This is a genomic window from Clavibacter vidaverae, assembly GCF_047529985.1.
GTDB lineage: Bacteria > Actinomycetota > Actinomycetes > Actinomycetales > Microbacteriaceae > Clavibacter > Clavibacter nebraskensis_A.
Genome location: NZ_JBLJAM010000001.1, coordinates 2,577,983 through 2,632,945 on the forward strand (window position 1 = coordinate 2,577,983; position 54,963 = coordinate 2,632,945).

52 protein-coding genes and 1 pseudogene (1 of these 53 running past the window's edge) are annotated in these 54,963 nt (G+C 72.8%); 43 read left to right on the forward strand and 10 right to left on the reverse strand.

The window, feature by feature from the left end:
- Positions 1–304: the 5' end (the start) of a BglG family transcription antiterminator gene (locus ACMT9T_RS12445; protein WP_414745804.1), read on the reverse strand. 1,673 nt of this gene lie to the left of the window's left edge; the window shows 304 of its 1,977 coding nt (coding positions 1–304); the start codon lies at positions 302–304; its stop codon lies beyond the left edge, outside the window.
- A gap of 211 nt (positions 305–515) precedes the next feature.
- Between ACMT9T_RS12445 and ACMT9T_RS12450 the strand changes: the two genes are divergently transcribed.
- The 17 genes from ACMT9T_RS12450 (at position 516) to glmM (ending at position 14,328) form a co-directional block, all read left to right on the forward strand.
- Positions 516–896 (forward strand): PTS sugar transporter subunit IIB, encoded by a 381-nt coding sequence (locus ACMT9T_RS12450; RefSeq protein WP_414745805.1) that lies wholly within the window; start codon positions 516–518, stop codon positions 894–896.
- A gap of 93 nt (positions 897–989) precedes the next feature.
- Positions 990–1,256 (forward strand): HPr family phosphocarrier protein, encoded by a 267-nt coding sequence (locus ACMT9T_RS12455; RefSeq protein WP_012039282.1) that lies wholly within the window; start codon positions 990–992, stop codon positions 1,254–1,256.
- Positions 1,253–2,923: a phosphoenolpyruvate--protein phosphotransferase gene (gene ptsP, locus ACMT9T_RS12460; protein WP_414745806.1), complete on the forward strand. Its 1,671-nt coding sequence runs from the start codon at positions 1,253–1,255 to the stop codon at positions 2,921–2,923. The genes ACMT9T_RS12455 and ptsP overlap by 4 nt, the downstream gene beginning before the upstream one ends.
- A gap of 98 nt (positions 2,924–3,021) precedes the next feature.
- Positions 3,022–4,560, forward strand: a complete 1,539-nt coding sequence (locus tag ACMT9T_RS12465) for a PTS mannitol transporter subunit IIBC (protein WP_414745807.1) — start codon at positions 3,022–3,024, stop codon at positions 4,558–4,560.
- Between the two features lie 113 nt (positions 4,561–4,673).
- Positions 4,674–5,111 carry a PTS mannitol transporter subunit IIA gene (locus tag ACMT9T_RS12470; RefSeq protein WP_116054443.1) on the forward strand — a complete coding sequence of 146 codons (438 nt, stop codon included), beginning with the start codon at positions 4,674–4,676 and terminating at the stop codon, positions 5,109–5,111.
- The gene (locus ACMT9T_RS12475; RefSeq protein WP_414745808.1) at positions 5,108–6,283 is read left to right on the forward strand and encodes a mannitol-1-phosphate 5-dehydrogenase; all 1,176 of its coding nucleotides are present in this window, start codon (positions 5,108–5,110) and stop codon (positions 6,281–6,283) included. The genes ACMT9T_RS12470 and ACMT9T_RS12475 overlap by 4 nt, the downstream gene beginning before the upstream one ends.
- A gap of 230 nt (positions 6,284–6,513) precedes the next feature.
- Positions 6,514–6,735, forward strand: coding sequence for a translation initiation factor IF-1 (gene infA, locus ACMT9T_RS12480; protein WP_012039277.1), 222 nt, complete (start codon positions 6,514–6,516; stop codon positions 6,733–6,735).
- A gap of 70 nt (positions 6,736–6,805) precedes the next feature.
- Positions 6,806–6,919 carry a 50S ribosomal protein L36 gene (gene rpmJ / locus ACMT9T_RS12485; RefSeq protein ID WP_043668846.1) on the forward strand — a complete coding sequence of 38 codons (114 nt, stop codon included), beginning with the start codon at positions 6,806–6,808 and terminating at the stop codon, positions 6,917–6,919.
- Between the two features lie 155 nt (positions 6,920–7,074).
- Positions 7,075–7,449 (forward strand): 30S ribosomal protein S13, encoded by a 375-nt coding sequence (rpsM, locus tag ACMT9T_RS12490; RefSeq protein ID WP_015491172.1) that lies wholly within the window; start codon positions 7,075–7,077, stop codon positions 7,447–7,449.
- Between the two features lie 45 nt (positions 7,450–7,494).
- Positions 7,495–7,893 (forward strand): 30S ribosomal protein S11, encoded by a 399-nt coding sequence (gene rpsK, locus ACMT9T_RS12495; RefSeq protein ID WP_012039274.1) that lies wholly within the window; start codon positions 7,495–7,497, stop codon positions 7,891–7,893.
- A 161-nt stretch (positions 7,894–8,054) separates the two neighbouring features.
- Entirely contained in the window at positions 8,055–9,050 is a 996-nt protein-coding gene (locus ACMT9T_RS12500; RefSeq protein WP_043668849.1) for a DNA-directed RNA polymerase subunit alpha, read from the forward strand.
- A 50-nt stretch (positions 9,051–9,100) separates the two neighbouring features.
- Complete coding sequence (gene rplQ / locus ACMT9T_RS12505; RefSeq protein WP_414745809.1) at positions 9,101–9,643, forward strand: 50S ribosomal protein L17; 543 nt, start codon at positions 9,101–9,103, stop codon at positions 9,641–9,643.
- A 110-nt stretch (positions 9,644–9,753) separates the two neighbouring features.
- Complete coding sequence (locus ACMT9T_RS12510; protein WP_414745810.1) at positions 9,754–10,836, forward strand: GNAT family N-acetyltransferase; 1,083 nt, start codon at positions 9,754–9,756, stop codon at positions 10,834–10,836.
- Positions 10,833–11,822 carry a tRNA pseudouridine(38-40) synthase TruA gene (truA, locus tag ACMT9T_RS12515; RefSeq protein WP_414745811.1) on the forward strand — a complete coding sequence of 330 codons (990 nt, stop codon included), beginning with the start codon at positions 10,833–10,835 and terminating at the stop codon, positions 11,820–11,822. Before ACMT9T_RS12510 ends, truA begins: the two co-directional genes overlap by 4 nt.
- A gap of 150 nt (positions 11,823–11,972) precedes the next feature.
- Positions 11,973–12,419 (forward strand): 50S ribosomal protein L13, encoded by a 447-nt coding sequence (rplM, locus tag ACMT9T_RS12520; protein WP_414745812.1) that lies wholly within the window; start codon positions 11,973–11,975, stop codon positions 12,417–12,419.
- A gap of 50 nt (positions 12,420–12,469) precedes the next feature.
- A complete protein-coding gene (gene rpsI, locus ACMT9T_RS12525) occupies positions 12,470–12,955 on the forward strand; it encodes a 30S ribosomal protein S9 (protein ID WP_043668864.1) in 486 nt (161 codons plus the stop codon).
- 23 nt (positions 12,956–12,978) lie between these two features.
- The gene (gene glmM, locus ACMT9T_RS12530) at positions 12,979–14,328 is read left to right on the forward strand and encodes a phosphoglucosamine mutase (protein ID WP_414745813.1); all 1,350 of its coding nucleotides are present in this window, start codon (positions 12,979–12,981) and stop codon (positions 14,326–14,328) included.
- A 22-nt stretch (positions 14,329–14,350) separates the two neighbouring features.
- Here glmM and coaA read toward each other — a convergent pair whose 3' ends face one another.
- A complete protein-coding gene (gene coaA / locus ACMT9T_RS12535; protein ID WP_414745814.1) occupies positions 14,351–15,310 on the reverse strand; it encodes a type I pantothenate kinase in 960 nt (319 codons plus the stop codon).
- A 109-nt stretch (positions 15,311–15,419) separates the two neighbouring features.
- On the opposite strand from coaA, the gene glmS reads away from it, so the two are divergent.
- The 8 genes and pseudogenes from glmS to ACMT9T_RS12575 all read left to right on the forward strand — a co-directional run bounded on the left by glmS (position 15,420) and on the right by ACMT9T_RS12575 (position 23,239).
- Positions 15,420–17,270 carry a glutamine--fructose-6-phosphate transaminase (isomerizing) gene (gene glmS / locus ACMT9T_RS12540; RefSeq protein ID WP_414745815.1) on the forward strand — a complete coding sequence of 617 codons (1,851 nt, stop codon included), beginning with the start codon at positions 15,420–15,422 and terminating at the stop codon, positions 17,268–17,270.
- 10 nt (positions 17,271–17,280) lie between these two features.
- Entirely contained in the window at positions 17,281–17,640 is a 360-nt protein-coding gene (locus ACMT9T_RS12545) for a holo-ACP synthase (protein ID WP_414745816.1), read from the forward strand.
- Positions 17,637–18,794 (forward strand): alanine racemase, encoded by a 1,158-nt coding sequence (alr, locus tag ACMT9T_RS12550; RefSeq protein ID WP_414745817.1) that lies wholly within the window; start codon positions 17,637–17,639, stop codon positions 18,792–18,794. Before ACMT9T_RS12545 ends, alr (ACMT9T_RS12550) begins: the two co-directional genes overlap by 4 nt.
- Positions 18,791–20,476, forward strand: a complete 1,686-nt coding sequence (alr, locus tag ACMT9T_RS12555) for an alanine racemase (RefSeq protein ID WP_414745818.1) — start codon at positions 18,791–18,793, stop codon at positions 20,474–20,476. The genes alr (ACMT9T_RS12550) and alr (ACMT9T_RS12555) overlap by 4 nt, the downstream gene beginning before the upstream one ends.
- A 9-nt stretch (positions 20,477–20,485) precedes the next feature.
- Positions 20,486–21,103 carry a tRNA (adenosine(37)-N6)-threonylcarbamoyltransferase complex dimerization subunit type 1 TsaB gene (gene tsaB / locus ACMT9T_RS12560; protein WP_414745819.1) on the forward strand — a complete coding sequence of 206 codons (618 nt, stop codon included), beginning with the start codon at positions 20,486–20,488 and terminating at the stop codon, positions 21,101–21,103.
- Positions 21,100–21,528: pseudogene (gene rimI / locus ACMT9T_RS12565) on the forward strand (ribosomal protein S18-alanine N-acetyltransferase); the annotation flags it as partial. The gene tsaB and the pseudogene rimI, both read left to right, overlap by 4 nt.
- Positions 21,529–21,537: 9 nt before the next feature.
- Entirely contained in the window at positions 21,538–22,710 is a 1,173-nt protein-coding gene (gene tsaD / locus ACMT9T_RS12570; protein WP_414745891.1) for a tRNA (adenosine(37)-N6)-threonylcarbamoyltransferase complex transferase subunit TsaD, read from the forward strand.
- Between the two features lie 103 nt (positions 22,711–22,813).
- The gene (locus ACMT9T_RS12575) at positions 22,814–23,239 is read left to right on the forward strand and encodes a DUF4190 domain-containing protein (RefSeq protein WP_414745820.1); all 426 of its coding nucleotides are present in this window, start codon (positions 22,814–22,816) and stop codon (positions 23,237–23,239) included.
- A 72-nt stretch (positions 23,240–23,311) separates the two neighbouring features.
- Here the strand turns inward: ACMT9T_RS12575 and ACMT9T_RS12580 are convergent, their stop codons facing one another.
- A complete protein-coding gene (locus ACMT9T_RS12580) occupies positions 23,312–24,514 on the reverse strand; it encodes a THUMP-like domain-containing protein (protein ID WP_414745821.1) in 1,203 nt (400 codons plus the stop codon).
- 145 nt (positions 24,515–24,659) lie between these two features.
- On the opposite strand from ACMT9T_RS12580, the gene groES reads away from it, so the two are divergent.
- The 3 genes from groES (at position 24,660) to ACMT9T_RS12595 (ending at position 27,502) form a co-directional block, all read left to right on the forward strand.
- Positions 24,660–24,956 (forward strand): co-chaperone GroES, encoded by a 297-nt coding sequence (groES, locus tag ACMT9T_RS12585; protein WP_012039257.1) that lies wholly within the window; start codon positions 24,660–24,662, stop codon positions 24,954–24,956.
- A gap of 130 nt (positions 24,957–25,086) precedes the next feature.
- On the forward strand, positions 25,087–26,040 hold the full coding sequence (gene rarD / locus ACMT9T_RS12590) for an EamA family transporter RarD (RefSeq protein ID WP_414745822.1): 954 nt from the start codon (positions 25,087–25,089) through the stop codon (positions 26,038–26,040).
- Between the two features lie 178 nt (positions 26,041–26,218).
- Positions 26,219–27,502 carry an ABC transporter substrate-binding protein gene (locus ACMT9T_RS12595; RefSeq protein ID WP_414745823.1) on the forward strand — a complete coding sequence of 428 codons (1,284 nt, stop codon included), beginning with the start codon at positions 26,219–26,221 and terminating at the stop codon, positions 27,500–27,502.
- 249 nt (positions 27,503–27,751) lie between these two features.
- On the opposite strand, the gene ACMT9T_RS12600 is transcribed toward ACMT9T_RS12595, so the two are convergent.
- Genes ACMT9T_RS12600 through ACMT9T_RS12615 form a run of 4 tightly spaced genes read right to left on the reverse strand, consistent with a single transcriptional unit; the run spans position 27,752 to position 31,828 of the window.
- A complete protein-coding gene (locus ACMT9T_RS12600) occupies positions 27,752–28,510 on the reverse strand; it encodes an ABC transporter ATP-binding protein (RefSeq protein ID WP_414745824.1) in 759 nt (252 codons plus the stop codon).
- Positions 28,507–29,430, reverse strand: coding sequence for an ABC transporter ATP-binding protein (locus ACMT9T_RS12605; protein ID WP_414745825.1), 924 nt, complete (start codon positions 29,428–29,430; stop codon positions 28,507–28,509). Before ACMT9T_RS12605 ends, ACMT9T_RS12600 begins: the two co-directional genes overlap by 4 nt.
- On the reverse strand, positions 29,423–30,394 hold the full coding sequence (locus ACMT9T_RS12610) for a branched-chain amino acid ABC transporter permease (protein ID WP_116054472.1): 972 nt from the start codon (positions 30,392–30,394) through the stop codon (positions 29,423–29,425). The genes ACMT9T_RS12605 and ACMT9T_RS12610 overlap by 8 nt, the downstream gene beginning before the upstream one ends.
- 6 nt (positions 30,395–30,400) lie before the next feature.
- Positions 30,401–31,828, reverse strand: coding sequence for an ABC transporter permease subunit (locus tag ACMT9T_RS12615; RefSeq protein ID WP_414745826.1), 1,428 nt, complete (start codon positions 31,826–31,828; stop codon positions 30,401–30,403).
- Positions 31,829–32,106: 278 nt separating this feature from the next.
- Here ACMT9T_RS12615 and guaB point away from each other — a divergent pair, with 278 nt between their 5' ends.
- The 8 genes from guaB to guaA all read left to right on the forward strand — a co-directional run bounded on the left by guaB (position 32,107) and on the right by guaA (position 41,300).
- Entirely contained in the window at positions 32,107–33,609 is a 1,503-nt protein-coding gene (guaB, locus tag ACMT9T_RS12620) for an IMP dehydrogenase (RefSeq protein ID WP_043668920.1), read from the forward strand.
- 169 nt (positions 33,610–33,778) lie between these two features.
- Entirely contained in the window at positions 33,779–34,888 is a 1,110-nt protein-coding gene (locus ACMT9T_RS12625) for a hypothetical protein (protein ID WP_414745827.1), read from the forward strand.
- Positions 34,881–35,999: a GuaB3 family IMP dehydrogenase-related protein gene (locus ACMT9T_RS12630; protein ID WP_414745828.1), complete on the forward strand. Its 1,119-nt coding sequence runs from the start codon at positions 34,881–34,883 to the stop codon at positions 35,997–35,999. The genes ACMT9T_RS12625 and ACMT9T_RS12630 overlap by 8 nt, the downstream gene beginning before the upstream one ends.
- Before the next feature lie 101 nt (positions 36,000–36,100).
- The gene (locus ACMT9T_RS12635; RefSeq protein ID WP_043668926.1) at positions 36,101–36,634 is read left to right on the forward strand and encodes a cation:proton antiporter regulatory subunit; all 534 of its coding nucleotides are present in this window, start codon (positions 36,101–36,103) and stop codon (positions 36,632–36,634) included.
- A gap of 3 nt (positions 36,635–36,637) precedes the next feature.
- Positions 36,638–38,176 (forward strand): cation:proton antiporter, encoded by a 1,539-nt coding sequence (locus ACMT9T_RS12640; protein WP_414745829.1) that lies wholly within the window; start codon positions 36,638–36,640, stop codon positions 38,174–38,176.
- Positions 38,176–39,177 carry an SURF1 family cytochrome oxidase biogenesis protein gene (locus ACMT9T_RS12645; protein WP_414745830.1) on the forward strand — a complete coding sequence of 334 codons (1,002 nt, stop codon included), beginning with the start codon at positions 38,176–38,178 and terminating at the stop codon, positions 39,175–39,177. The genes ACMT9T_RS12640 and ACMT9T_RS12645 overlap by 1 nt, the downstream gene beginning before the upstream one ends.
- 9 nt (positions 39,178–39,186) lie before the next feature.
- Positions 39,187–39,723 (forward strand): DUF3817 domain-containing protein, encoded by a 537-nt coding sequence (locus tag ACMT9T_RS12650; RefSeq protein ID WP_414745831.1) that lies wholly within the window; start codon positions 39,187–39,189, stop codon positions 39,721–39,723.
- A complete protein-coding gene (gene guaA / locus ACMT9T_RS12655) occupies positions 39,720–41,300 on the forward strand; it encodes a glutamine-hydrolyzing GMP synthase (RefSeq protein ID WP_086515350.1) in 1,581 nt (526 codons plus the stop codon). The genes ACMT9T_RS12650 and guaA overlap by 4 nt, the downstream gene beginning before the upstream one ends.
- A gap of 101 nt (positions 41,301–41,401) precedes the next feature.
- Here the strand turns inward: guaA and ACMT9T_RS12660 are convergent, their stop codons facing one another.
- Entirely contained in the window at positions 41,402–42,205 is an 804-nt protein-coding gene (locus tag ACMT9T_RS12660) for a Bax inhibitor-1/YccA family protein (RefSeq protein WP_204570181.1), read from the reverse strand.
- 132 nt (positions 42,206–42,337) lie between these two features.
- Here ACMT9T_RS12660 and ACMT9T_RS12665 point away from each other — a divergent pair, with 132 nt between their 5' ends.
- On the forward strand, positions 42,338–43,396 hold the full coding sequence (locus ACMT9T_RS12665; RefSeq protein WP_414745832.1) for a glycerophosphodiester phosphodiesterase family protein: 1,059 nt from the start codon (positions 42,338–42,340) through the stop codon (positions 43,394–43,396).
- Positions 43,397–43,501: 105 nt separating this feature from the next.
- Positions 43,502–45,952 carry an ATP-dependent helicase gene (locus ACMT9T_RS12670; RefSeq protein WP_414745833.1) on the forward strand — a complete coding sequence of 817 codons (2,451 nt, stop codon included), beginning with the start codon at positions 43,502–43,504 and terminating at the stop codon, positions 45,950–45,952.
- Here the strand turns inward: ACMT9T_RS12670 and ACMT9T_RS12675 are convergent.
- Together ACMT9T_RS12675 and ACMT9T_RS12680 are read right to left on the reverse strand one after the other, a co-directional pair.
- Positions 45,924–47,915 (reverse strand): hypothetical protein, encoded by a 1,992-nt coding sequence (locus tag ACMT9T_RS12675; protein WP_414745834.1) that lies wholly within the window; start codon positions 47,913–47,915, stop codon positions 45,924–45,926. The two genes, ACMT9T_RS12670 and ACMT9T_RS12675, sit on opposite strands and share 29 nt — an antisense overlap.
- A gap of 101 nt (positions 47,916–48,016) precedes the next feature.
- Positions 48,017–48,838, reverse strand: coding sequence for an oxygenase MpaB family protein (locus ACMT9T_RS12680; protein ID WP_414745835.1), 822 nt, complete (start codon positions 48,836–48,838; stop codon positions 48,017–48,019).
- A gap of 249 nt (positions 48,839–49,087) precedes the next feature.
- On the opposite strand from ACMT9T_RS12680, the gene sucC reads away from it, so the two are divergent.
- The 5 genes from sucC (at position 49,088) to purH (ending at position 54,831) form a co-directional block, all read left to right on the forward strand.
- Complete coding sequence (gene sucC, locus ACMT9T_RS12685) at positions 49,088–50,251, forward strand: ADP-forming succinate--CoA ligase subunit beta (RefSeq protein ID WP_414745836.1); 1,164 nt, start codon at positions 49,088–49,090, stop codon at positions 50,249–50,251.
- A gap of 25 nt (positions 50,252–50,276) precedes the next feature.
- Positions 50,277–51,164: a succinate--CoA ligase subunit alpha gene (gene sucD, locus ACMT9T_RS12690; protein WP_012039236.1), complete on the forward strand. Its 888-nt coding sequence runs from the start codon at positions 50,277–50,279 to the stop codon at positions 51,162–51,164.
- A gap of 161 nt (positions 51,165–51,325) precedes the next feature.
- Positions 51,326–52,606: a cell division protein PerM gene (locus ACMT9T_RS12695; RefSeq protein ID WP_414745837.1), complete on the forward strand. Its 1,281-nt coding sequence runs from the start codon at positions 51,326–51,328 to the stop codon at positions 52,604–52,606.
- 9 nt (positions 52,607–52,615) lie between these two features.
- Positions 52,616–53,209, forward strand: coding sequence for a phosphoribosylglycinamide formyltransferase (purN, locus tag ACMT9T_RS12700; RefSeq protein WP_414745838.1), 594 nt, complete (start codon positions 52,616–52,618; stop codon positions 53,207–53,209).
- A complete protein-coding gene (purH, locus tag ACMT9T_RS12705) occupies positions 53,206–54,831 on the forward strand; it encodes a bifunctional phosphoribosylaminoimidazolecarboxamide formyltransferase/IMP cyclohydrolase (RefSeq protein WP_414745839.1) in 1,626 nt (541 codons plus the stop codon). The genes purN and purH overlap by 4 nt, the downstream gene beginning before the upstream one ends.
- The last annotated feature ends 132 nt before the right edge of the window (positions 54,832–54,963 follow it).

A 54,963-nucleotide genomic window follows, 5' to 3' on the forward strand; every position in this document is an offset into this window, starting at 1 on the left:
ACACGTCGAGGCCGTCGGGGGCGTCGCCGAGCCGGCGGACGAGCGCGTGCAGCCGGTCGCGGGGCGTGCCCTGCGGATCCGCGGTCGGCCGGGCGCCGAGGTGGCGCGCGTAGCTGCCGGCGTCGATGCGGTAGCCGTCGGGGGAGGAGGCGATGGCGACGGCCGAGCGCTCCCGGACGGCCGTGACGTAGTTGCGCACGCTGCGGGTGGTGACGCCGAGGCGGTCCGCGAGCTCGCCGGCCTCGACCCAGCGGTCCGCCGTGGACAGGTAGTCCAGCAGCCTCTCCTGGTTCTCGCTCAGCATGGTCGTCTCCCTCGCGGCGGCTCGCGTCCCCTCCGGCGGCGGACGGAGAGCGCCGCCCTCGGAGACGAGTCAACCATCCGCGCCCGCCCCCGATGCCCGCCGGGGCGCGTGAGGGCGTCGTCTTCCTACCCCGCGGAAGCGGATCTGCTGGCAGCGGCACCCGCCCGCGGAGCACGATGGGACGACCAGCGACGACGCGAGGAGGCACAGCATGACCGGGAGGATCCTCGTCGTCTGCGGCTCCGGCGCATCCAGCACCTTCCTCGCCCAGCGCCTCCGCGTGCTCGCCGAGGCCGACGGGCTCGAGATCGAGGCCGTCGCCGGATCCCTCGCCCAGGTGCGCCTCGACGCCGCCGGCATGGACGTCGTCCTCCTCGGCGCCCACCTCGCCGACCGCCTCGACGCCGTGCGCGCCGCGGCCGCGGACGAGGGCGCGACCGCGGTCCTCCTCGACGCCGACGCCTCCCGCCCCGAGGGCGCGCGCGCCGCGCTCGACCGGGCCGTCGCCGCGATGCGCGCGGGCGCCCGCTCGCTCCGCCTCGCGCCGGGGCTCCACGCCCGCGCCGTCGGGGGATCCCCGCCCACCGCCTGACCACCGGCGCCCGCGCCGACGCCGCACGACCCGCATCACCGCACGATGACCGCCACCAGGGCCCCGACGTCGGGGCCGACAGAAGGAGCCACCATGGCAGAACGCACCGTCACCATCGCCTCGTCGCACGGGCTGCACGCCCGCCCCGCCTCGCTGTTCACGCAGGCCGCCGCGAAGGCCGGGATCCCCGTGCAGCTCGCCAAGGGCGACCGCAGCGTCAACGCCGCCAGCATCCTCGGCGTGATCTCGCTCGGCGTCGACACGGGCGACGAGGTCGTCGTCTCCGCCGAGGGCGAGAACGCCGAGCAGGTCGTCACCGACCTCGCCACGCTCCTCGAGTCCGACCTGGACGCCGCATGAGCTCCCGCACGCTCCAGGGCATCGGCATCGGCCGGGGATCCGCCGTCGGTCCCGTCATCCGCATGCCCGACCCGCTCCCCGAGCCCGCCGACACCGCGAGCACCCTGACCGCCGACGAGGAGCGCATCCGCGTGAGCGCGTCGCTCGCCGCGGTCGCCGCCGACATCCGCATCCGCGGGGAGAAGGCCGGCGGCGCCGCCAAGGACGTGCTCGAGGCCCAGGCCTTCATGGCCGAGGACCCGACCCTCGTCGACGACATCACCGCGCGTCTCGCGAAGGGCCGCACGGCCGAGCGCGCCGTGCACGAGGCGTTCGCGGGCTTCCGTGACCTGCTCCTCAGCATGGGCGGGTACATGGGCGAGCGCGCCACCGACCTCGACGACGTCTCGCAGCGCGTCGTCGCGCACCTGCAGGGCGTCGCGGCCCCCGGGGTCCCGGATCCCGACCACGCGTTCGTGCTCGTGGCCCGCGACCTCGCGCCCGCCGACACCGCGCTCCTCGACCTCGACAAGGTCCTCGCCCTCATCACGACCGACGGCGGCCCCACCTCGCACACGGCGATCCTCGCCCGCGAGAAGGCCATCGTCGCGGTCGTCGGCGTCGCCGCCGCATCCGACCTCGCCGACGGCGAGACCGTCGTGGTCGACGCGCTCACGGGCGCCGTCACCGTCGCGCCGAGCCCCGAGGAGGAGTCCGCCGCGCGCGACGCCATCGCGGCCCGCCGCGCGGCCGTCGCCGTGCCCACCGGGCCCGGCGCGCTCTCCGACGGCACGGCGATCCCGCTGCTCGCCAACCTCGGATCCGCCGACGGAGCCGAGGACGCCGTCGCCAAGGGCGCGGAGGGCGTCGGCCTGTTCCGCACCGAGTTCCTCTTCCTCGACGCGACGAGCGCGCCGACCGTCGCCGAGCAGCAGGAGCACTACACGCGCCTGCTCCAGGCGTTCCCCGGGCAGAAGGTCGTCGTGCGCGCGCTCGACGCCGGCGCCGACAAGCCGCTGGCCTTCCTCAACGACGCCGACGAGGAGAACCCGGCCCTCGGGCTCCGCGGCCTCCGCGCGCTCCGGGCCAACGAGCAGATCCTCCGCGACCAGCTCACCGCGCTCGCGCAGGCGGACGCCGCCACCGACGCCGACCTGTGGGTCATGGCGCCCATGGTCTCCACCGTGGAGGAGGCGCGCTACTTCTCGGCCCTCGGCCGCGAGCTGGGGCTGAAGACCGTCGGCGTGATGGTGGAGGTGCCGTCCTCGGCGCTCCTGGCCGACCGGATCCTCGCCCACGCCGACTTCGCGAGCATCGGCACCAACGACCTCACGCAGTACACGCTCGCGGCCGACCGGCTGCTGGGATCCGTGGCCGCGTTCCAGGACCCGTGGCACCCCGCCGTCCTCCGCCTCGTGCAGGAGGTCGGCGCCGCGGGACGCGCGCTCGGCAAGCCCGTCGGGATCTGCGGCGAGGCGGCGGCCGACCCGCTGCTCGCCGTCGTTCTCGTCGGCCTCGGCGCGACCAGCCTCTCGATGTCGCCCGCGGCGCTCGCCGACGTGCGCGCCGAGCTCACCCTGCACTCGCGCGAGGAGGCGGAGGCCCTGGCCGCCGTCGCCCTCGCCGCCGACAGCGCCGTCGAGGCGCGCGCCGCGGTCACCGCGGCATCGGCGCCCGCCACCGTCTGACCCGCACCGCCCTCTCCCGCACCGCACCACATCCCACCCCACCGCAGCACGGCGGGCCGCAGCAGGCCCGCCACCACCACGACAGGAGCACCACCCCCATGACGACGACGTCACCCACCCGCAGCACGGGACAGTCCGTGCGCACCGGCGTGCAGAAGTTCGGCACGTTCCTCAGCGGCATGATCATGCCGAACATCGCGGCGTTCATCGCCTGGGGCATCCTGACCGCCCTCTTCATCCCGAAGGGCTACCTGCCCAACGAGGAGCTCGCCGGCCTCGTCGCCCCGGTGCTGTACTTCCTCCTGCCGCTCCTCATCGCGAACACCGGAGGCCGCATGGTCTACGACGCGCGCGGTGGCGTGGTCGCGAGCATCGCGACCATGGGAGTCATCGTCGGGACGGTCGGCGAGCCCTACTTCGAGGGCGGCAGCCCGATGTTCCTCGGCGCCATGATCACGGGCCCGCTCGCGGCGTACCTGCTGAAGCTCATCGAGCGCCTGTGGATCGACCGGATCCGCCCCGGCTTCGAGATGCTGATCAACAACTTCTCCGCCGGCATCCTCGGCGCGCTCTTCGCGATCGGCGCGTACTTCGGCCTCACCCCGGTGATCCGCGGCATCACGTCGGTCCTCGGCGGCGGCGTCGGCTTCCTCGTCGACAACGGCCTGCTGCCCCTCACGAGCATCGTGATCGAGCCCGCCAAGGTCCTCTTCCTCAACAACGCCATCAACCAGGGCATCCTCACGCCGCTCGGCACCGAGGAGGCGACCCGCACCGGCAAGAGCATCCTGTTCCTGCTCGAGGCGAACCCCGGCCCCGGCCTCGGCGTGCTCCTCGCGTTCGCGATCTTCGGCGCGGGTGCCGCCCGCTCCACCGCTCCCGGCGCGATCCTCATCCAGTTCGTCGGCGGCATCCACGAGATCTACTTCCCGTACGTGCTCTCGAAGCCGCTCCTGTTCCTCGCGGTCATCGCGGGTGGCGCCTCGGGCGTCGCGACCAACGTCGCGTTGGACTCCGGTCTCCGCGGCCCCGCCTCGCCCGGCAGCATCATCGCCGTGCTCGGCCAGACCGAGCGCAACAGCTTCCCCGGCGTGATCCTCTCGGTCCTCATCTCCGCGGCCGTCACCTTCGTCGTCGCGGCGGTCATCCTCCGCACCGGCAAGAAGGGCTCGGGCGACTTCGGCGCCGCGGTCGCCGCGACGCAGGCCAACAAGGGCAAGGAGTCCTCGATCCTCTCAGGGCTCGGCGCCGAGACCGGCACCGCGGGCACGGTCGGCGGCCTCGCCGACGGCACGAACGGCGCGAGCGCCACGGGCACGGACGGCGGCACGGCCACGGCCACCCGCATCCAGGACATCGTCTTCGCCTGCGACGCCGGCATGGGCTCGTCCGCCATGGGCGCGTCGGTCCTCCGCAACAAGATGAAGAAGGCCGGCCTCACCGACGTCACGGTCGTCAACAAGGCCATCGCGGCGCTCGACGGCACGGCCGACCTCGTGATCACGCAGCGCGAGCTGACCGACCGGGCCCGCCAGAAGAGCCCGTCGTCCGAGCACGTCTCGGTCGACAACTTCATGAACTCGCCGCGCTACGACGAGATCGTGGAGCTGGTCCGGAAGCAGCGCTCGGACAGCTGATCCCGGTCCGCCCTCGGCGGACCCGCACCACCGCACGCGCGAGGCCCGGGGCCCAGTCGTCACCGACCGGGCCCCGGTAGCCTCGCATCAGGCAGAACCACGTCAGGAGCACCATGTCGAACGTCCTCGAACCCGCCCAGATCCGCGTCGGCGGCACCGCGTCCTCCGTCGAGGAGGCCATCGCCGAGGCGGCGGGCATCCTCGTCGCCGCCGGCGCCGTCACCCCCGAGTATCAGGGGTACATGCTCGAGCGCGAGAAGAGCGTCTCGACCTACATGGGCAACCTGCTCGCCATCCCGCACGGCACCAACGAGGGCAAGGACACGATCCTCGACTCCGCCCTCTCGTTCGTGCGCTACGACGCCCCCATCGACTGGGCGGGCAACGAGGTCCGCTTCGTCGTCGGCATCGCCGGCAAGGACAACGGGCACCTCGACATCCTCAGCAAGATCGCGATCATCTTCAGCGACGACGACGAGGTGGCGAAGCTCCTCGCGGCCGAGACCGCCGAGGACCTGTACGCCCTCCTGGCCGAGGTGAACGAGGCGTGAAGGCCGTCCACTTCGGCGCCGGCAACATCGGCCGCGGCTTCGTCGGGCTGATCCTGCACGAGGCCGGCTACGAGGTCGTGTTCGCCGACGTCAACGCCGAGCTCATCGGGCACCTCGACGCCGCCGAGTCCTACCGCGTCACCGAGGTCGGGCCGCACGCGCGCGACTGGACCGTCACCGGCTTCCGCGCGATCGACAGCGCGGCCGACGGCGAGGCGCTCATCCGCGAGATCGCGACGGCCGACGTCGTCACCACGGCCGTGGGCCCGAACATCCTCCGCTTCGTCGCCCCGGCGATCGCCGCGGGCCTCCGCGCGCGCTCCGCCGACCTCGGGCCCGTCGCCGTCATGGCGTGCGAGAACGCCATCAACGCGACGGACACCCTCCGCGCCGAGATCGAGAAGGCCCTCACGGAGGAGCCCGACGCCCTCGGGCGCGCGCTGTTCGCCAACACGGCCGTCGACCGCATCGTGCCGAACCAGGATCCCGCCGCGGGCCTCGACGTCACCGTCGAGGACTTCTCGGAGTGGGTCGTGGAGCGCGGGCCCTTCGGTGACGCCGTGCCCGCGATCCCCGGCGCCACCTTCGTCGACGACCTGGCGCCCTACATCGAGCGCAAGCTCTTCACCGTGAACACGGGGCACGCGACCGTGGCCTACCACGGCTACGCGCGCGGCGCCGTCAGCCAGTCGGACGCGATGGCGATCCCCGAGGTCGCCGACGAGGTCCGCCTGGTGCTCGAGGAGACGAGCGCGCTGCTCGTCGCCAAGCACGGGCTCGACGAGGCCGAGCAGGCGGCGTACCGCGAGAAGAACCTCGCGCGCTTCGCCAACGCGGCCCTCGCCGACACCGTCGAGCGCGTCGGCCGCCAGCCGCTGCGCAAGCTCTCCCGCGAGGAGCGCTTCGTGGGACCCGCGTCGCAGCTCGCCGAGCGCGGCCTGCCGCACGACGCGCTCGTCCGCGCGATGGGCCAGGCGCTCCGCTTCGACCCCGCGGGCGACCCGCAGGCGCTCGAGCTGCAGGAGCTCCTGGCGACCGACACGGCAGCCGACCTCGTGCGCCGCGTCACCGGGCTCGACGACGCCCACCCGCTGACCGCGGACCTCGTCGCGCTCGTGGACGCCGCCCAGGCCGACCGCCGCAGCGCGCCGCGCCACCGCGCCGAGCAGTAGGGCCGCGCGCACGGGCCGGGCGGGCGACCGCCCGGCCCGTCGTGCGCTCCGCTAGCGCAGGATCCGCGGATCCTGCCGCGACACGCGGGGAGAATTGCGACACGCCCGGGGATGCCGTACTCTCGACCCTTGGTGCGCGGCCGCCTCCCGGCGTGCCGTCCGCACCATGCGCGCTCCACCTGATGCGCATCGCACGACCAGCAGACACCACCTTTAGCGATAGTGAGTATATGGCCAAGAAAGACGGCGTCATCGAGATCGAAGGCGGAGTTGTCGAAGCTCTGCCGAACGCGATGTTCCGCGTTGAGCTGAGCAACGGGCACAAGGTCCTCGCCCACATCTCGGGCAAGATGCGTCAGCACTACATCCGCATCCTCCCCGAGGATCGCGTGATCGTGGAGCTGAGCCCCTACGACCTGACGCGCGGCCGGATCGTCTACCGCTACAAGTAGGCCTGCTGCACAAGGAACGGCCCCGCAGCCGCGGGGTACGAGGCCAGCGAAGAACACATAAGGAAGCGTCATGAAGGTCAACCCGAGCGTCAAGCCGATCTGCGAGAAGTGCAAGGTCATCCGGCGCAGCGGAAACGTGATGGTCATCTGCGAGAACCCGCGCCACAAGCAGCGCCAGGGCTGATCAGCACCATCGCACGGCACCACCCGCACCACCCATAAGAAGCACGACAGCAACGCCGGAAGCCGGGACCCGCGAGGGTCCGGGGGACACCATCGGTCGGAGGCCGATGCACAGGCGCTGCTGCAGACCTCCACTCATCACCAGGAGAAGCCTCAATGGCACGTCTAGCAGGCGTCGACCTCCCGCGCGACAAGCGCGTCGAGATCGCACTCACGTACATCTACGGCGTCGGCCGCACCTCGAGCGTCAAGACCCTCGAGGACACCGGCATCGACAAGAACATCCGCGTCAAGGACCTGAGCGACGACCAGCTCATCGCCCTGCGCGACTACATCGACGGGAACTTCAAGGTGGAGGGCGACCTCCGCCGCGAGGTGGCCGCCGACATCCGCCGCAAGGTCGAGATCGGCAGCTACGAGGGCATCCGCCACCGCCGCGGCCTCCCTGTCCACGGGCAGCGCACGAAGACCAACGCTCGCACCCGCAAGGGCCCAAAGCGCACCGTAGCCGGCAAGAAGAAGGCGCGCTAGGCCCTCGGCCAGCGCCCTCGCCACCCGTAGACACAGGAGAATTCCATGGCAGCACCCAAGTCGGCCGTTCGCAAGCCGCGCCGCAAGGACAAGAAGAACATCGCCGTGGGCCAGGCCCACATCAAGAGCACCTTCAACAACACCATCGTCTCGATCACGGACCCGACCGGTGCCGTCATCAGCTGGGCGTCCTCGGGCGTCGTCGGCTACAACGGCTCGCGCAAGTCGACGCCGTTCGCCGCGCAGCTCGCCGCCGAGTCGGCCGCCCGCCAGGCGCAGGAGCACGGCATGAAGAAGGTCGACGTGTTCGTCAAGGGGCCCGGCTCCGGCCGTGAGACCGCGATCCGCTCGCTCCAGGCCGCCGGCCTCGAGGTGGGCTCGATCAACGACGTCACCCCGCAGGCGCACAACGGCTGCCGCCCGCCCAAGCGCCGCCGCGTCTAGCTCGCGCTGATCGGCCGCTGCCGTCCCGTCCGCACAGGAGGGGACGGCGTCGGCCGCTCCGCCGTGTGTCCGATCGACCAAATCTCTACCCGCCCGGGCCGCCACCCGGGGGGCATCGCAGGCGTCATATATCGGTCGCCTCGCCGAAAGGAAACAACACAGTGCTCATTGCGCAGCGCCCCACCCTCACCGAGGAGCAGATCTCGGAGTTCCGCTCGCGGTTCGTCATCGAGCCGCTCGAGCCCGGCTTCGGCTACACGCTCGGCAACTCGCTCCGCCGCACGCTCCTCTCGTCCATCCCCGGCGCGGCCGTCACCAGCATCCGGATCGACGGCGTGCTGCACGAGTTCAGCACCGTCCCCGGCGTGAAGGAGGACGTGACCGAGATCATCCTCAACATCAAGGGCCTCGTCGTCTCCAGCGAGCACGACGAGCCGATCACCGCGTACCTGCGCAAGCAGGGTGCGGGCCAGGTCACGGCCGCCGACATCTCCGCTCCCGCGGGCGTCGAGATCCACAACCCCGAGCTCGTCATCGCCACGCTCAACGAGAAGGCGAAGTTCGAGCTGGAGCTCACGATCGAGCGCGGCCGCGGCTACGTCTCGGCGACCCAGAACCGCAGCGAGTTCAGCGAGGCCGGCCAGATCCCGGTCGACTCGATCTACTCGCCCGTGCTCAAGGTCACCTACCGCGTCGAGGCCACCCGCGCCGGCGAGCGCACCGACTTCGACCGCCTCGTGGTCGACGTCGAGACCAAGTCGGCCATCACGCCCCGCGACGCCATCGCGTCGGCCGGCCGCACGCTGACCGAGCTCTTCGGCCTGGCGCGCGAGCTCAACACCGCCGCCGAGGGCATCGAGATCGGCCCCGCGCCGGTCGACGCCGTGCTCAGCTCCGAGCTGTCGATGCCCATCGAGGACCTCGACCTCTCGGTCCGGTCGTACAACTGCCTCAAGCGCGAGGGCATCAACAACGTCAGCGAGCTCGTCGCCCTCTCGGAGACGCAGCTCATGAACATCCGCAACTTCGGCCAGAAGTCCGTGGATGAGGTCAAGGACAAGCTGGTCGAGCTGGGTCTGTCGCTGAAGGACGCCGTCCCCGGCTTCGACGGCGCGCACTACTACAGCTACGACGAGGACGAGACCACCACCAACTGATCGTCCGGCCCCGGCCCGACTTCCTTTCGACCATTACGGAGACATAGACAATGCCCAAGCCCACCAAGGGTCCCCGCCTCGGAGGCGGCCCGGCGCACGAGCGCCTCATGCTCGCGAACCTCGCCCAGAGCCTGTTCGAGCACAAGTCCATCAAGACGACCGAGACGAAGGCCAAGCGCCTGCGTCCTGTCGCCGAGCGCCTGGTGACGTTCGCCAAGCGCGGCGACCTGCACGCCCGTCGCCGCGTCATGGGCATCATCCCCTCGAAGAGCGTCGTCCACGAGCTCTTCACGGAGATCGCGCCCCTCGTCGCCGAGCGCGACGGCGGCTACACCCGCATCACCAAGCTCGGCTTCCGCAAGGGCGACAACGCCCCCATGGTGCAGATCGAGCTCGTGCTCGAGCCCGTGACCCCGAAGGTCCGCTCCTCGCGCACCGCGACCACGACGGCTCCGGCCGCCGCGGCCCCGGTCGCCGAGGCGCCCGCCGAGGAGACCGACGCCGTCGAGCACACCGACGCGACCCCCGCGGAGACGACCGACGAGGCCGCAGCCGAGGTCGAGGCCGACGCCGCGGAGAAGTCCGACAAGTAGCACCCGCACCACCGCACCATCCCGAGAGCCCCCGCCGCCCTGCGCGACGGGGGCTCTCGTGCGTCCGGGCGGGCCGGGGGATGCGGCGCGGCCCCCGGTACCCTGGACGGATGACCGACACGAGCACCACCCTGCCGGACGACGCCTCCTCCATCCCCCTGCCCGAGGGGCCCGACGGGATCACCTGGCGCCCCATGTCCCTCGAGGACGTCGACGCCCTCGTCGAGCTGCAGAGCGCCGTCGCCGACGCCGACCACCCCGAGTACCGGGCCACGCGCGAGGAGGTCGCGATGGCGCTGGGCTTCTCCTACGTGGACGTCGCCCGGGACGGCATCGTGGCCGTGGACGCAGACGGCCGCCTCGCGGCGGAGGGCCACGCCCTCGTGAAGCCCGACGACGAGACCGTCGTGCGCGCGGACATCTCCGGCGCCGTCCGCCCGGACCTCCGTCGCACCGGCATCGGCGGCCGCCTGCTCGACTGGCAGATCGCCCGGGCGACGCGGAAGCTCGCGGTCGCCCAGCCCGCCGCGCACATCGAGGAGCCCGTCCCGACGCGCCTGTCGACCGAGGCCCAGGCGGCCGACGCGGGTGCCGCGGCCCTCTTCGCCTCCCGCGGGCTGACCGTCAGCCGCTACTTCGTGGAGATGCACCGCGACCTCGCCGCCGACCTCCCGGAGGTCCCGTCGCCCGAGGGGCTCCGGCTGATCCCGGTGACGCGCGAGTGGTGGGAGCGCGTGCGCCAGGCCAAGAACGAGGTGTTCCGCGACCACTGGGGATCCGAGCCCATCAGCATCGAGCGCTGGGAGGCGTTCCTGTCGCTGCCGACCTCGCGCGACGACCTCTCCGTCATCGCGGTGACGGGCGACGACGAGGACGCCGTCGTCGCGGGCTTCGCCCTGGCGGAGGTCTACCCCGACCACTGGGAGGCCGCCGGCTACACGTCCGCGTACATCGGCCTCGTCGGCGTGCGGCGCGAGTTCCGCGGCCGCCGGCTCGCGCAGGCGCTGCTGTCCGCCGCGTTCGCGGGCTTCCGCGCCGAGGGCCTCCAGCGCGCCGTGCTCGACGTCGACTCCGACAGCCCGACGGGCGCGTTCGACCTGTACGAGCACGTGGGCTTCACGCAGGCCAGCCGCTCGGCCGTGTACGAGCGGGAGGTCGGCACGACCCGGCCGCGGGGATCCGCCGCCCGATGACCGGGGACGCCGGCGAGCGCGTCCGCCTCGACGTCGCGTACGACGGCACCGGGTTCGCCGGCTGGGCGAAGCAGCCCGGCCTGCGGACGGTGCAGGGCGCGCTCGAGGACGCGCTCGCGCAGCTGCTCGCGCGCACGCCGCCCGCGCCGACCCTCGTGGTAGCCGGGCGGACCGACGCGGGTGTGCACGCGACCGGCCAGGTCGCGCACCTCGACCTCACGGACGCGCAGATCGCCTCGCTCGACCGGCCGCCGCGGGGCCGTGCCGCCGACGCCGTCGCGGGGGAGGAGCCGCACGTCCCGTCCGCGGCACGGGCGGCGGCGGCGCTGGCCCGTCGCCTCAACGGCGTGCTGGGCGCGCGCTCCGACGTGGTGGTCACCGCGTGCGCCCCCGCGCCCGACGGCTTCGACGCGCGCTTCTCCGCGACCTGGCGGGCCTACCGCTACCGGATCTCCGACGCCTCCGGCCCGCGCGACCCCCTCCAGCGGCACCGCACGGTGGAGGTCCCGGTGGAGCTCGACGCGGCCGTCCTGCAGCAGGCGGCCGACGCCCTCCTCGGGCTCCACGACTTCGCGGCCTACTGCAAGCCGCGCGAGGGGGCGTCCACCATCCGCACGCTGCAGGAGCTGACCTGGACGCGCACGGCCGACGGCGCCCTCGAGGCCGTCGTGCGGGCCGACGCGTTCTGCCACAGCATGGTGCGCGCGCTCGTCGGGGCGTGCGTCGCGGCGGCGTCCGGCCGCGCGACCGTGGCCCGGCTGCGGGAGCTGCTCGAGATCCGCGAGCGCACCAGCGAGTTCAGCGTCATGCCGGCGCGCGGGCTCGTGCTCGAGCGGGTCGGCTACCCGGCGGACGAGGAGCTCGAGGCCCGCAACGCGATCACGCGCAACCGCCGGGGCGCCCACGAGGTGGATCCCGTCCAGGAAGGCGCCGAGGCGGCCGCACGCGACCTCGCGCGGCTGGCCGACACGCCCGGGATTGCCTGATCCGCTCCGATCGCGTACTCTGAACCGGTTGTCTGCACGCCTGCGTGCGCAACGTACAAGGTTGAGCCCTCCACCGGATGCGTTCTCGTCAGAACGCCCACGGAGCGGGATCCACGACCATCTCACCTCGAAAAGAAGGCAGTCAGATCAATGACGCGCACCTATTCCCCCAAGGCCAGTGAGGTCCAGCACGACTGGGTCGTCATCGACGCCACGGACATCGTCCTCGGCCGTCTCGCCAGCCACGCCGCCGCGCTCCTGCGCGGCAAGCACAAGGCCACCTTCGCCCAGCACATGGACATGGGCGACTTCGTCATCATCGTGAACGCCGACAGGGTGGCGCTCACGGGCCAGAAGCTCGAGAAGAAGCTCGCCTACCGCCACTCCGGCTACCCGGGCGGCCTCTCGTCGATGACGTACGTCGAGATGCTCGAGAAGCACCCCACGCGCGCGGTCGAGAAGGCCATCCGCGGCATGCTGCCGAAGAACTCGCTGGGTGCGGCGCAGCTGAAGAAGCTCAAGGTCTACGCGGGCCCCGAGCACCCCCACGCTGCTCAGCAGCCCACCCCGTACACCCTCGGCCAGGTCGCTCAGTAGCTCCGGCTGCCGACAGCGACGACCAAAGACCTCAGAAGGAATCGAACCCAGTGGCTCAGATCTCAGACTCCCTCGACGTGGCTCCCGAGAGCTTCTCGACCGAGACCCCGAACGAGGAGGCCCCCAAGGCCCCCCGCGCGGTCCTCAACGTGTCCGGCGGCGCCGTCGGACGACGCAAGCAGGCCATCGCCCGCGTGCGCCTCGTCCCCGGCTCCGGCTCGATCACGGTCAACGGCCGTGAGTTCGCGGACTACTTCCCCAACAAGCTGCACCAGCAGCTCGTCAACGACCCGTTCAAGGTGCTCGACCTCCTCGGCAGCTACGACGTCGTCGCGCGCATCTCCGGCGGCGGCCCGTCCGGCCAGGCCGGCGCCCTGCGCCTCGGCATCGCCCGCGCCCTCAACGAGATCGACGAGGAGAACAACCGCGCCACGCTGAAGAAGAACGGCTTCCTCAGCCGCGACGCGCGCGTCAAGGAGCGCAAGAAGGCCGGACTCAAGAAGGCCCGCAAGGCGCCCCAGTTCTCGAAGCGCTAAGGCGCTCGGGCACCCCGGCAGCCATGCCCCGGCTCTTCGGCACGGACGGAGTCCGCGGACTCGCCAACGGCGAGACCATCACCGCGGACCTCGCCCTGCGCCTGGCCCAGGCCGCCGCGCACGTGCTCGGCCAGGACGCCCGGGATTCCGGACGACGACCCGTCGCGGTCGTCGCCCGGGATCCCCGCGTCTCCGGCGAGTTCATCGCGGCGGCCGTGGCCGCCGGCCTCGCGAGCTCCGGCGTCGACGTGTTCGACGCCGGGGTCATCCCGACGCCGGCCACGGCGTACCTCATCGCGGACTTCGACGCCGACTTCGGCGTCATGATCTCCGCGTCGCACAACCCCGCTCCCGACAACGGGATCAAGTTCTTCGCCGCTGGCGGACGCAAGCTCGCCGATGAGCTCGAGGACCGCATCGAGGCGCAGCTCAGCGAGCCCGTCCTGCTCCCCACGGGAGCCGACGTCGGCCGCATCCGCCGCTTCGCCGACGCCGAGGACCGCTACGTCCTCCACCTGCTCGGCACTCTGCAGCACCGGCTCGACGGGATCCACGTGGTCCTCGACTGCGCGCACGGCGCGGCCGCCGGCATCAGCCCCGAGGTCTTCACCGACGCGGGCGCCACCGTCACGGTGATCGGCAACGACCCCGACGGCATGAACATCAACGACCGGGTCGGCTCCACGCACCTCGACCTGCTCGCCGAGGCCGTACTCGCGCACGGCGCGGACGTCGGCATCGCCCACGACGGCGACGCCGACCGGTGCCTCGCGGTCGACCACACCGGCGCCATCATCGACGGCGACCAGATCATGGCCGTCCTCGCGCTCTCCATGGCCCGCCGCGGCCTCCTCGCGGAGCGCACGCTCGTGGCCACCGTCATGAGCAACCTCGGCCTCCGCATCGCCATGGCCGAGAACGACATCACGGTGCTGCAGACGCGCGTCGGCGACCGCTACGTGCTCGAGGCCATGAACGAGGGCGGCTTCTCCCTCGGCGGCGAGCAGTCCGGCCACCTCGTCATCGCGGAGCACGCGACGACCGGCGACGGCATCCTCACGGGGATCCAGCTGCTCGGCGAGATGGCGGCGACGGGCAGGAGCCTGCACGAGCTCGCCTCGGTCATGACCGTCTACCCGCAGGTGATGATCAACGTCCGCGGCGTCGACCGCGAGCGCGTGGGCGACGACGCCGAGCTGAACGCCGCCGTCGCGCGTGCCGAGGCGGAGCTCGGCGACACCGGCCGCATCCTCATGCGCGCGTCGGGCACCGAGCCGATGATCCGCGTCATGGTGGAGGCCGCCGACCAGGCGACCGCCGAGCGCCACGCCCAGGAGCTCGCCGCCCTCGTCACGGAGCGCCTGGCCATCTAGCCCGCCCGCCGACCCCGCGGGGTCAGAGCTTGCGCAGCAGGACGTTCGCGACCGAGTGGTCCGCGTCCTTGCGCAGCACGAGCGTCGCGCGCGACCGGGTCGGCCGGATGTTCTGCTCGAGGTTGGGCTCGTTGATGCTCGACCAGATCCCGCGTGCGCGCGCCACGGCCTCGGCCGGGCTGAGCTCCGCGTACCGGTGGAAGTACGAGCGCGGGTTGCTGAACGCGCCGCGCTGGAGGCTGAGGAACCGCTCCTCGTACCACTGCGCGATGTCGTGCGTGCGGGCGTCGACGTAGATCGAGAAGTCGAAGAGGTCGCTGACGGCGAGCTTGGCGCCGGACGCGGCCGGCTGCAGGACGTTGAGGCCCTCGATGATCAGCACGTCGGGCTGCCGGACGACGACCTCCGCGCCCGGCACGATGTCGTACGCGAGGTGCGAGTAGAACGGCGCCCGCACCTCGGGCACGCCGCTCTTGACCTGCGTGACGAAGCGGAGGAGCGCCCGCCGGTCGTAGGACTCGGGGAAGCCCTTCCGCTCCATGAGGCCGCGGCGCTGGAGCTCGGCGTTCGGATGCAGGAAGCCGTCGGTCGTGACCAGCTCGACGCGCGGGGTGTCGTCCCAGCGCGCGAGCATCTCGCGCAGCAGGCGCGCGACGGTCGACTTGCCGACCGCCACGGATCCGGCGACGCCGATGATGAACGGCGTGCTCTTGGCCCGCTCGCCGAGGAACGCGCTCGTGTCGCGGTGCAGCTTCTTCGTGCCCGTGACGTAGAGGTTCAGCAGCCGGCTGAGCGGGAGGTAGACGTCCTCGACCTCGTGCATGTCGAGCCGGTCGCCGATCCCGCGCAGCTGCACCAGCTCGGTCTCCCGCAGCGGGAGGTGCGTGGCGGGGGCGAGGGCCGCCCAGTCGGCACGGGCGATCTCCACGAACGGGGAGACGCTGCCGTGGCTCGTCGGGTGTCCCGTCGCGGTGTCTGGCATGGCCTGCCCATCCTACGGCGGGGCCGGCGGCCGGCTCCGCGGGGCGGGGCGCGCCCGGCGCACGGGTCGCGGCGGGGATCCACGACGCCCGAAGGTAAACTCGGGCCCCATGTGCGGAATCGTGGGTTACGTCGGTGAGTCCAAGAGCCTCGAGGTGCTCCTCGGGGGGCTGCGGAGGCTCGAGTACCGGGGCTACGACTCCGCGGGCGTCGCGGTGCTCGACGCCGACGGCACGCTCGGCGTCCGCAAGCGCGCCGGCAAGCTCGACCGCCTGCTGGAGGACCTCGAGGCGTCGCCGCTGCCGAACGGATCCACCGGCATCGGCCACACCCGCTGGGCCACGCACGGCGGCCCCACCGACCGGAACGCGCACCCGCACCTCGGCGACGACGGCAAGCTCGCCCTCATCCACAACGGGATCATCGAGAACTTCGCGGAGCTCAAGGACGACCTCCTCGCGGACGGCTACACGTTCCACAGCGACACCGACACCGAGGTCGCGGCGCAGCTGCTCGGCCGCGAGTACGGCATCACGCACGACCTCGAGCAGGCGTTCCGCAACACCGTGAGCCGGCTGGAGGGCGCGTTCACGCTCCTCGCGGTGCACCGCGACCAGCCCGGCCTCGTGGTCGGCGCCCGCCGCAACTCGCCGCTCGTCATCGGGCTGGGCGAGGGCGAGAACTTCCTCGGATCCGACGTCGCCGCGTTCGTGGAGTTCACGCGCCGCGCGGTCGCCATCGGCCAGGACCAGATGGTCGCCATCCGCCCGGACTCCGTGACCGTCACCGACTTCCACGGCGCGCCCGTCGAGACGCACGAGTTCGAGATCGCGTGGGACGCCTCCGCCAGCGAGAAGGGCGGCTGGTCGAGCTTCATGGCGAAGGAGATCAGCGAGGGCCCGGACGCGGTGGCGAACACGCTCCGCGGCCGCATCGTCGACGGCGTCGTCGTGCTGCCCGACCTCGACGCGATCGGCGAGGTCGACCTCGCGGACATCTCGCGCATCGTCATCGTCGCGTGCGGCACGGCCGCCTACTCGGGCATCCTCGGCAAGTACGCCATCGAGAAGTGGGCGCGCGTGCCCGTCGAGGTCGAGCTCGCGCACGAGTTCCGCTACCGCGATCCCGTGCTCGACGCGACCACGCTCGTCATCTCCATCAGCCAGTCGGGCGAGACCATGGACACGCTGCTGGCCGTCCGCTACGCCCGCGAGGCCGGAGCCCGCGTGCTGTCGATCTGCAACACCCAGGGCGCCACGATCCCGCGCGAGTCCGAGGCGGTCGTCTACACGCACGCCGGACCCGAGGTCGCGGTCGCGTCGACCAAGGCGTTCGTCGCGCAGGTGGCCGCGCTGTACCTCTTCGGCCTGCACCTGGCGCGCCTGCGCGGCACGCTGTCGGCCGACGAGATCGTCGAGAACACCGAGGAGCTCCTCGCGATCCCCGAGAAGCTCGCCACCGTGGTGGAGCAGGGCGAGAAGATCAGCCAGCTCGCGAAGTGGATGGCCGACACGCGCGCCGTCCTCTTCCTCGGCCGCAACGTGGGCTTCCCCGTCGCGCTCGAGGGCGCGCTGAAGCTCAAGGAGCTCGCCTACATCCACGCGGAGGGCTTCGCCGCCGGCGAGCTCAAGCACGGGCCCATCGCGCTCATCGAGCCGGGCCAGCCCGTGTTCGTCATCGTGCCGAGCCCCACGCACCAGCTCGCGCTGCACAAGAAGGTCATCTCCAACATCGAGGAGATCCGCGCGCGCGGCGCCCGGGTCATCGCGATCGCGGAGCAGGGCGACGCGTTCGTGCTGCCGCACGCCGACGAGGTCATCCCGATCCCGCTCGCCGCGCCGCTGTTCGAGCCGCTGCTGGCCGTCACGCCGCTGCAGATCTTCGCGATGGAGCTCGCGGCGGCCAAGGGCCTCGACGTGGACCAGCCGCGCAACCTCGCGAAGTCCGTCACGGTCGAGTGACCGGCCGCGCGTGATCAGGGGCATCGGCGTCGACGTGGTCGACGTGGCGCGCTTCGCCCGGAGCGCCGAGCGGACGCCGGGCCTCGTGCCGCGCCTGTTCGCGCCGGCCGAGCGGCCCCTGCCCACGCGCTCGCTGGCGGCGCGGTTCGCCGCCAAGGAGGCGCTGATCAAGGCGCTCGGCGGTCCCGGCGGCATCAGCTGGCAGGACATGGAGGTCGTGCGCGACGAGCACGGCGACCCGTCGTTCCGCGTGCGCGGGGTCGTCGCGGAGGTCGCGGCGGCGCGGGGCGTGACGCGGATCCACCTGAGCATGAGCCACGACGCCGGCCTCGCGACCGCGTTCGTGGTGACCGAGGGGGAGGGCGCGTGACCGACGAGGCGACGCTCCAGGCCCCGGCGGCGCTGCGGCGCGAGGCGCGCATCGACCTGGCCGCGATCGCGGCGAACGTCCGCACGCTGCGCGCCACGACGGGCGCGCCGCTCGTGATGGCCGTCGTCAAGGCCGACGGCTACGGGCACGGCGCGGTCGCCGCGGCCCGCGCGGCGCTCGACGGCGGGGCCGACCGGCTCGGCGTGGTCGACATTCGCGAGGCGCTCGCGCTGCGGGCGGCCGGCATCGACGCGCCCGTCCTCACGTGGATGCACGCGCCCGGCGCCGACTTCGCGACAGCCGTCGAGCACCGCGTCGACCTCGGGCTCAACAGCCTGCGCCAGGTGCGGGAGGCCGCGGAGGCCGCGCGTCGCGTCGGCCGTCCCGCCGAGGTCCACCTCAAGGTCGACACCGGCCTCGGCCGCAACGGCGTGACGCCGGCGGAGTGGCCGGGCGTCGTCGCCGAGGTCGCCGCGCTCGCCGCCGAGGGCGCGATCCGCCTGGGCGGCGTCTTCAGCCACCTGGCCAACGCGGGCGGCGAGGAGGACCGGGCGCAGGTGCGGGCGTTCCACGCCGCGGTCGACGTGGTGCGTGCCGCGGGGCTCGAGCCCGGGATCCGCCACCTCGCCGCCACCGCGGGCGCCCTGCGCGTGCCGGACGCACGGCTCGACATGGTGCGCCTCGGCATCGGGATCTACGGCATCTCGCCGCTCGACGGCGTCACGTCCGCCGACCTCGGCCTCGTGCCGGCCATGACGCTCGTCGGCAGCGTCGTCGCGGTCAAGCGCGTGCCCGCCGACACCGGCGTCTCCTACGGCTACACGTACCGCACGACGCGCGCCACGACGCTCGCGCTCGTCTCGCTCGGCTTCGCGGACGGCGTGCCGCGGCTCGCCAGCAACCGCGCGCCCGTCGCCATCCACGGCGCGCGCTTCCGCGTGAGCGGCCGGATCGCCATGGACCAGTTCGTGGTCGACGTGGGCGACGGCGTCGTCGACGGGACGCCCGTCGCGGTGGGCGACGACGCCGTGCTGTTCGGGGATCCCGCGACGGGCGCCCCCTCGGTGGAGGAGTGGGCCGAGGCGACCGGCACCATCGGCTACGAGATCGTCGCGCGCGTCGCCGGCCGCGTCACCCGGAGGCACTCCGCATGACCGACTCCGCATCGGCGCCCGCCCCGACGTCGCCCGGCCGCCGCGCCGTGATCGACCTCGACGCGATCCGCCACAACGTCCGCACGCTCGCGGCGCTCGCCGCCCCCGCCCGCACGATGGTCGCCGTGAAGGCCGACGCCTACGGCCACGGCGCCCTGCAGGTCGCGCGCGCCGCCCTCGAGGCCGGGGCCGAGAGCCTCGCGGTGCTCGACGTCGCGTCCGCGGTGGAGCTCCGCCGCGCCGGGATCGACGCGCGCCTGCTCGCCTGGCTGCACGGGGTCGACACCGACTTCCGCGTGGCCGTCGAGGAGGGCATCGACCTCGGCGTCTCGGCGCTGTGGGAGCTGGAGCGCATCGCGGCCGCGGGGCGCGCCACGGGGATCCGCGCGCGCGTGCACCTCAAGGCCGACACCGGCCTCAGCCGCAACGGCGCCACGCCCGAGCTCTGGCCGGACCTCGTGCGCGCGGCCGTCGCCGCCGCCGCCGCGGGCGAGCTGACGCTGCACGCGCTCTGGTCGCACCTCGCCGACGCCTCGCCCGAGGACGACGACGCCGCGCTCGCCCGCTTCCACGAGGCCGTCCGCGTGGCCGAGGAGCTGGGCGCGCGTCCGGTCGAGAAGCACCTCGCCGCGAGCTCCGCCGGGATCCGGCTGCCCGCCGCGCGCTTCGACATGGTGCGCTTCGGGATCGCCGTCTACGGCATCTCGCCGTTCGACGACCGCTCCGGCCGCGACCTCGGGCTCGTCCCCGCCATGACGCTCGAGGCCGACGTCGTCTCCGTCAAGCGCGTCGAGGCGGGGCACGGCGTCTCGTACGGGCTCGACCACCGCACCCAGGGCCCCTCCACGCTCGTGCTCGTGCCGCTGGGGTACGCCGACGGGATCCCGCGCATCGCCGGCCCCCGCGCCTCCGTGCTGCTGAACGGCCGCCGCTTCCCGGTCGCCGGCCGCATCGCGATGGACCAGCTCGTGCTCGACGTCGGCGACCTGCCCGTCGAGGTCGGCGACACCGCGGTGATCCTCGGCCCCGGCGACCGCGGCGAGCCCACCGCCGAGGAGTGGGCCGGCTGGGCCGAGACCATCGGCGACGAGATCGTGACGCGCGTGGGTGCGCGGGTCGACCGGATCCACCTGCACGAGCGCGCGGACGCGGCTCCCGCACCTGCCGACGAGGTCATCTCCGACGAGCTCGTCCCCGTCGCGACCACGGACGACATGGAGGAGCTCGGCCGGGCCTTCGCGCGCGAGCTCGGCGCGGGCGACCTCGTCGTCCTCTCCGGGCCGCTCGGCGCCGGCAAGACCACCTTCACGCGCGGGCTCGGCGAGGGCCTCGGCGTCCGCGGCCCCGTGACGAGCCCCACCTTCGTGCTCGCGCGCACGCACCCGAGCCTCGTCGACGGCCCGCCGCTCGTGCACGTCGACGCGTACCGGCTCGCCGACGCCCGCGAGCTCGACGACCTCGACATCGACTTCGCCCGCTCGGTCGTGGTGGTCGAGTGGGGGCAGGGCAAGCTCGACGGCGTGGCGGACGAGTGGTGGGACCTCGCGATCGCGCGGCCCACGGGTGCGGGCGACGCGGATCCGGATGCGGCGGACGACGACGCCGACGCGGATCCCGACGCCGCCCCCGAGGAGCCCCGCACCGTCCGCGTCCGACGGCTCCGCGCCCGCCCGCGCGCCTAGACTCGTCCAGTGCTCCTCGCGATCGACACCTCCGCCGGCACGGGCGTCGCCGTCATCGACCCCGACGGCCGCGTGCTCGCCGAGCGCCAGGAGACGGACACCATGCGGCACGCCGAGGTCATCGGCACCCTGCTCGACGAGTGCCTCTCCGCGTCCGGCGTCGACCGCTGCGACATCCGCGCCGTCGTCGCGGGCATGGGACCCGGCCCCTTCACCGGCCTCCGCGTCGGCATCGCCGCGGCCCGCGTCCTCGCGACCGGCCTCGACGTGCGCGTGATCCCCGTGGTCAGCCACGACGCCCTGGCCCACGACCACTACGCGGCGGGCGGCACCGGATCCCTCGTGGTCGTCACCGACGCGCGCCGCCGCGAGCTCTACTGGTCCGTCTACCGCGCGCCCGCGCCGGGCGGCGTCGCCGAGCGCACGGCCGGACCCGGCCTCGCGAAGCCCGACGACGTGCCGACGGCCGACCACCGCCTCGACGCCACCGCGGTGCGCGCCGCCTCTCTCGCGCAGGTCGCCCGCCGCATGGACGCGCTCGACCTGCCCTTCGCGGCCGACGAGGCGCTGTACCTCCGCTCGCCCGACGTCACCGTCTCCGCGGGACCCAAGCGGGTCACCTCGTGAGCGTCGCGTTCCGCCCGGCCGAGCTGGCCGACCTGCCCGCCCTCATGCGCCTCGAGACGAGCACGTTCGTCTCCGACGCCTGGTCGACGGACGCGATGCGCGGCGAGCTCACGACCCGGCACGGCTGGTACGTCGTCGCGGTCGACGCGGCCGACGACCGGATCCTCGGCTACGCCGGCCTCTCCTGCCCGCGCGGGGTGCACGCCGCGGACGTCCAGACCATCGCCGTCGCCGAGGGCAGCCGCGGCCGGGGCATCGGCCGGGCCCTCCTCACGCGCCTCGTCGCGGAGGCGCACGCGCGCGGCGCCCGCGAGGTCCTCCTCGAGGTCCGCGCCGACAACCCGGTCGCCCAGGCGCTCTACGCGTCGCTCGGCTTCGAGCCCATCGCCGTCCGCCCGCACTACTACCAGCCGGACGACGTCGACGCCGTGGTGATGCGCGCCATCCTGAGCGAGACGCCGCCCGAGGTCGCCGAGCCGCGGGACGCCCCGCGCCCGCCCGCCGTCGAGGCCCCGCAGCAGGCGACAGCGGCTGTCGACGCCGACGATGCCGGCCCCCTCGTCCTCGGCATCGAGACCTCGTGCGACGAGACCGGCATCGGCATCGTCCGCGGCCAGACCCTCCTCGCCAACGTGATCTCGAGCTCGATGGAGGAGCACGCGCGCTACGGCGGCGTCGTGCCCGAGGTCGCGGCCCGCGCCCACCTCGAGGCGCTGACCCCCGCGATCGACGCCGCGCTGGCCGAGGCGGGCGTCGCGCTCCGCGACCTCGACGCCATCGCCGTCACCGCGGGTCCCGGCCTCTCGGGCGCGCTCATGGTCGGGGTCGGCGCGGCCAAGGCGCTCGCCGTGGCCCTCGACATCCCGCTGCACGGCGTGAATCACCTCGTCGGCCACGTCGGCGCCGACCTCCTCAGCACCGACGGCGGCCCCGGCCGCCCGCTCGAGACCCCGAGCATCGCCCTCCTCGTCTCCGGCGGGCACACCTCCCTGCTGCTCGTCCGCGACCTGGTGGACGACGTCGAGCTCCTCGGCGAGACCATCGACGACGCCGCGGGCGAGGCCTTCGACAAGGTCGCCCGCGTCCTCGGCCTGCCGTACCCCGGCGGCCCGCACATCGACCGGGTCGCAGCCGACGGCGACCCGAAGGCGATCCGCTTCCCGCGCGGCCTCTCCCTCCCCAAGGACATGGAGCGCCACCGCTACGACTTCTCGTTCTCGGGCCTCAAGACCGCGGTCGCCCGCTGGGTCGAGAAGCGCCAGGACGCCGGCGAGCCCGTGCCCGTCGCGGACGTCGCGGCGAGCTTCCGCGAGGCCGTCGTCGACGTGCTGCTCACGAAGGCCGTCGCCGCGTGCGTCGACCACGGGGTCCCGCGCCTGCTGCTCGGCGGCGGCGTCGTCGCGAACGCGCGCGTGCGGGAGCTCGCGGCGGAGCGGTGCCGGGCCGCGGGCATCGAGCTGCGGATCCCGCCCCTGTCGCTCTGCACCGACAACGGCGCGATGATCGCCGCCCTCGGCGCCCGCCTCATCGAGTCGGGCCGCGCGCCGTCGGGCCTCGCGTTCGGCGCCGACTCGACCCTCCCGGTCACCGTCGTCCAGGTCGGCTGACCGGCTCACGGCCGCTCGGGCCGCCCGCATCATAGGGAATTCCGCGCGCCTCTAAACTCCCGGCCCGAGTCACGGTATGTTCCCAGGGACGAAAGGAACGACAATGACCGATCCGCAGAACCCGGACCGCTCCTCCGACGACTTCCCGCCCGCACCCGGCCAGCCGTCCTACCCGGCGGCCCCCGCTGCGGGATCCGGCTCGCCCTACGCGGCGCCCTACCAGCCCGGCCAGGGCGGCGCGCCGGCCTCCAAGGGCCTCAGCATCACGTCCATGGTCCTCGGCATCGTGTCCGTGGTCACGGTCCTCTTCTGGTTCCTTTCGGTGCCCCTGGGCATCGCCGCGCTCGTGACGGGCATCCTCGGCCGCAAGCGGAACGCCGGTGCCAAGGGATTCTGGCTGACGGGCATCATCACCGGTGTCATCGGGATCCTGCTCAGCATCCTCCTCGTGGTCATCGCCATCGCGTTCGTCAACACCGCGATCCAGAACGGCGAGATCAACGGCACGCCGCTGCCGACGGCCCCGTAGCACGACCCGCACCACGCGACGCGGCCGCCCCCTAGGGGGCGGCCGCGTCGTCGCGTCCGGGCGGCGCCGACGTCAGCCCGCGTCGACCCCGTGCCGGTCCGCGAGGATCGCGACCCGCCGGCCGCCCACGCGCGTCGCGATGAGCGTCGCCGACCCGTCGCCCTTCAGCTGCAGGCGGGTGCGCAGCCGCGCCGGATCCACGTCGACCCCGCGCTTCTTGATCTCCAGCGTCCCGATCCCGCGCGCCCGCAGCTCGCGCTTCAGCCGCTGCTCGTCGAGCGGCAGCACCTCGCGCACGCGGAAGCCGCGCGCGAAGGGCGTCGCCTGCTCGCGGTCGGACGTGATCCAGGCGATGCCCTCGCCGACCATGCGCCCGTCGAGCGACCGGGCCACGTCGCCGATGAGCCGCGCGCGGATGACCGCGCCGTCCGGCTCGTACAGGTGCTCGCCCAGCTCGCCGAGCTCCGCGTCCTCGCTGTCGGTGGCGGAGGTGAGCTCCGCGTGCGACCCGCCGCTGATCACGAGCGCCGCGCGCCCGACGCCGTCCCGCCGCGTGGGCCCGAACCACAGGCCCATCTCCACGGCCTGCCCGTCGACGGAGACCCACTGCGCCTCCGCCTCCTCGGGGATGAGGTCGCGGTCGAGGCCCGGTCCGAGCTTGATGCCGGCGGCCCGCCCGGACGCGAGCGCGAACGCGGCGGAGAGCGTGGGGGAGTAGGCGTCCGGATCCGAGATGCGCCGTGTGGAGGAGTGCCCGTCCGTGCGCCGCGCGGGGTCGAGGTACACGCCGTCGACGCGGCCGGCGTCGAACGCCTCGGCCGTGCCCTGCTCGACGACCGCCTCGGGGAACGGCGCGAGGTTCCAGCCGGCGACCGCCGCGGTCACCTCGTCGCGCTCGACGGCCGTGACGCGGATCCCGATGGCCGCCATCGCCATCGCGTCCCCGCCGATCCCGCAGCCGAGGTCCGCGACGTGCGCGACGCCCGCCTGCTGGAAGCGGCCCGCGTGCTGCGCCGCGACGGCGAGACGCGTCGCCTGCTCGAGCCCGGCCTCGGTGAAGAGCATGCGCTCGGCGAAGTCGCCGAACTTGACCCGGGCCCGGGCGCGCAGGCGGACCTGGGTGAGCACGGCGCTGACGCGGGCGGCGGAGTGGCCCTCGCCGCGCAGCGCGCTCACGATCCGCACCATGTCGTCGCCCGGTCGCGGCTCGGGCAGGGAGTCGAGCAGCCGGAGCCCCTCGAGGGAGAGGACCTCGCGGAGGTCGGACTGATCCATCCGCCCACCGTACCGGGGCGGCCCTCCACGGATTGGCACTCGCGTTGCGCGAGTGCAAGCGCGGCCCGTAGAATCTCACCTGGCACTCTCCCCCGGAGATTGCCAATGAAGTCTTGTCCCTTAGTCACGAAGGAAGAGGTCAACCGTGTCGGTCTCCATCAAGCCGCTCGAGGATCGCATCGTCATCCAGCAGGTCGAAGCCGAGCAGACCACCGCGTCTGGTCTGGTCATCCCCGACACCGCCAAGGAGAAGCCCCAGGAGGGCGAGGTCGTGGCCGTGGGCCCCGGCCGCATCGACGACAACGGCAACCGCGTCCCCCTCGACGTCGCCGTCGGCGACAAGGTCATCTACTCCAAGTACGGCGGAACCGAGGTCAAGTACGACGGCCAGGACCTCCTCGTCCTCTCCGCGCGCGACGTGCTCGCCGTCATCGAGCGCTGACGCTCCGCACGCAGAGACACCGCACCACCGCTTCACCCGGGAGCCCGGCCGACACGTTCGGCCGGGCTCCCGTGCGTCCGGCAGGCGTCCGGCCGCCGGTGCTGGCTCCCGACGGCGCTAGCCTCGGGAGGTGACGCGCCCCGCCCCCGAGCCCTCGACCCGCTCCGGCCTGATCGCCGCCGTCGGCGCCTACGGCCTCTGGGGCGTGCTCCCCGTCTACTTCCTGCTCCTCGCGCCGGCGGGGGCGTTCGAGATCGTCGCCTGGCGGATCCTCTTCTCGCTCGTGGTCTGCGCCCTCGTCATCACCGCGGCCCGGCGCTGGTCGCGCGTGGTCGCCATCGTCCGGCAGCCCCGGCTCCTGTTCGGCCTCGCGCTCGCCGGGCACCTGATCCTCGTGAACTGGACCGTCTACGTCTACGGCACGCTCTCCGGCCACGTCGTCGAGACCGCGCTCGGCTACTTCATCAACCCGATCGTCACGGTGCTGCTCGGCGTGATCCTCCTGCGCGAGCGCCTGCGCCCCCTGCAGTGGACGGCGGTCGGCCTCTCCGCGGTCGCCGTGGCCGTCATCGCGATCGGCTACGGCCAGCTGCCCTGGGTCTCGCTCGCGCTCGCCGGGTCCTTCGGGCTCTACGGCCTCGTGAAGAAGCGCGTGAGCGGCGGCGCGGACGCGCTCTCCGGGCTGGCGCTCGAGACCGCGTGGCTGATCCCCGCCTCCACCACCATGCTCGTGATCACGGGGGCCGGCGCCGGGCTCACCATCGGCCAGGTCTCGCTCGGGCACACGCTCCTGCTCGTCAGCACGGGCGTGGTCACGGCCGGCCCGCTCCTCCTCTTCGGGTTCGCGGCCGGACGGCTGCCGCTGTCCGTCATCGGCCTCACGCAGTACCTGGCGCCGCTGCTCCAGTTCGCGTTCGGGGTCTTCGTGATGCACGAGGCGATGCCGCCGGAGCGCTGGGCCGGGTTCACGATCGTCTGGGCGGCCCTCGTGCTGCTCACGATCGACATGCTCCGCGCCTCCCGCCGCGCCGTCCCGGCCGCCGAGCGCTCGCAGAGGGAAACGACGGTCGCCGAGGGCATCTGATTCGGATCCCGTCGCGCATTCCGCGAAAGGTAACGATCAGGTCGCGTTACACGACGGAAATGCCGATGCATTGTGCCCGTCTCATCCGCGCCATAGGGTCGCACCAGGCGAGGCGCGCATTCGCGTGCCTCCTGCATCACATTCCCGAGCATCACCACACACATCCATAAGGAGCACCATGAGCGCATTCGGCAGGGCTTCGGCCTCCCGCTCACGATCCGCCCGCACCGCCCTCAGCGCCGTCACCATCGCGGTGGCTGGCGCCCTCGTCCTCGCCGGCTGCTCCGGCGGCGGCGGAGGCACCGGGGGCACGACGGCCGACGGCGGCCTCGAGCTCAAGATCGGCACGATCCTCCCGCAGACGGGCACCCTGGCCGTCCTCGGCCCGCCCGAGTTCGCGGGCGTCCACCTCGCCGAGCAGGACATCAACGACGCCAAGGCCGGCATCACGGTGACCGCGACGGACAAGGACTCGGGCGACACCACCACCGACATCGCGAGCCAGTCGGCCACGTCGCTCATCGCGGACGGCAACAGCGCCATCATCGGCGCCGCGTCCTCCGGCGTCTCGAAGACCTTCATCGACCAGGTCACCCAGGCCGGCGTCGTGCAGCTGTCGCCGGCGAACACCTCGCCCGACTTCACGACGTACAAGGACGACGGCTACTTCTGGCGCACCGCCCCCTCGGACGTGCTCCAGGGCCGCATCCTCGGCAACAAGATCCTGCAGGACGGCAAGACCAACGTCTCGATCCTCTACATGAACGACGCCTACGGCACGGGCCTCGAGGAGAACATCAAGAAGACGCTCGAGGCCGGCGGCGCGAGCATCGCGGCCGAGGAGGTCTTCGAGCCCTCCGCGACCGACTTCAACAGCGCCATCACCTCGGTGCTCGCCCCGAACCCCGACGCGCTCGTGGTCATCTCGTTCGACGAGATCAAGACCATCGCCGACCAGCTCGCCTCCAAGGGCTTCGACTTCGCGAACCTCTACGGCACGGACGGCAACTACGGCGTCATCACCGAGGAGGACACCAACGTCGACATCGCGGGTGCGCAGTTCACGAACCCCGGCGTCGAGGCGAAGTCCGACTTCCAGGACCGCCTGCAGGCCATGGTGAAGGAGGACGGCGACCCCGCCCTCTCGGTCTTCAGCTACTCGGCCGAGTCGTACGACGGCACCGTGCTCCTCGCGCTCGCCGCGCTCCAGGGCAAGGACACCGACGGCGCGACCCTGAAGGAGAACCTGAAGTCGGTCTCCGAGGGCGGCACCAAGTGCGAGTCGTTCGCCGACTGCGCGAAGCTCATCGCGGACGGCACCGACATCGACTACGACGGCCTCTCCGGCCCGATCACGTTCGATGACAACGGCGACCCGACCGAGGCGTACGTCTCCGTCTACAAGTACGGCGAGGGCAACACCCGCACCTTCTCCGAGCAGGTCTACGGCAAGCTCGACTAGCACCCGCACCACGCACGGCTGAGGGCCCGGTCCGCATGGACCGGGCCCTTCCGCGTGCCCGGGCGTCCGTGGCCGGTCAGGCCGTGGGCACGCCGCCATGCGCACTCCCGCCCGCTCTGACCCACTCCCGCCCGCTCTGGCCCGCTCACGCCCGCTCACGCCGGCCCACGCCCCGTGCCGAGGAGGCCTGCACACGACGACGCGGCACCCCCGGAGGGATGCCGCGTCGTGTCGTGCGTGGAGCGGGGATCAGGGCTGGGGCGCCGCCTTCGCCTTCTCCTGGTCGGCCGCGAGCGTGCCGAGGTACAGCTCGATGACCTTCGGATCGTTCATGAGCTCGCGCCCGCGTCCCTCGTACGCGTCCTTGCCCTGGTCGAGCACGTAGCCGCGGTCGCAGATCTGCAGGGCGCGGCGCGCGTTCTGCTCCACGATCATCACGGAGACGCCGGCGCGGTTGATCTGCGCCACGTTGATGAAGGTCTCGTCCTGGCGCACGGGGGAGAGGCCCGCGGACGGCTCGTCGAGGAGCAGCACCGTGGGATCCATCATGAGCGCGCGCGACATGGCGACCATCTGCCGCTCGCCGCCGGACAGGGATCCGGCGCGCTGCTTGAGCCGCTTGCCGAGCTCCGGGAAGAGGTCGGTGACGAACGCCAGCCGCTCCTTGTACATCTTGGGCTTCTGATAGACGCCCATCTGGAGGTTCTCGTCGATGGTGAGCGTGGGGAACACGTTGTTGTTCTGCGGCACCATGCCCACGCCGCGCGACACGAGCTTGTCGGCCTTGAGCCCGGTGATGTCCTGGCCGTTCAGCTCGATGCTGCCGCCGCGCACGTTCACCTGCCCGAAGATCGCCTTCAGCAGGGTGGACTTGCCCGCGCCGTTCGGCCCGATGATGCCGACGAGCTCGCCCTTGTCGACGTGCACGTTGCACCCGTTGAGGATGTTGACCCCGGGCAGGTAGCCCGCGTGGAGGTCGGTGGTCTGGAGGACCCGCTCTACCGTCACTTCTCTGCCGCTTCCTTCTCGATCTCGTGCTTGACGAGGTCGGACTCCATGTCCTTCGCCACCTCGCGCTGGCCCGTGAGGGTGCCGAGGTCGGTGTCGTGGTGGGCGCCGAGGTAGGCGTCGATGACGGCCGGGTCGCTCATCACGGTCGAGGGCGGGCCCTCGGCGACGATGCGGCCCTCGGCCATCACGACCACCCAGTCGGCGATCTCGTTGACCATGTGCATGTCGTGCTCGACGAACAGCACGGTCATGCCCTCGGTCTTGAGGTCGAGGATGTGGTGCAGCAGCGACTGCGTGAGCGCCGGGTTGACGCCGGCCATGGGCTCGTCGAGCATGACGAGCTCCGGGCGGGTCATGAGCGCGCGCGCCATCTCGAGCAGCTTCCGCTGGCCGCCGGAGAGGCTGGCCGCGTAGTCGTCCTCCTTGGCGTCGAGCTTGAACTTCGTCAGGAGCCCGCGGGCACGCTCCGTGATCTCGTCCTCCTTCTTGCGCCAGAGGGGGCGGATCAGCGCGGAGAAGAAGTTCTCGCCGCCCTGGCCCGTGGCGCCGAGGCGCATGTTCTCCAGCACCGTCATGCCGCCGAGGGCCTTCGTGAGCTGGAAGGTGCGCACCATGCCGAGGCGGGCGACGCGGAACGCGCTCATCCCGGCGAGGTTGCGGCCCGAGAACTCCCACTTGCCGGTGTTCGGCTTGTCGAAGCCGGTCAGCAGGTTGAAGAACGTCGTCTTGCCGGCGCCGTTCGGGCCGATGAGCGCCGTGATGGATCCGCGGGGGATCTCGAGGTGGTCGACGTCGACCGCCTTCAGGCCGCCGAACTGCCGGCTGACGCCGTGCGCGACGATGATGGGGTCCTTCTTGGCGCAGCCCGGACCGGCGTCGCCGTCGAGGATGGCCGAGACCGGGGTCTTGTCAGGCAAAGTGCGTCTCCTTCTTCTTCCCGAAGATGCCCTGTGGTCGGAAGATCACGAGCAGCATGAGCGCGACGCCCACGATGATGAAGCGGATCGGGCCCTGCTGGGTGCTCGAGATGGGCAGCCAGTCGTTCGAGACCGCGAGGCTGAGCAGGCCGTCCGAGAGCGACAGCGTGACCCAGAAGATGATCGAGCCGATGACGGGGCCGAAGATGGTCGCGGCACCGCCCAGCAGCATGATCGTGTAGAGGAAGAACGTGAGCTGCGTGCCGTAGTTGTCGGGCTGCAGCGACCTCGGGAGGATGAAGACCACGCCCGCGAGCCCGCCGAACACGCCGCCGAGCACGAGCGCCTGCATCTTGTAGGAGTACACGTTCTTGCCGAGCGCGCGGACCGCGTCCTCGTCCTCGCGCACGCCCTTCAGCACGCGGCCCCAGGGGCTGCGCATGAGGAGGAAGACGAGGAGGCACGCGATGCCGACGAGGCCCCAGCCGACGATGCGGATCCACCACTGGTCGGCGGAGTACGTGAGCACGCCCGCGCCGAAGCGGCCCTCGGGCAGCGGGTTCAGCTCGTTGAAGCCGACGGCCGCGCCGTTGATGCCCTCGGAGCCGCCCGTGACGTCCGAGAACTCGGGCGTCTTGACGCTCAACCGGATGATCTCGGCCGCCGCGATGGTGACGATGCTCAGGTAGTCCGCCCTCAGCCGCAGCGTCGGTATGCCGAGGATGAGCGCGAATACCGTGGACGCGACGATCGCCGCGAGGAGGGACGCCCAGACCGGCCATTCGTACATGACCGCGGTGATGGCGAACGCGTATCCGCCGATGGCCATGAATCCGGCCTGGCCGAAGTTGAGCAGGCCCGTGAATCCGAAGTGGATGACGAGGCCGACGGTGGCGAGCGCGTACGCCGCGGTGGTGGGCGAGAAGATCTCGCCGATCGCCAGGAAGATGAAGTTGGAGTTCATGCGCGGCTAACCGATCCGATCTTTCCGACCCAGGATGCCCTGGGGCCTGACGAGCAGGATGACGATCATGACCACGAGAGCGGCCACGTACTTCATGTTCTCGGGCAGGACCATGGTGCTGACGTTGATGAAGACGCCGATCACGATCGAGCCGATGAGCGCGCCGAACGCCGTGCCCAGGCCGCCGAGGACGACGGCCGAGAAGACGAGCAGCAGGATGGACGCGCCCGTGTCCCAGCGCAGGGACTGGTAGTAGGCGATGAAGACGCCGGACAGGGCGGCCAGCGCGGCGCCGCCGATCCAGACCACGCGGATCACGCCCTCCACGTCGATGCCCGACGCCGCCGCGAGCGAGCGGTTGTCGGAGACGGCGCGGGTGGCCTTTCCGATCTTCGTGTAGAGCAGCACGTACGCGACCGCCAGGAGCAGCACGATCGAGACGACCGCGCCGGCGACGTCGGTGAACTTGAGGCTCACCGGGCCGACGACGAGGAACGGCGCCGGGCTGTTGGGGAGGGTAAGGCGGTCGGCGCCGAAGATGAACTGGAAGAGGTAGCGCAGGGCGAGCGACAGGCCGATGGTGACGATCATCAGCGGCACGAGGCCGAGGCTGCGTCGCCGGAGCGGCTTCCAGATCGCCGCGTCCTGCACGAAGCCGAATGCGCCGCCGAGGACCACCGTGATCACGATCGCGAGCACCGGGTTGAGGCCGAGCACGTTGCTGAAGAGGTACGCCATGAGCGCGCCGAACGTGACGAGCTCGCCGTGGGCGAAGTTGTTGAGGCCCGTGGTGCCGTAGATGAGGGAGAGGCCGATGGCCGCGAGGGCGAGGAGCAGGCCGAAGATGAGGCCCGTCACCACCTTGGGCCAGAAGATCTTCCAGAAGTTGTTCTCGGTCACGGGCTCCGCGGTGGCGGTGACGGTGCCCGTCTCGGTGTCGGGCGCCGCGGTCTCGCCTCCCGTCGAGGTGGAGGTGCCGGCCCCGGTGCTGGCGCTGGGCGCGGGGCTCGCGCCGCCGGATCCGGCCGCCTGGCCGTCGGGGGAGAGGAAGAAGAACGCGGGGACGTTCTTGTTGCCCGCCGCGACGTCGATCTCGCGGGGGCTCGAGCCCGCGCGGGGGACGCCGGCGCCCTCCGGGATGGTCGACGCGTCGACCTCGACCGTGAACGAGCCCGGCGCGCTCAGGCCGACCTCGGCCTTGCCGTCCGCGCCGGTCGTGCCGGTGGCCTCCACGCCGCCGCCGGACACCTTCACGGTGACCCCGGCGACGCCGGACTTGTCGGCGTCCGCCCGGACCCAGACGAGCAGCGACTGCTCGGCGGACGCCGGGTCGACCGCCTGGGGCGCCGCGCGTGGATCCGCGTGGGCGCCCGAGGGGGCCGAGAGGAGAAGTGCGGTGCAGGCGAAGGCCACCGCGAGAATCAGGGCCCACATGCGCTGCGCGCGTGCTCCGGCCGAACCAGTGGCTATCACTAGACCTCCATAGGGGGAGCCGGCGGATGGTGAGTTCCGCGCAGGCGCCGCGACTACCGTCAGGACGACGTTGGTTGACAGTACGTGCTGATTATGTCCTGGATGTTTCCGGCCTGTGCCGCGTGGCGGCGTGATACGGCGGGAATAGCCCACGAGCGCGACCGTTAACATCGAGACACCGGTTGCCGACGCGGTCCCCCGGCCATCCCATCCGCCTCTCCCGTCCCCCTGGAGGAACATTGGATCAGTCCGACCCGTTCGGCGTCATCGGCCTCACCTACGACGACGTCATGCTCCTGCCGGGGCACACCGACGTCATCCCGAGCGAGGCGGACACCACGTCCCGCCTGACGCGCAACATCAGCGTCGCCGCCCCCCTCCTCTCCTCCGCGATGGACACCGTCACCGAGGCGCGCATGGCGATCGCCATGGCCCGCCAGGGCGGCCTCGGCGTGATCCACCGCAACCTCTCCATCGAGGACCAGGCCGCGTTCGTCGACAAGGTGAAGCGCAGCGAGTCCGGCATGATCACGAACCCGGTCACCACGCGCCCCGACGCCACGGTCGCCGAGGTGGACGCGCTCTGCGGCCAGTTCCGCGTCTCCGGCCTCCCCGTCGTCGAGTCGGACGGCACGCTCGTCGGCATCATCACGAACCGCGACATGCGCTTCGTCTCGCCCGTGCAGGCCGCCACGACGCTCGTGCGCGACGTCATGACGCGCACCCCGCTCATCACGGGCCGCGTCGGCATCGACCCCGACCACGCCATCGCGATCTTCGCGGAGCACAAGATCGAGAAGCTGCCGCTGGTCGACGACGACGGCAAGCTGCGCGGCCTCATCACCGTCAAGGACTTCGACAAGTCCGAGCAGTACCCGGACGCGACGAAGGACGCCGAGGGGCGCCTGCGCGTCGGCGCGGCCATCGGCTTCTTCGGGGACGCCTGGGAGCGGGCCCTCGCGCTCGTCGAGGCGGGCGTGGACGTGCTCGTGGTCGACACCGCCAACGGCGACAGCAAGGGCGTGCTCGACATCATCCGCCGCCTCAAGACCGACCCGGCCACGTCGCACGTCGACGTGATCGGCGGCAACGTCGCCACCCGCTCGGGTGCGCAGGCGCTCATCGACGCCGGCGCGGACGCCATCAAGGTGGGCGTCGGCCCCGGATCCATCTGCACCACGCGCGTGGTCGCCGGCGTCGGCGTCCCGCAGGTCACCGCGGTCTACGAGGCGTCGCTGGCGGCGCGCGCGGCCGGCATCCCGGTCATCGCGGACGGCGGCCTCCAGTACTCGGGCGACATCGCGAAGGCGCTCGTCGCCGGCGCCGACACCGTCATGCTCGGCAGCTTGCTCGCAGGCTGCGACGAGAGCCCCGGCGACCTCATGTTCGTCGGCGGCAAGCAGTTCAAGAGCTACCGCGGCATGGGATCCCTGGGCGCCCTGCAGACGCGCGGCACGAAGACCTCCTACTCGAAGGACCGCTACTACCAGGCGGACGTGCCGAGCGACGACAAGCTCATCCCCGAGGGCATCGAGGGCCAGGTGCCCTATCGCGGATCCCTCGCGAACGTCGTGTACCAGCTCACGGGCGGGCTCCGGCAGTCGATGTTCTACGTCGGCGCGCGCACGGTCGGCGAGCTCAAGGACCGCGGGCGCTTCGTGCGCATCACCGCGGCGGGGCTCAAGGAGTCGCACCCGCACGACGTGCAGATGGTGGTCGAGGCGCCCAACTACCGGCGCTGATGCGGTGAGCCGCGCGGCCAGCGCGCGGTGGTGACGAGGGGCCGGTGCCGAGCGCACCGGCCCCTCGTGCGTCCTCCGGCGCTCCCTCACAGGTCGCGCGGGCCGGCCCGAGTCCGGCGGTCGTCGGCGCGGGGCCCGCTGGCGCGGGCGGCGACGCGACACTGCCCGCATGTCGTCGCCCCTGCGTCCCGTCCCCTCTCCGCTCCTCGCCCCGGCTCCGTCACCCGGCGCGGGCCTGATCCTCTCGGGGCCGGCGGTCGGGCCGCAGCGGGGATCCGGCGAGGAGGAGCGCGCGGACGCGGCCGCCGTCGCCCGGGCGGAGGCGCGCGGCGAGCTCGTGCGGCTGCGCGCCGGGGTGCACGTGGCGCGGGCCGAGTGGGAGGCGGTGTCGGCGCGCGAGCGACACCTCCTGCGGATCCGCGCGCTCGCCCGGGTGTCGCCCGGACCGGTCGTCCTGGGCGGGGCGTCCGCGGCGGCCGTGCACGGGCTGCCGCGCCTCGCGCCGTGGCCCGCGCTCGTGACGCTGCTCGACGTGCCGGGGATCCCCGCGGGTCGTCCCGCCGGCACGCGCATCGTCCGCGATCCCGCGCGCGGGCGATCGCGGCTCGTGCCGGCGGCGGACGACGTGCGGATGCCGGGGCTCGCGGCCACGGCGCTCGCCGCCTCGCACGAGGCGGCGATGACGGCCGTGCGGGGTGCCGCACCGCGGGGCCCGGGGTGGTTCGCGCACGGGCTGGTGGCGCTCGACCACGCGCTCGCACCGGCGAGGTCGTCGCCCGCGACGCACGCGGACCTCGACGGGGAGCGGGAGCTGCGCGGTCCGGGTCCGTGGAGCCGCCGCGCGGAGCTCCTCGTCCGGGCGGCGGACGGCAGCGCGGCGTGCCCGGCGGAGTCCATCGCGCGGGGCGTCGCGCACGAGGTCGGGCTCGCGCCGCCCGATGTAGGCGTCGAGGTCGCCGGCCACGGGCGGCTGGCGCTGGCGTGGCCGCGCGAGCGGGTGGGGCTCCGGATCGTCGGGGCGGCCCCTGCCGACCGGCTCGTGCCCCACGCCGAGGCCGAGGCCGACGCCCGCGCGGCGGATCGACGGGAGGCCGACCGCTGGCGCGTGGTCGTGGCGGGGGAGGGGGACGTCCTGGGCGCGGGACGCCTGCGTGCGCTCCTGCTGCACGCGGGGCTGGAGCCGGAGCGGCGGGCCGCGGTGGCGGTCGCGCGTCCGCGCACGGATCCCGCCGGCGGCCGGTCGCGCAGGAGCTCGCCGCTAGGCTGTGCTGGTGAGTGATGTAGAGATCGGCCGCGCCAAGCGCGCCCGCCGCGTGTACGCGTTCGACGACATCGCCATCGTCCCGTCCCGGCGCACGCGCGACCCGCAGGACGTGTCGGTCTCGTGGTCGATCGACGCGTACCAGTTCGAGATCCCGTTCCTCGCGGCGCCCATGGACTCCGTGGTCTCCCCGGCGACGGCCATCGCCATGGGCCGCTTCGGCGGCGTCGGCGTGCTCGACCTCGAGGGCCTCTGGACGCGGTACGAGAACCCCGAGCGCCTGCTCGAGGAGATCCGCTCGCTGCCGCCCGAGTCGGCCACCGCGCGCATGCAGCAGATCTACGCCGAGCCGATCAAGCCGGAGCTCATCACGGCGCGCATCGCGGAGATCCGCGCGGCCGGCGTCGTCGTCGCCGCGGCCCTCTCGCCGCAGCGCACGGCCGACCACTACGAGACCGTCGTCGCGGCCGGCGTCGACCTCTTCGTCATCCGCGGCACCACCGTCTCCGCCGAGCACGTCTCCAAGGGCGCGGCGCCCCTCAACCTGAAGAAGTTCATCTACGAGCTCGACGTGCCCGTCATCGTCGGCGGCGCGGCCACCTACACGGCGGCCCTGCACCTCATGCGCACCGGCGCGGCGGGCGTGCTCGTCGGGTTCGGCGGGGGAGCGGCGTCCACCACGCGGTCGACCCTCGGGATCCACGCCCCCATGGCCACCGCGCTCTCCGACGTCGCCGGTGCCCGCCGCGACTACATGGACGAGTCCGGCGGACGCTACGTGCACGTCATCGCGGACGGCGGCCTGGGCAGCTCGGGCGACATCGTCAAGGCCATCGCGGTCGGCGCCGACGCGGTCATGCTCGGATCGACGCTCGCCCGCGCCACGGACGCACCCGGCCAGGGCTTCCACTGGGGCGCCGAGGCGCACCACTCCGAGCTGCCGCGCGGCCACCGCGTGCGCGTCGACCAGGTCGCGCCGCTCGAGCAGATCCTCTACGGCCCGTCCACCACGGCCGACGGCAGCGCCAACCTGGTCGGCGCCCTGCGTCGCGCCATGGCCACCACCGGCTACTCCGACCTCAAGGAGTTCCAGCGCGTCGAGGTCGTCGTCGCGCCGTACGGCAAGTAGTCCGCGCCGGCCACCCGGCCGGGCCCGTCCCGCGTCGAGCGGGCAGGGAACATGCGGGGCGCGGCCCGCGTTGTGAACCACAGGAAGAGGGAGGTGCGCGCATGGCGGAGGTCCGTCGCGTCAAGCTGCCGGGTGTCGGCGTGCTGCACACCTTCATCACCGACGACGGGGGCAAGGTCGGCGTCATCGCCCACCGCTCCGGCCACAGCGACCTGATCACCTTCTCCGAGGAGCAGGACGGGCCCGACACGCAGAAGGTCTCGCTCCGGCTCAGCGAGGACGAGGCGCACACGCTCGCGGAGCTGCTCGGCGGCACGCGCATCACGGAGTCGCTCGACAAGCTCGACCAGATCCCCGGCCTCAGCATCGACTGGTTCACGGTCGACTACGACGACCACATCGCCGGCCAGGCCCTCGGCAACCTCGCCTCGCGCGGCGTCGTCGGCCTCACGGTCGTCGCCGTCGTCCGCGGGGAGTCCGCGAACCCCGCGCCGTCCGACGACTTCACCGTCTACCCGGGCGACACGCTCGTGGTCGCCGGATCCCCCGAGAAGGTCGCCAAGGCCTTCGCGTTCTACCGGACGGGCGAGTTCCCGCACCGCCCCGCATCCGGCTCCGCGCCGGACGGAGGGTAGCGGGTGCACCACGGCCAAGACCTCATCGTCCTCGGCCTGCTGTTCGTCCTCGCCTACGCGTTCGGCCAGCTCGGCAAGCGCATCGGCCTGCCCGCGATCCCCATCTACATGCTCGTCGGGCTCCTCGCGAGCCCGAGCGTCGACTGGTTCCCGCTCGACTTCGCCTCGGGCGACATCGAGCTCATCGCCGTCTTCGGCCTGATCCTCCTGCTGTTCAACCTCGGCCTGGAGTTCGACCAGGACGAGTTCTTCGGCAACGCCGGGAAGCTCATCGTCTCGGGCGGCTCCTACGTGCTCATCAACATGGGCGTCGGGTTCGCGTTCGGCTTCGCGCTCGGCTGGGGCACGCGCGAGGCGCTCATCATCGCGGGCATGACGGCGACCTCCTCGAGCGCCATCGTCACCAAGCTCCTCATCGAGCTCAACCGGCTGGCGAACGACGAGACGCCGATGATCCTGGGCGTCACCGTGGTCGAGGACATCTTCATCGCGATCTACCTCGCCATCGTGTCCGTCGTGCTGAGCGGCGAGACCGAGCCGTGGGCGGTGGTCGGGCAGCTCGCGATCTCCTTCGCGTTCCTCGTCGTGATGTTCACGGTGGCGCGCAAGGGCGGCGCGTTCCTGTCGCGCTTCCTGCGCACGCGCGACGTCGAGCTGTTCACGGTCCTGTTCTTCGGGCTCGCGATCCTCTTCGGCGGCATCGGCGAGGTCCTCGGCGTCACGGATGCCATCGGCGCGTTCCTCATCGGCCTCGTGCTCGGGGCGACGCGCATGCGCAACCGCATCGAGCAGATCGCGATCCCGCTGCGCGACGTGTTCGGCGCGTTCTTCTTCCTCAACTTCGGCCTCGCGCTCGATCCGCGGGAGTTCCCGACGGTCGTGATCCCGGTGCTCGTCGCTGTCGTGATGACCTTCGTGCTCAACCTCATCGCCGGCCAGTTCGTGGCGTGGCTCAACGGGCACGGTGCGCAGGCCGGGATCAACACGGCGTTCATCCTGCAGAACCGGGGCGAGTTCGCGCTCATCCTCGCGACGCTGTCGCTCTCGGCGGGGCTCGACGAGCGGATCCAGCCGTTCGCGGGCCTCTACGTGCTGGTGATGGCGATCATGGGGCCGCTGCTCGCCGCCAACTCCGTGCGCATCGGCACGGCCGTGCTGCCCACGCGGTACCGCTCCGCCACGAAGCGCGCGGTGGAGAAGGCGGCGCGCGACGCGGAGCGGGCCGGCGCGCTCGCCCTCTTCGAGGCGGCCGAGCGCGGGGAAGCGACTCCGGCGGATGCGTACGACGACGGCCTCGCGGTCGCGGGATCCCGGCCGGGCGTCGCCGCCCGCGGCACGACGCCGGGCACCGGTCCCGAGGCGGAGGGCACGCGCGCGCCGGCCGCTCCCCGGAGCGCCGACGCCGGTGCCGACGACCCCGCCGCGGACGCGGGCGACACCGAGGACGCGCGCCCCGACCGCCGCCGCGCCGAGCAGGCCGGCCAGCAGTCCGACCACGACACCTGGACACCGCCCACCCGCGAACGGGAACCCGACTACTGATGACGCACGCACCCGACCACCGCCCCGACGCCGCTGCGCGTCCCGGCTCCGCGCCCTCCGGGTCCGACCCGGCCGCGCCCGGGGCAGCGGGCCCCTCCATCGGCCAGGTCGCGCGCCGGCCCCGGTCGGTCGCGCTGCTGGCGCTGGCCCTCGTCATCGCCGCGGGCTTCGCCGCGCTCGGGCAGTGGCAGCTGGCGCGCGCCGTGGAGTCGGGCGTCGTCATCGAGCGCGACACCGAGACGGCGCTCCCGCTCGGCACCCTGGTCGAGCCGCAGGGCTACGTCACCGACCGGTCGGCGGGGCACATGGTCACCGTCTCGGGCACCTTCGTCCCCGGCGACTTCCTCGTCGTGTCCGACCGCCTGAACGACGGCCGCACGGGCGCCTGGGTCGTCGGCCACCTGTCCATCACCGACGACGGATCCGCCGCGGATCCCGCGCCCGACGCACTGCTCGACAGCGTGCCGGTCGCGCTCGGCTGGGCCGCGACCGACGACGAGGCGGCCGCGGTCGCCTCGTCGCTCGACGCGGGCGACGGATCGGACACGCGCGCCCGGGAGGTCGTCGGCCGCTTCCTGCCGAGCGAGCAGCCCGAGCCCTCCGGGACCGGCCAGGACCCCCAGCGCATGACCCGGCTCAGCACCGCGGCGCTCGTGAACACCTGGCAGGGCGACGTGGGCGACGTCTACAACGGCTTCGTCGTCGCGTCCGCGCCCGTCGAGGGCCTCGCGGCCATCGACTCGCCGCCGCCGAGCGAGGCCGTGCAGCTCAACTGGCTCAACATCTTCTACGCGGCCGAGTGGGCCGTCTTCGCGATCTTCGCCATCGTGATCTGGTACCGCACCGTCCGCGACACCTGGACCCGCGAGCAGCCGGGCTACCGCGACGAGGACGACGACGAGGACGACGACGACGACGACGAGGATCCGCTGCCCGAGGCCGGCCGCGACGACGCCTCCGGGGCTCCCCGTCGCGGGAGCCGCGCAGACGCCGACCGGTAGGATCCACGCATGGCCTACGGACTCAAGCGCTCCGACGTCCCGCAGATCCGGAGGGTCCTCGGCTTCTACCGCGTCATGGCGTTCATCACCGGCGCGTTCCTCCTCCTCCTCGTCGTGGAGATGGGCTTCAAGTACCTGCCGGGGTTCCAGTTCGTCGACGGATCCCTGCAGTACCTCGCGGGCGCCGGCTACGAGCTCGAGCTGAAGGGCCCGTCGGGCTTCCTGGCGCTGTCGCCGGCCGACACGCTCACGGGCACGAACCTCAGCCTCATCATCCAGATCGTCCACGGCAACATCTACGTGGTCTACCTCATCAGCGACTTCCTGCTCTGGCAGAAGATGCGCTGGTCGTTCACGCGCTTCATCCTCATCGCCGCGGGCGGCGTCGTGCCGTTCCTCTCCTTCGTCGTCGAGTCCCGCATCGCCCGCCAGGTGCGCGCGACCATCGCGAAGCTCGAGGCGCCCCGCCGCGCGTCCGCCGCCGACCGCGACGACGCGGACCCCCGACCCATCGACCCGACCACCACCACGGAGGCCACCACTTGAGCGTCGACAACCCCACGAACCAGCGCCCCGTCCTCGTCGTCGACTTCGGCGCCCAGTACGCGCAGCTGATCGCCCGCCGCGTCCGCGAGGCCAACGTCTACTCGGAGATCGTGCCGTCCACGATCACGGCCGAGGAGATCCGCGCGAAGGACCCGTCCGGCATCGTCCTCAGCGGCGGCCCGTCCAGCGTCTACGAGGAGGGCTCGCCTGGCCTCGACGAGGGGATCCTCGACCTCGGCGTCCCCGTGCTCGGCATCTGCTACGGCTTCCAGGTCATGGCCCGCGCGCTCGGCGGCGAGGTCGCGCACACGGGGCAGCGCGAGTACGGATCCACCGCGGTCACGCTCACGCCCGGCAGCACCCTGCTCGACGGCCAGCCCGACGACCAGACCGTGTGGATGAGCCACGGCGACTCCGTGTCGAAGGCGCCCGCGGGCTTCGAGGTGCTCGCCTCCAGCGCCTCCACGCCCGTCGCCGCGTTCGCGAGCGACGAGCGCCGCCTCTACGGCGTGCAGTGGCACCCCGAGGTCAAGCACTCCGCGCACGGCCAGGCCGTCCTCGAGAACTTCCTGCACCGCGCCGCCGGCATCCCCGGCGACTGGAACAGCGGCAACGTCATCGCCGAGCAGGTCGAGCGGATCCGCGCCCAGGTCGGCGACGCCCGCGTCATCTGCGGCCTCTCCGGCGGCGTCGACTCCGCCGTCGCCGCGGCGATCGTGCACCGCGCGGTGGGCGACCAGCTGACCTGCGTCTTCGTCGACCACGGCCTCCTCCGCCAGGACGAGCGCCGGCAGGTCGAGGAGGACTACGTGGCCGCCACGGGCGTCCGCCTCGTCACGGTCGACGCGGCCGACCAGTTCCTCGACGGCCTCGCGGGCGTCACGGATCCGGAGGCCAAGCGCAAGATCATCGGCCGCGAGTTCATCCGCTCGTTCGAGGGCGCCGCGGAGGCGCTCGTGCTCGAGGCGAAGGCCGACGGCGAGCCGATCCGCTTCCTCGTGCAGGGCACGCTCTACCCGGACGTGGTGGAGTCGGGCGGCGGCACGGGCACCGCGAACATCAAGAGCCACCACAACGTCGGCGGCCTCCCGGAGGACCTCAAGTTCGAGCTCGTCGAGCCGCTCCGCACGCTGTTCAAGGACGAGGTGCGCGCCATCGGCCGCGAGCTCGGCCTCCCCGAGGTCATCGTGGGGCGCCAGCCGTTCCCCGGCCCCGGCCTCGGGATCCGCATCGTCGGCGAGGTCACGGCCGAGCGCCTCGAGCTGCTCCGCAAGGCGGACGCCATCGCGCGGGCCGAGCTCACGGCCGCCGGCCTCGACCAGGAGATCTGGCAGTGCCCGGTCGTCCTGCTCGCGGACGTCCGCTCGGTCGGCGTGCAGGGCGACGGCCGCACCTACGGCCACCCCATCGTGCTGCGCCCCGTCTCCAGCGAGGACGCGATGACCGCCGACTGGACCCGCCTCCCCTACGACGTGCTCGCGCGCATCTCGAACCGCATCACCAACGAGGTGGACGGCGTGAACCGCGTCGTGCTCGACGTCACGTCGAAGCCGCCGGGCACCATCGAGTGGGAGTGATCCTCCCGCGCACGCCGTGAACGACGAAGGCCGCTCCCCCAAGGGGAGCGGCCTTCGTCGTCTTGCCGGTCCGCGGTGCTGTGCCGCGGACCCGCGTGGTGCTAGTTGTTGCCGCGCAGGATCGCGAACAAGCGGAGCAGCTCGACGTAGAGCCACACGATGGTCGTGACCAGGCCGAAGGCCGCGGTCCAGCCGTAGCGACGCGGGGCGCCGGCACGGACGCCGCGCTGGATGAAGTCGAAGTCGAGGACCAGCGAGTACGAGGCCAGCAGGATGACGAAGATGCCCAGGATGACGCCGAGGGGGATGCCGGCGATCGTCTCCGTGCGCAGGCCGTACGGGCTGTCGAGGACGCCGAAGGCCACGAGCGCGAAGTTGAGCACCGAGAACAGCAGGTAGCCGACCATCGCGATCATGAAGATCTTGGTCGCCCGCTTGGAGGCGCGGATCTTGCCGCTGCGGAACAGGATCAGGACGGTGGCGAAGATGGCGGCGGTCGCGAGGAGCGCCTGCGTGGCGACGCCGGGCGCGACGCTCTCGAAGACCCGGCTGATGCCGCCGACGAAGAGACCCTCGAACGCCGCGTACGCGACGATGAGGGGGACGGACGGCTCCTTCTTGAAGGAGTTGACGAGGCCGAGCACCAGGCCGCCGAGTGCGCCGAGCAGCGCGAGGGGCATGGCGAGCGGGCCGGAGAACCAGGCGACCGCGCCCAGCACCACGACGATGGCGAGGAGGCTGACCGTCTTGACGGAGGTGTCCTCGTAGGTCATCCGGTCGGTCTCGGAGGCACCGGCCGACGGGCGGTTGTACAGCTCGTCGAGGCTCTCCGGGGTCACATCCCTCGTGGGCGTCGCACCCCGGCCGTTGAAGACCGGGTTGTTGGAGAACGTGGGGTTGGCCATGGTCCTTCTACTCTCAGTGGTGGTTGAACGTGATCGAGCCTCAATTTAGCTGACCAGGCTGGGAGACGACTCGCGTCCGCCGTGTATTTCCCCAGATGAGTACGCGCTCGCCGTCCACCCGGCGCCTGTAGCGTGCGCGGCGTGGATCACGCCCCTCGCCCCCGCCCCCTCGTCATCGCCCATCGCGGAGCCAGCGGCTACCGCCCCGAGCACTCCGCCGCCGCCGTGCGACTCGGCTTCGCGCAGGGCGCGGACGCCGTCGAGCCCGACCTCATCGCCTCCTCGGACGGCGTGCTCGTCATCCGGCACGAGAACGAGCTCTCCGGCACCACCGACGTCGCGGACCGGCCCGAGTTCGCCGACCGCCGGGTGACCCGCGTCGTCGACGGCGTCGAGCGCACCGGCTGGTTCACGGAGGACATGACCTGGGCCGAGATCCGCACGCTCCGCTGCCGCGAGCGCATCCCCGCGGTCCGGCCCGCCAGCGCAGCGCACGACGACGAGGAGACGGTGCTCTCGCTGCCGGACCTGCTCCGCATCATCGACCAGGAGTCCGCGCGGCACGGCCGCCCGCTCGGCATGGTCGCGGAGATCAAGCACTCCACCCACTTCGCCGCGCTCGGCATGCCGCTCGACGAGCTGCTCGCCCGCGACCTCCGCGAGCACGGCTGGGCGTCGGACGCGTCCCGCCTCACGATCGAGTCCTTCGAGCGCGACGTGCTCCTGCGGGTCCGGGCGCACGGCGTCGAGGCCCGGCTGGTGTACCTCCTCGAGGGGCGCGGCGCGGCGGTGGACGAGGTCGCCCGGCACGGCGACTCCGCCGTCACGTTCGACGAGCAGCTGACCGACGAGGGACTCGCGGCGCTCGCCGCGGAGGTCGACGGCATCAGCGTGGGCCTCGAGCGGATCTGCCCAGCGGCGGGCTTCGGCGCCGACGGGGAGACCGCGCCCGTCTCCGATCTCGTCGAGCGCGCGCACCTCGCCGGCCTCTCCGTCTTCACCTGGACGCTGCGCCCCGAGAACGCGTTCCTGCCCCGGCCCCTCCGCGGCCCCGGTCCGAAGACAGCGCACGGGGACTTCCGCGCGCACTGGGGCCGGCTCCTCGACGCGGGCGTCGACGGCGTCTTCGCCGACCACCCGGATCTCGCCGTGGCGCTCGTGAGGGAGCGGCCGGTCGCCTCCGGGAGGTAGCGCGCCGGCTGGCGGATCCGGCTGCCGGGCTGGTCCGGCGTCCGGCCCTCCGGCCCACCCGCGCCCGGCTCCGCGTCGGGGGCAGCGCCTAGGATCGATGCCGACATGAGTGCCGACCCCGCCGCCGTTCCCGCCTCCCGCACGCCGATCATCCTCGACGGGCACGGGAGCGCCGGCGGGGGGTCCGGCACCCCGGCGGATCCGCTGCTCGAGGGCCTCAACCCGGAGCAGCGCGAGGCGGTCGTCTACCGCGGTCCGGCCCTCCTCATCGTCGCCGGCGCCGGCTCGGGCAAGACGCGCGTGCTCACCCACCGCATCGCGAGCCTCATCGAGTCGCGGGAGGCGTGGCCGAGCCAGATCCTCGCCATCACCTTCACGAACAAGGCCGCGGCGGAGATGCGGGAGCGAGTGGAGTCGCTCCTCGGCCAGGCGTCCGAGGGCATGTGGATCTCGACGTTCCACTCCGCCTGCGTGCGCATCCTGCGTCGCGAGGCCGAGGCGTTCGGCTTCACGCAGAACTTCACGATCTACGACTCCGCCGACAGCCGCGTCCTCATCAAGCGGATCATCAAGCAGCTCGACGCGGACACGCTCGGCTTCACGGTCTCCTCCGTCTCCGGCCGCATCTCGAAGCTCAAGAACGAGCTCTCCGACGCCGACACCTTCGCGCGCACGGCGAACTTCAACGACCCGGCCGAGGCGATGTTCGTCGAGATCTTCCGGCAGTACACGCGGTCGCTCGCCGCGGCCAACGCGTTCGACTTCGACGACCTCATCGGCCAGACCGTGTTCCTCTTCCGCGCGTTCCCGAAGGTGGCGGCGCTGTACCAGCGGCGCTTCCGGCACGTGCTGGTGGACGAGTACCAGGACACGAACCACGCGCAGTACTCCCTCATCCGCGAGCTCACGCGCGCCGTGGCACCCGACGACGTGCCCGTCGACACCCGCATGTCCACCAACGGCATGGGCGGCATCGACGGTGCCTCGCTCACCGTGGTGGGCGACAGCGACCAGTCCATCTACGCCTTCCGCGGCGCCGACATCCGCAACATCACCGAGTTCGAGCGCGACTTCCCGCAGTCGAAGGTGGTGCTCCTCGAGCAGAACTACCGCTCGACGCAGAACATCCTCACCGCGGCCAACGCCGTCATCTCGAACAACTTCGACCGCAAGGACAAGAAGCTGTGGACCTCCATCGGGGACGGCGACAAGATCGTCGGCTTCACGGGGTACTCGGGTCATGACGAGGCGCAGTTCGTGGCCGACGAGATCCAGAAGCTGCACGAGGAGGGCACCGCCTACTCGGAGATCGCCGTCTTCTACCGCACGAACGCGCAGACGCGCGCGCTCGAGGAGATCCTCATCCGCTCGGCGGTGCCGTACCGGATCATGGGCGGCACCAAGTTCTACGAGCGCGCCGAGATCAAGGACGCGATGGCGTACCTGATCGCGGTGGCCAACCCCGCGGACGTGCTCGCGCTCCGCCGCATCCTCAACACCCCGAAGCGCGGCATCGGGCCGGCCACCGAGACGGCCCTGGCGAACTTCGCCGAGGCGCACGGCGTGACGTTCCGCGAGGCGATGCGCCGCGCGTCCGAGCTGGGGCTCGGGCCGAAGGTCACGCAGGCGATCCTCACGCTCTCCCGCATGCTGGACGAGGTGGCGCTGCTGCTCGATCCCGACCGGCCCGAGGGGCGCACCTCCGTGGGCGACCTCGTGACCACGCTGCTCGAGAAGAGCGGCCTCGTGCAGGCGCTGCGCGCGAGCCGCGACGCCCAGGACGAGGCGCGCGCCGAGAACGTGGAGGAGCTCGTCGCCGTGACGAAGGAGTTCTCGCGCAACAACCCCGAGGGACAGCTGGTCGACTTCCTCACCGAGGTCTCCCTCGTCGCGGCGGCCGACGAGCTCGACGACTCGAGCGGCACGGTCTCCCTCATGACCCTGCACACGGCGAAGGGGCTCGAGTACGACTCCGTGTTCCTCACCGGCGTGGAGGAGGACCTGCTCCCGCACCGCATGTCCGCCAACGAGCCGGGCGGTCCCGCCGAGGAGCGCCGGCTGTTCTACGTCGGCATCACGCGGGCCCGCCGCCGCCTCTTCATCTCGCTCGCCATGACGCGCGCGCAGTTCGGCGAGGTCAACGTGGCCATGCCCAGCCGGTACCTGCAGGAGATCCCGGCCGAGCTCATCGACTGGAAGCAGTCGCCCGGCATGGCGACGTCCCGCGGGGGCACTCAACCGCGTGCCCTCAACGCCCGGCGCGAGGGCGGCGGATACGGCGGCCGGTCGCGGTCCACGAGCGGCTTCGAGGACCCGGCCCTGCCGCCGCCCGCGCGCCCGAAGACCCAGTGGGCCAACACGGTCACGGGCCAGGTGCGCGACAACGGCGACCTGGAGCTCGCGTTCGGCGACCGGATCCGCCACACCGACTTCGGCGACGGCCGCGTCACCGCCGTCACGGGCGAGGGGCGCAAGCGCATCGCCGAGGTGCAGTTCGACGGGCCGGCGGGGAGGAAGCGCCTGCTCATCAAGATCGCGCCCATCGAGAAGCTCTAGCCGGACGGCGACGACGGCCGACGCGTCGCGCGCCGACGCCCAGGGCCCCGAGCGCTCCGATGCCGACCGCCGCGTACGCCAGCTGCGCCGCGGTGACGCGGCTCGGCCCCTCGACCCCCGGGACGTCGACCCCGGGAGCCCCGCCGGTCATCGCGAGCTGCGTGCGCGCGGGCGGAGCGGGCGGAGTCGCGGACGCGGGCGGGCTGACGTGGAACGCCTCGCTCGCGTGCGCCACGTGGTCGGAGAACGGGGCGATGGCGGCCCCGTCGGCATCGCCGGCAGGTCGTCCCGCGCTGTCCAGCACCGCGACGTACCACCCGGGTGCGTCGACGCGCATGCAGGGCGTGGTCACGTCGCCGTCGTCGGTGAGCCGCACGGCGGATCCGGGTGCCGCGGACGCGGAGTCGCTCGGCACCGGGACGGCAGCGCCCTCGGCCGGTTCGGCGGCGAGCGGGCCGATGAGCCGGACGCGGACAGGGACGGCCCCGACGCCCACGAAGGACGTCACGTGCAGGGTGTCGGTCTCGCAGTCGCCCGCCACGACCTCCCGCGCCCCGATCCGCGTCGTGATGCGCGGCGGCTGCGGCACCTGCGTCGTCTCCGTCGCCGCGCCGAAGGTGGAACGCCACGGGAGCACCCGCCCTCGTCCGTCGGCGATGGACGTGTCGTCCGGCGAGATGGTCTCGACCCAGGTGTAGTAGCCGCCCGCGGGCACGCGGCAGGCGGGCGTGGCGTAGTCGCCGGGGCCGCGGTCGACGCGCGTCGCCACCTCGCAGACCTCCGGCGCGTGGTCCGGGACGTCGTCGCGCTCGGGCCCCACCTGCTCCGGGAACGGGCCGAGGAGCCTGCTGCGGACGGTGACGGGCACGGGCCCGAGGCTCCCGTCGTCGCGGCGGACGAGCCCCCAGCCGTCGGAGGTCGCCGGGCGGCCGTGCTCGGCCGGGGCGGCGGGATCCGCGGAGACGTGGAGCCGGTCGGCGATGTCGTCGCCGGCCGCGGCGACCGCGCGCGATGTGCTCGTGACGACCCGCGGGGCGAAGGGGAGCGGGCTCGGCGCATGCGCCTCGGCGCGTGCGTCCGCCCGGGCGTCCGCGGGGCGGGCCAGGATCATGCGCTGCGACGCCCCGCCGGTGCCGACCGCGTCCAGCGCGTCGCCGTACGGGAGATCGGAGAACACGGCGCGCGCCGTGACGTGCAGGGCCGGGGAGGACCCGGTGGCCATGACGGGCAGCGGTGTGCCGTTCGCCACCTGCGCGCGTGTGCCCCCGTCCGCGAAGACCGCGCCCTCGAGGGTGACGGTGCCCGTGTGCGACCCGGCGGGGACGTCCGCCGGTCCGGTGGCCAGGAAGTCGGCGCGGAGGTCGACGCGCACGGTGCCGTGGCCGTCGTCGCCGAGGGCGACGCTGGCCGCGGCGGTCACGGAGCGCGAGGCGCCCGTCGCGGATCCGGCCTCGGCGAGCATGTCCTGCGCGCGCGACGCCACGATGCCCGCCCGGTCGCCGGCACGGGCCGCGTACCAGGCGAGGTCGTGCCCGCCGAGCCCGGTGACGCTCCAGGTCGCGAGCTGCCCGGCGGCGGCGGTGTCCGGATCCGCGGATCCCGCCCACCTGCGGGAGATGTAGGCGAGCCGCGCCCGGTCGTCCGGGGAGCGTGCCGCGTCGTCCACCGGCGCGTAGTCGTGGCCGGGCGGAGCGCTGAGCCCGACGTCGATGCAGAAGCCGAGCCGCCCGTCGTCGAGCCGGTACGACCCGAGCCATCGTCCGTCCGGGCCGGAGGCGTAGCCGACCCCGCGGGAGGTGGCGCTGAGGGCCTCGGCCGGAGGGACGGCGCTCGCCGCGATGCCGAGCGCGGGCCCGAGCGCCAGGCCGACGCCGAGGAGCGCCGACGCGAGGCGGGCGGTGCCTCGGAGTCGATGGGATGGGTGATGAGGACGTCGAGAGGAGTGGGCGGGTGTCCGTGTCATGGCCGCAGGGTGCGGTGCGGGGTCGGCGACCGATACCGTCCGGCGGTGAGCCGGGGACGGGACGCCGGGCGCTCAGCCTGTGCAGGAGCGGCCCCGTGCCGTCACCCGACGGGCCGCCGCCGGTACCTGCGCGTGATCACCGTCCGCGGCGCCTCCCGGACGGCGCGCGGCAGCAGCCGGTTCACGGCGAAGATCGCACCCAGGGCACGCGCGAAGCGGCGCTCCAGCCGCGCGTCCCATCGCATCCCGAAGCCCGACCGGATCCCGGGCGGCAGCAGCCCCGCGGTCACGAGAGCCACGAGCGGCATCACCGCGCGGACGGCCGGCGGCGCCCCGCGTCCGCCGAGCAGCGTCCGGGCCACGCGTCGGGCGTCCGCCGTCGGCTCGAGGGCGGCGACGCGCTCCTCCCAGTAGGCGCGGAAGGCGGCGCGGTCCGCCGGCCAGCGCCCCTCGGGCACCTGCAGGGCGGTGCCCAGCACGGCGTACCCCCGGTGGATCCGGTCGGCGGACTCCTCCGGGAGCGGACCGAAGGCGAGCTCGAACATCGTGATCGCGCTGTCGTAGACGGTGGCCGCCACCCACAGCTGGAGGTCCGGATCGTAGGCCGAGTACGCCGGCGCGGAGCCGTCCGCGGCGGGGGCGTCCGACCGCACCGGCGCGTGGGCGCGTCCCACGATGCGCCGTGCGCGGGCGACCTCGGCGGGGGAGCCGAAGACGACGGCGTAGATGTAGCCGAGCGTCCCCTCGAGGCGGTCGAGCGGACGGGACGCGAAGTCGCTGTGCTCCGCGACGCCGCGCGCCACGGAGGGGTCGGCGATCTGCAGCAGGATGGCCCGCGCGCCGGCGGCCAGCAGGATCCCCTCGCCCGCGATGTCGCGGATGGATCCGTCCCGCCGCCGCGCGGGATGCGTCCTCGGCCTCATCCGCCCAGTCTCCCTCCCCAGGCACGGGCCGGACCCGCGGGCGCACCGTCCGCGACCGCCCCGGTCGCCCGACGCGGGACCCGATAGGCTCTCCACGGTCGTCGACGCGGCGGGCCGGACCACCCCGGTGGGGCGGCGCGGGCGTCGGCCAGCCGCTACACACCGGGTGCCGCCACCAGACGGTCGTGGCACCGCAGCCTCGAACGACGCACGTAACCGCCGAGCGCGGGTGCGGATGGGATGACACGCGTGGATCTTTTCGAATACCAGGCCAGGGACCTCTTCGAGTCCTACGGCGTCCCGGTCCTCCCGGGGATCGTCGCCGACACCGCCGAGGAGGTGCGCGCCGCGGCCGAGAAGCTGGGCGGCACCGTGGTCGTGAAGGCGCAGGTGAAGACCGGCGGCCGCGGCAAGGCCGGCGGCGTCAAGGTCGCCCAGAGCGCCGACGCGGCGTACGAGGCGGCGCAGTCCATCCTCGGGCTCGACATCAAGGGCCACACCGTGCACCGCGTGATGGTCGCGGCCGGCGCCCGCATCAAGCAGGAGTTCTACTTCTCGATCCTGCTCGACCGTGCCGAGCGCTCCTACCTCTCGCTCACGAGCTACGAGGGCGGCATGGAGATCGAGGAGCTCGCGGTCACGCGCCCCGAGGCCCTCGCCCGCATCGAGATCGACCCGGTCACCGGCATCGACGCCGCCAAGGCCGAGGAGATCGCCCGCGCCGCCTCGTTCCCCGAGGAGCTCATCGCCAAGGTCGCGCCCGTGTTCGAGCGCCTGTGGTGGGTCTACCGCGACGAGGACGCGACGCTGGTCGAGGTCAACCCGCTCGTGCTCACCGAGTCGGGCGACGTCATCGCGCTCGACGGCAAGGTCACCCTCGACGAGAACGCCGGCTTCCGCCACGAGGCCCACGCGGCCCTCGAGGACGCGGCCGCGGCCGACCCGCTCGAGGCCAAGGCCAAGGAGTCGGACCTCAACTACGTGAAGCTCGACGGCCAGGTCGGCATCATCGGCAACGGCGCCGGGCTCGTCATGTCCACGCTCGACGTCGTCAGCTACGCCGGCGAGAGGCACGGCGGCGTGCGCCCCGCGAACTTCCTCGACATCGGCGGCGGAGCGTCGGCCGAGGTCATGGCCGCCGGTCTCGACGTCATCCTCGGCGACGAGCAGGTCACGAGCGTATTCGTCAACGTCTTCGGCGGCATCACGTCGTGCGACGCGGTCGCGAACGGCATCGTCGGCGCGCTCGACAAGCTGGGCGACGCCGCCACCAAGCCGCTCGTCGTCCGCCTCGACGGCAACAACGTCGAGGAGGGCCGCCGCATCCTCGAGGAGCGCGCGCACCCCCTCGTCACCGTCGTCGGCACCATGGACGAGGCCGCCGACAAGGCCGCCGAGCTGGCCGCCGCCTAACTCCCGAGAGAACAGGAACAGATAGATGTCGATTCTTCTCGACGAGAACAGCAGGATCATCGTCCAGGGCCTCACGGGCTCCGAGGGCACCAAGCACGCGGGCCGCATGCTCGCGTCCGGCAGCAAGGTCGTGGGCGGCGTCAACCCGCGCAAGGCGGGCAGCACGGTCACGATCGAGGGCGTCGAGCTCCCGATCTTCGGCTCGGTCGCCGAGGCCATGGCGGAGACGGGCGCCGACGTGTCGGTCATCTTCGTGCCGCCGGCCTTCGCGAAGAGCGCGGTGGTGGAGGCGATCGACGCGGCCATCCCGCTCGCGGTCGTCATCACCGAGGGCATCCCGGTCAAGGACTCCGCGGAGTTCTGGTCGCACGCCAAGAGCACGGGCGGGAAGACCCGCATCGTCGGCCCGAACTGCCCCGGCATCATCAGCCCCGGCAAGTCGAACGCCGGCATCATCCCCGCCACCATCACGGAGGCCGGCCCCATCGGCCTCGTGTCGAAGTCGGGCACGCTCACGTATCAGATGATGTTCGAGCTGCGCGACCTGGGCATCTCGACCGCCATCGGCATCGGCGGCGACCCCATCATCGGCACCACGCACATCGACGCCCTCGAGGCGTTCGAGGCGGACCCCGAGACGCGCGCCATCGTCATGATCGGCGAGATCGGCGGCGACGCCGAGGAGCGCGCGGCCGAGTACATCAAGGCGCACGTCACCAAGCCGGTCGTCGCGTACGTCGCGGGCTTCACCGCTCCCGAGGGCAAGACCATGGGCCACGCCGGCGCCATCGTCTCCGGCGGCAGCGGCACGGCGCAGGGCAAGAAGGAGGCCCTCGAGGCCTCCGGCGTCAAGGTCGGCAAGACGCCGACCGAGACGGCGAACCTCCTCCGCGAGGTCTTCGCCGCGCTGTAGCGCCGAGGCGCTCCCGAGCGCACGCCCGACGGCCCGCATCCCCCGTGGATGCGGGCCGTCGCCGTGCCGCCGCCCCTCCCCAGGCGGATCCTCCACCGGATGCCCGGCGCGCCCGCGGCCGGACGGGTCGCGCGGGGCCCGGCCGGTAGGGTCGTCGAGGCATGAACCGACACGCAACCGCCCTGTTCGCGGCACTCGAGGCGCTCCTGGTGGTGGGGGTCGGCGTCGCCCTGCCCCTCGTGCCGCTCACCGCGCTGTGGGCGGGGCAGTACGACCTGCAGGTCGACTGGGCTCTGTTCGGTCGCGCCGCCATCGACCTCTGGCTGCTCGGGCATGGGGTGCCGCTCACCGCGTCGCTGGATCCCGCGCTCGCGGCGGCCCTCGGGCTCCCCGCCGTGGACGCGCCGTTCGCGCTGACCCTCGCACCGCTCGGCTTCGCCCTCCTCACGCTCCTCCTCGGGATCCGCGCCGGCCGCCGCATCATCGAGACCGACCACCCGGGCACCGGAGTCCTCGCCGCGATCGGCACGACCGCCGCCCTGTCCCTCGGCCTCGCGCTCGCCGCGCAGCACGAGGGCGTCGCGCCGGCGATCGTGCGGGGCGCCGTCCTGCCGACGCTCGTCCTCGCGCTCGGCCTCCTCATCGGTGGCATCGCGCGCGTCGACCGCGCGCGCGCCGGGCGCTGGTGGTCGTCCCTGTCGTCCGGCCGCGCCGCGGGCACCATCCGGGGTGCGCGGGACGCGCTCGACCGCCTCCCCGAGGGCGCCGTGTCCGTGGCGGCCACGGCCGTCCGCGGGGGAGCGGCCGCCGCGTTCGCGGTCCTCGCGATCTCCGCGGTCGTGGTCGCCGTGCTCCTCGGCCTCCAGTACGCCACCGTCATCACGCTGTACGAGACGCTGCAGACCGGGATCGTCGGCGGCGTCGCGCTCACGCTCGGGCAGCTCGCGCTCCTGCCGAACCTGGTCGTCTGGGCGTCGTCGTGGCTCGTCGGGCCGGGCTTCGCGCTCGGCACCGGGTCGTCGGTGTCGCCGCTCGGCACGTCCGTCGGCCCGCTCCCGTCGCTCCCCGTGCTGGGCGTCCTGCCGCAGGGGGCGCTCGACCTCGGCTTCCTCGGGATCCTCGTGCCGGTGGTCGTCTCCTTCGTCGCGGCGGTCGCGCTCTCGCCGCGGGTGGCCCGGATCCCGGAGCCCGAGGCGCGGCGCTGGCCGTGGTTCCTGGCGGCGGGGCTCGGCATGGGCGTCGTCGCCGCCGGGGTCCTCGCCCTGCTCGCGCTGCTCTCGGGCGGAGCGGCGGGTCCGGGCCGCCTTAGCGACGTGGGACCGGCAGCCGGGTGGATCCTCCTGGCCGCCTTCCTCGAGGTCGGGGTCGCGTCCGTCGCGGGCATGTTCGTGTCCGGCCTGATGGCCCCGCTGGTCCGGCGCAGCCCCGAGGGACGCGGATAGGCTGTGCGCGTGCTCAACGTGGTCGTCCTCATCTCCGGCAGCGGGACCAACCTCCACGCCCTCCTCCAGGCGGCCGAGCACGCGGACTACCCCGCGCGGGTGATCGCCGTCGGAGCCGACCGCGACGCCGACGGCCTCCTCTTCGCCGAGGAGCGCGGCATCCCCACGTTCACCGTCCCCTTCGGGAGCTTCCCCGACCGGGCGGCGTGGGGAGACGAGCTCTCCTCCGCCATCGCGGGCTGGGAGCCGGACCTCGTCGTCCTCAGCGGGTTCATGCGCCTCCTGCCGCCGCGCGCGGTCGAGGCCTTCGCGCCGCGCATCGTCAACACGCACCCGGCGTACCTCCCCGAGTTCCCGGGCGCCCACGCCGTGCGCGACGCCATCGCCGCCGGGGCCACGAGCTCCGGGGCGTCGATCATCGTCGTCGACACGGGGGTCGACACCGGGCCGGTGCTCGCGCAGGAGCGCGTGCCCGTGGAACCGGGCGACACCGAGCACACCCTGCACGAGCGCATCAAGGTCGTGGAGCGCAGGCTCCTCGTCGACACGGTGCGCGCCATCTCCCTCGGCACCATCGACCTCAAGGAGCTGTCCCCGGCATGAGCGGACCCCGTCACGACCCGTCCCTGTTCCGCGATCGAGACGGCATCGAGGTGGCACGCGCCCTCGTCTCCGTCAGCGACAAGACCGGCCTGCTGGAGCTGGCGTCGGCGCTCGCGGAGGCCGGCGTCGAGATCGTCTCCACCGGATCCACCGCGAGCACCATCGCCGACGCGGGCTTCCCCGTCACGCAGGTGCAGGACGTCACCGGGTTCCCGGAGTCGCTCGACGGGCGGGTGAAGACGCTGCACCCCGCCGTGCACGCCGGCCTCCTCGCCGACCTCCGGCTCGAGTCGCACGAGGTGCAGCTCGCGGAGCTCGGCATCTCGCCGTTCCAGCTGGTGGTCGTGAACCTGTACCCGTTCGTGGAGACGGTCGCCTCGGGCGCTCCCACCTCGGACGTGATCGAGCAGATCGACATCGGCGGCCCCGCGATGGTGCGCGCGTCCGCCAAGAACCACGCGAACGTGGCCATCGTCGTGTCCCCGTCCAGCTACGACGAGGTGGTCGCGGCCGTCCGGTCCGGGGGGACGACCCTCGACCAGCGCCGCCGGCTCGCGGCGGCGGCCTTCGCGCACACGGCGGACTACGACCGCGCGGTGGCGGACTACTTCCGCTCCACCGTCGTCGGCCCGGATGCGGCGGCGCCCGGCGGACCCGCATGGCCCGCCAGCTGGGCCGTGGAGGGAGAGCTCGCGCAGGTGCTCCGGTACGGCGAGAACTCCCACCAGGACGCGGCGCTGTACCGGCGGCGCGACGGCGCCGGCATCGCCCAGGCGGTCCAGCTCCACGGCAAGGAGATGTCCTACAACAACTTCGTCGACGCGGACGCGGCCGTGCGGGCCGCCTACGACTTCGCGGAACCGGCCGTGGCGATCATCAAGCACGCGAACCCGTGCGGCATCGCGGTCGCCCCGCCCCGAGCGGTCGACGCCATCGCGTCGGCGCACCGGAGCGCGCACGACTGCGATCCGGTCTCCGCGTTCGGCGGGGTCATCGCCGCGAATCGCACCGTGACGCTGGGCATGGCCGAGACGGTGAAGGAGATCTTCACCGAGGTCCTCGTGGCGCCCGGGTTCGACGACGACGCGCTCACGCTGCTGAAGACCAAGAAGAACCTGCGCCTGCTCACCCTCCCGGAGGACTACCGCCGCGAGGACCTCGAGGCCCGGCAGATCTCGGGCGGCTACCTGGTGCAGTCGGGGGATGCGTTCCCGACCGACGGCACGCGCCTGTCCGCGTCGTGGACCCTGGCGGCCGGCGAGCCGGTGGACGACCAGACGCTCGCCGACCTCGAGTTCGCGTGGAAGGCGTGCCGTGCGGTGAAGTCGAACGCGATCCTGCTGGCGCACCACGGCGCGTCCGTAGGAGTGGGCATGGGGCAGGTGAACCGCGTGGACTCGTGCCAGCTCGCGGTGACGCGCGCGGGTGATCGCGCATCCGGATCCGTCGCCGCCTCCGACGCGTTCTTCCCGTTCGCGGACGGGCTCCAGGTCCTCCTCGACGCCGGCGTCCGCGCCGTCGTCCAGCCCGGGGGATCGGTCCGTGACGAGGAGGTCGTGGAGGCCGCCCGCGCCGCCGGCGTCGCCATGTACTTCACGGGCGAGCGCCACTTCTTCCACTGATGGACGGGGACGGTCCTCCCGGGACCGTGCCCGTGCCGCCGCGGGGGGCCGTCGCGACACGCCCGGGATGCGGGTTGTTTTGCGGGGGTGGGGTGGTCCGCGTAATGTCTCCTCTTGTCGCCGGAACGGGCG

Excerpts from the sequence above, each read along its gene's own strand:
- ACMT9T_RS12450 (WP_414745805.1), top strand. The coding sequence starts at position 516 with ATGACCGGGAGGATCCTCGTCGTCTGCGGCTCCGGCGCATCCAGCACC.
- ACMT9T_RS12455 (WP_012039282.1), top strand. The coding sequence starts at position 990 with ATGGCAGAACGCACCGTCACCATCGCCTCGTCGCACGGGCTGCACGCC.
- ptsP (WP_414745806.1), top strand. The coding sequence starts at position 1,253 with ATGAGCTCCCGCACGCTCCAGGGCATCGGCATCGGCCGGGGATCCGCC.
- ACMT9T_RS12465 (WP_414745807.1), top strand. The coding sequence starts at position 3,022 with ATGACGACGACGTCACCCACCCGCAGCACGGGACAGTCCGTGCGCACC.
- ACMT9T_RS12470 (WP_116054443.1), top strand. The coding sequence starts at position 4,674 with ATGTCGAACGTCCTCGAACCCGCCCAGATCCGCGTCGGCGGCACCGCG.
- infA (WP_012039277.1), top strand. The coding sequence starts at position 6,514 with ATGGCCAAGAAAGACGGCGTCATCGAGATCGAAGGCGGAGTTGTCGAA.
- rpmJ (WP_043668846.1), top strand. The coding sequence starts at position 6,806 with ATGAAGGTCAACCCGAGCGTCAAGCCGATCTGCGAGAAGTGCAAGGTC.
- rpsM (WP_015491172.1), top strand. The coding sequence starts at position 7,075 with ATGGCACGTCTAGCAGGCGTCGACCTCCCGCGCGACAAGCGCGTCGAG.
- rpsK (WP_012039274.1), top strand. The coding sequence starts at position 7,495 with ATGGCAGCACCCAAGTCGGCCGTTCGCAAGCCGCGCCGCAAGGACAAG.
- rplQ (WP_414745809.1), top strand. The coding sequence starts at position 9,101 with ATGCCCAAGCCCACCAAGGGTCCCCGCCTCGGAGGCGGCCCGGCGCAC.
- ACMT9T_RS12510 (WP_414745810.1), top strand. The coding sequence starts at position 9,754 with ATGACCGACACGAGCACCACCCTGCCGGACGACGCCTCCTCCATCCCC.
- truA (WP_414745811.1), top strand. The coding sequence starts at position 10,833 with ATGACCGGGGACGCCGGCGAGCGCGTCCGCCTCGACGTCGCGTACGAC.
- rplM (WP_414745812.1), top strand. The coding sequence starts at position 11,973 with ATGACGCGCACCTATTCCCCCAAGGCCAGTGAGGTCCAGCACGACTGG.
- glmM (WP_414745813.1), top strand. The coding sequence starts at position 12,979 with ATGCCCCGGCTCTTCGGCACGGACGGAGTCCGCGGACTCGCCAACGGC.
- coaA (WP_414745814.1), bottom strand. The coding sequence starts at position 15,310 with ATGCCAGACACCGCGACGGGACACCCGACGAGCCACGGCAGCGTCTCC.
- glmS (WP_414745815.1), top strand. The coding sequence starts at position 15,420 with ATGTGCGGAATCGTGGGTTACGTCGGTGAGTCCAAGAGCCTCGAGGTG.
- alr (WP_414745818.1), top strand. The coding sequence starts at position 18,791 with ATGACCGACTCCGCATCGGCGCCCGCCCCGACGTCGCCCGGCCGCCGC.
- tsaD (WP_414745891.1), top strand. The coding sequence starts at position 21,538 with ATGCGCGCCATCCTGAGCGAGACGCCGCCCGAGGTCGCCGAGCCGCGG.
- ACMT9T_RS12575 (WP_414745820.1), top strand. The coding sequence starts at position 22,814 with ATGACCGATCCGCAGAACCCGGACCGCTCCTCCGACGACTTCCCGCCC.
- ACMT9T_RS12580 (WP_414745821.1), bottom strand. The coding sequence starts at position 24,514 with ATGGATCAGTCCGACCTCCGCGAGGTCCTCTCCCTCGAGGGGCTCCGG.
- ACMT9T_RS12595 (WP_414745823.1), top strand. The coding sequence starts at position 26,219 with ATGAGCGCATTCGGCAGGGCTTCGGCCTCCCGCTCACGATCCGCCCGC.
- ACMT9T_RS12610 (WP_116054472.1), bottom strand. The coding sequence starts at position 30,394 with ATGAACTCCAACTTCATCTTCCTGGCGATCGGCGAGATCTTCTCGCCC.
- ACMT9T_RS12615 (WP_414745826.1), bottom strand. The coding sequence starts at position 31,828 with ATGTGGGCCCTGATTCTCGCGGTGGCCTTCGCCTGCACCGCACTTCTC.
- ACMT9T_RS12625 (WP_414745827.1), top strand. The coding sequence starts at position 33,779 with ATGTCGTCGCCCCTGCGTCCCGTCCCCTCTCCGCTCCTCGCCCCGGCT.
- ACMT9T_RS12635 (WP_043668926.1), top strand. The coding sequence starts at position 36,101 with ATGGCGGAGGTCCGTCGCGTCAAGCTGCCGGGTGTCGGCGTGCTGCAC.
- ACMT9T_RS12645 (WP_414745830.1), top strand. The coding sequence starts at position 38,176 with ATGACGCACGCACCCGACCACCGCCCCGACGCCGCTGCGCGTCCCGGC.
- ACMT9T_RS12650 (WP_414745831.1), top strand. The coding sequence starts at position 39,187 with ATGGCCTACGGACTCAAGCGCTCCGACGTCCCGCAGATCCGGAGGGTC.
- ACMT9T_RS12660 (WP_204570181.1), bottom strand. The coding sequence starts at position 42,205 with ATGGCCAACCCCACGTTCTCCAACAACCCGGTCTTCAACGGCCGGGGT.
- ACMT9T_RS12670 (WP_414745833.1), top strand. The coding sequence starts at position 43,502 with ATGAGTGCCGACCCCGCCGCCGTTCCCGCCTCCCGCACGCCGATCATC.
- ACMT9T_RS12675 (WP_414745834.1), bottom strand. The coding sequence starts at position 47,915 with ATGACACGGACACCCGCCCACTCCTCTCGACGTCCTCATCACCCATCC.
- ACMT9T_RS12680 (WP_414745835.1), bottom strand. The coding sequence starts at position 48,838 with ATGAGGCCGAGGACGCATCCCGCGCGGCGGCGGGACGGATCCATCCGC.
- sucD (WP_012039236.1), top strand. The coding sequence starts at position 50,277 with ATGTCGATTCTTCTCGACGAGAACAGCAGGATCATCGTCCAGGGCCTC.
- ACMT9T_RS12695 (WP_414745837.1), top strand. The coding sequence starts at position 51,326 with ATGAACCGACACGCAACCGCCCTGTTCGCGGCACTCGAGGCGCTCCTG.
- purH (WP_414745839.1), top strand. The coding sequence starts at position 53,206 with ATGAGCGGACCCCGTCACGACCCGTCCCTGTTCCGCGATCGAGACGGC.